Raw genomic sequence first — 44526 nt, 5'->3', positions numbered from 1 at the left:
ATTGCCGCGGATGCAAACGATATCTCGGTATCCCTCAAGGACGTGTATTTTGTCGGACCGTTTGGCTACGACGACATTCTCTTTCAGGAAGTCAATGCGGACATAAACATTACTCAGTGGGAAAATGTCCGCTCCGCAACGATCGTAAATGGTGAACTCGTTCCAGGTCCACTTATCCCACCGCCTTTCCCAGTGGAAGGCGGCGGCGGCGGGATGACAACGATCGACCACTTTTCGAACGACAGCGGCGCATCCGGTGATGGCATCACCAACGACAACACGCTGACTGTGAGCGGCAGCGCGGCCGCGAACAGCACCGTGAAGGTGTTCGACGGTGCGACCCAGATCGGGACCGCCACGGCCAACAGCAGTGGCGCCTGGACCTACACGACCGCTGCGCTGACGGACGGCAACCATAGCCTCAAGGCCACGGCCACCACAACGTCGGGCACCAGTTCGACGTCATCGGTGCTTGCCGTGAAAATTGACACCGCGGCGCCTACGGCCCCGACGATGGCGACGCCAACCAACAACGCCAACGGCGGCCTGAACCTGACCGGTACGGCGGAAGCGAACAGCGTCGTGAAGGTGTTCGACGGCACGACCCAGATCGGGACCGCGACGGCCAACAGCAGTGGCGCGTGGAACTATACCACCGGTGCCCTTGCGGCCGGTTCGCACAGCCTCACCGCAAAGGCGACGGATGCGGCAGGCAACACCGGCGCGGCGTCTGCCGTGGTCACGGCCAGCACCGGCACCTCGGCACCCCCGGCTACACCGGCGACGCCGACCATCGCGTCGTTCTCGAACGACACCGGGAAGGCCGGCGATGGCATCACCAGCGACAATACCCTCCAGCTCAAGGGTACCGCGGCCGCCAACAGCACCATCAAGATTTACGATGGCTCGACCCAGATCGGCACGACAACCGCCAGTTCGACCGGGAGTTGGGACTACATCACCTCGGTCCTGACCAACGCCAAGCATGTGCTGACCGCGACCGCGACCAATTCGAGCGGCCAGACCAGCGCCGCGTCCGGCGCGGTGACCGTGACGGTGGATACGGTGGCGCCGACTGCCCCGGTCCTGAGCAGCAACGCCATCGTCAATACCAATCAGGTCAAGCTGTCCGGGACCGCGGAGGCCAACAGCACGGTCACGGTCTACGACGGGACCACGGCGGTCGGAACGGGGACAACAAACTCGACCGGGGCCTGGAGCGTTACGACAAATGCCTTGTCGACTGGCACGCACACGCTGACGGCCAAGGCTGCCGACGTGGCAGGCAATGTGAGCGATACGTCGCAGTCGATCAGCAGCGTGATCAGTGGGACGTCGCCAACGCCGACACCAAGTACGTCGATCGAGTCGGCTGGTGCGACGAGCCTCGTTGAGAGCGGCAATAAATACTACCTCAACAGCAGCAGCGGTGGGACCGGTCCTGCACTGAAATTCGGCGGCGCGCCGGTGACCGAGGGCATGTGGGCGGGCTGGGCGCCGATCGGCGCCGAGCAGACCGCAACGGGCTACAATGTAGTATGGAAAAACGGCACCGGTCAGTACAATGCTTGGAGCACTGACAGTAGCGGCAATTATATCACCAATACTCTCAGCTTCGTGTCAGGGACCAACACAGCGCTAAGATTGCTCGAGACCTCGTTCCAGCAGGACCTCAACGGCGACGGCACAATCGGCGCGCCCACCGTGGTGATCGAGTCGGCCGGCTCNACCAGCCTGACCCAGATCGGCAGCAATTATTTCCTCAACCATGCCGGTCCTGGTCCGGTCTTGAAATTTGGTGGCGCGCCGGTGACCGAGGGCATGTGGGCGGGCTGGGCGCCGATCGGCGCCGAGCAGACCGCAACGGGCTACAATGTGGTATGGAAAAACGCCGGTACCGGTCAGTACAATACTTGGAGCACTGACAGCAGCGGCAACTATATCACCAATACTCTCAGCTTCGTGTCGGGGACCAACACCGCGCTAAGATCGCTCGAAACCTCTTTCCATCAGGACCTCAATGGGGATGGTTCGATTACTGGTTCAAGTGGGAATGCGCCGATTTCGTCAGTCGCCTTGACCACCATGTACAAGAACTGGAGTGACATCGTCACCATCAAGGGCGTCGCCGATCCCAATAGTCAGATCAAGCTGTACGACGGCAACACGTCGATTGGAAAAGTTACTGCGGCGGCCGATGGTACTTGGTCCTTCCAGACATCGTCGGCCGTGTCCGACACGTTACACACCTATACTGCCAAGCAGATCGATAGCAGTGGCCAGATCGTTGGGACTTCGGGCAGCGCTATTCTCGGCTCGACAGGCAGCAATACGCTGAAGAGCACCTCAGGTAATGACATCCTGGTTGGCGGCGGTCAGGCCGACACTTTCGTGTTTGCCGTAAATTTCGGCCGCGACGTCATTAAGGATTTCGCGGCCAGTGGAAGCCCGCAGGACACGATCCAGTTCAGCAAGACGGTGTTCGACAGTTTTGCGAGCGTGCTCTCGCACGCGAGCCAAGTTGGTCAGGATATCGTCATTTCCAGTGGAAGCGATACGCTCACACTGAAGAATACCAAGCTGAGTGCGCTGAGTAGTCAGGACTTCCACTTCGCCTGAGCAAGGTTTGTAAAAGGGAGTTAGTATAAATCTGCCTTGGGGATATCACCTCAATAAGGGCATGGTTCAAGGGGCAAGTACCATGACTGATTTCGCACGGCGGGCGGAAATCTCCCCGCCCCAGAAGTTAGACGAGATAGACGTATCGAATTGGGCGGTATTTGTCGCCGCCTTGGGGATTCTGGTGGAACGTGCGCGCTCGCGCTTGCGCATTTCAGAGTTGATTGGATCGGCAGAGCGTCTGGTCGAAGCAATTCGACAGCGCATATTCCCGCGGTGGCGCTCGACGCGTGACTACGATGAACCGCGATCTGAGATGAAGACCTTCTTGGGGTCTTGCCGGCGGATTTTTTGGGGCCTGGCAATGTTCAGTGGCCTGAGCAATCTTTTGATGCTCACGGGCTCATTCTTCATGCTCCAGGTCTATGATCGGGTGCTACCCGGACGGAGCATACCGACATTGGTCGCGCTCTTGTTCCTTGCCACAGTGCTCTACGTCTTTCAGGGTGGGCTGGATCTGGTCCGAAATCGAATAAGCGCGCGCATTGGCCGCTACTTCGACGAAACGCTTGGGGCGCGAGTCTTCGATTCGATGGTTCGTCTTCCGCTGAAGACCCGGGGCGACGGCGACGGCATGCAACCCCTTCGAGATCTTGATCAGGTCCGAAGCTTTCTTTCGGGAGGCGGACCAACTGCGCTGTTTGACCTGCCCTGGATGCCCATTTATCTCGGCATCTGCTTCCTTTTTCATTTCTGGATCGGCGTGACCGCCCTGATGGGTGGGCTGTTGCTGGTCTCCATAACAGTATTGACTGAAACGCGAACGCGCGGCCCGGCAAAGGCATCTGCGCAGTTGGCAGTTTCACGCAGTGCGCTTGCTGCGGAGGGGCGACGAAACGCCGAAGTTCTGCAGGCCATGGGCATGAGGCGGCAGGCTGCGCAGCGTTGGCAGGCCACGAATACCAAATACCTTGCCGCACACGAGAGAACGAGCGATGTGGCGAGCGGGCTCGGTGGGCTGTCCAAGGTGTTTCGTTCATTTCTCCAGTCGCTTGTCCTTGCCGTTGGCGCGGTCCTTGTCATCAATCAGGAATCTACGGCCGGCATCATCATTGCTGGATCGATCCTGACGGCGAGGGCACTTGCCCCGGTAGAGACGGCGATCGCCAACTGGAAAGGATTCGTCGCCGCGCGTCAGTCCGGACAACGGCTGGATCAGCTGCTTGAACTTCTGCCAAAGGAGAAGGAGCCGCTCGCGCTGCCGGCGCCGACCGAAACGTTCGTGGTGGAGCAGCTTTATGTCGCGGCGCCGGATTCAGACAAGCTGATCCTTAATGATGTTTCTTTCCAGCTGCGAAAGGGCGAGGCCGTCGGAATCATCGGGCCGAGCGGTGCCGGCAAGTCGACGTTGGCCCGTGCGCTTGTTGGTGTCTGGCCACGGCTTCGTGGCAGGATCAAGCTCGACAACGCTGCGCTGGATCAGTGGTCCTCGGAAGCATTGGGTAAACATATCGGCTATCTGCCGCAGGATATCGAACTGTTCGAGGGCAGCATCGCCGTTAATATTGCGCGATTCGATCTAAAAGCCACCCCGGACGCCGTCCTGGAAGCGGCACGGATTGCAGGCGTGCATGATCTCATCCTTTCATTCCCGGAGGGCTATAGTACCCAGGTTGGTGAGGGCGGAATGTCCTTGTCCGCCGGCCAGCGACAACGGATCGGGCTTGCGCGTGCCTTCTACGGCAACCCCTTCCTGGTGGTGCTTGATGAGCCGACCTCAAATCTCGATGCAGAGGGGGAGGCAGCGCTGACCGAGGCAATCGTCAACGTGCGGAACCGCGGGGGCATTGTCGTAGTCGTTGCCCATCGTCCAAAAGCGCTTGAAGCCGTCGATCACGTATTGGTAGTGGGCGATGGAAGAGCGCAGTCGTTTGGTCCGAAAGAGGAGGTTCTCAGGACCGTGCTGCGGACACCCGTCCCGCTCAAGGTGGTGGCGGATAGCCAGGGAGGCGGCAGATGGACAGTGCGGTGACTCCGGCGCTGCACTCGATTCAGCGGTACATGGTCGTCGGGATCATCATGACGGCGTTCGTGACATTTGGAATCGGCGGCTGGGCGGCAACTTCGCAGTTATCCGGCGCCGTGATCGGACAAGGCGTCGTCGTCGTCGATTCGAGCGTGAAGAAAGTTCAGCACGGCACCGGCGGTATTGTCGGCGAGCTGCGGGTGCGGGACGGAGACAAGGTTAGTGCGGGTGACATACTAATTCGTCTCGATGAAACACAGACACTGGCTAACGCGACGATCGTCACCAAGAGCCTCGACGAACTGCTCGCTCGCCAGGCTCGCCTCGAAGCGGAACGGGACAGCGTCGACCAGATTGCATTCCCAAAGGCGCTGCTGGAAAGGATGAAAGACAGCCGTTCCGAAGCCGGGCGGGCCATCGCTGCCGAACGGGCGTTGTTTGACCTTCGCAGCCAGGCCCGGAACGGGCAGAAGTCGCAGCTCAAGGAGCGGCGGGCGCAGCTACAGGACGAAATCAAGGGCTATACAGGACAAGCCGAGGCCAAGCAGAAGGAAGTCAATTTCATCCTTGGGGAACTGGAGGGAGTTCGCGGCCTCTGGCAGAAGAATCTCGTGCCGATCGCTCGGCTCAACGCGCTGGAGCGCGACAGCGCTCGTCTGGAGGGCGAGCGTAGTCAACTGGCCGGGATGATCGCGCAGGCAAAGGGCAAAATCGCCGAGGTCGAACTTCAGATCATTCAAATCGATCAGGATTTGCGAACCGAGGTTGGCAAGGATTTGATCGAAACCCGCTCAAAGCTGTCCGAACTTGCTGAACGCAAGATCGCTGCCGTGGACCAGCTCAATCGCATTGACATTCGAGCACCCCAGTCCGGCCGAGTTCACCAGCTTGCGGTCCATACTGTCGGAGGCGTGATCGCCCCGGGCGAGCAGATCATGCTCATCGTGCCGGATGCCGACGCCCTCGCAGTTGAGGTTAAGATTGCTCCCCGAGAAATTGATCAGGTCTATGTTGGTCAATCGGCAACGCTTCGGTTTGCGGCCTTCAATCAGAAGACAACCCCCGAGATAGATGGGGAAGTCGCCGTGGTCTCAGCAGACCTCACACAGGAACAGCGGACCGGCGCGAGCTATTACACGGCTCGGGTTCTGCTCAAGCCCGAGGAACTGGCAAAGCTCGGATCGGCCAAGGTGGTGCCGGGCATGCCCGTCGAGGTTTTTATCAAGACGCCGTCGAGAACCGCGCTGTCCTATCTGCTCAAGCCCTTGCAGGATCAGGCGCAGCACGCGTTGAAGGAACGCTGAACGTTCCGTCCAACTGAATCTCGTCACTCGCCAACTGGGTAACGGCAGCGTTCTCGATGACGACGCAGGTAAGCCGTCCTGTTGCGTAGGCTCCCGTGTCAATATTGATCCGGTTCGGCCGCAGATCGGGCTCGCTCACCGGTGTATGGCCGTGCACCACAAATCGTTCGAACGGCCCTTCCCAGGTGAGAAAATCATCGCGGATCCAGAGCAGATCATCCTCCGTCTGCTCGTGGATCGGAACGCAAGGACGCACGCCGGCATGGACAAAAAGAAAATCGCCGCAGCTAAACAATAATTCGAGTGAGTTCAGAAAATCGAGGTGCTCTTTCGGAAGAATATCCGCGAACTCGATCGCCAGCCTGATCTGCTCGTGGCGATCAGGATTGATGCTCGGTTTAAGACCATAAGACAGCAGGGTTTCGAGGCCGCCGTACTGTCGCCATTCATCCAAGCTTCGTGGATCGCCAAGGAAACGCGGCAGGAAAATCTCGTGGTTCCCGCGCAGAAAGATTGCTTCGCGAGTCCGCTGCCATTGCAGTAGCAAATCGAGCACATTTCGGGAGTCTGGTCCTCTGTCGATGTAGTCACCGAGAAAGAGGGTAATTGGGCGGGGGACCGGACGTTGCTTGCAATCGGCATCGATGGCGGCCAGCAGGCTCTCCAGAAGATCGGAGCGGCCGTGTATGTCGCCCACTGCATATATTCGGATACCCTCGGGGAGTGCCGCACGCGTTCGGCTACCCTGGCCAACCGCGTTGGTCGAGACGTCAGCCTTCGATACGGATTGCGCGCGTCGTGAACCCCAAGCTCGACTCGCCGGCGCCGAGACGTGGGCGGCAGCAAGGCGGTCAATGTAAGAGCGCCACAACGCCCATCTGCGAATACGCGTCGATTCGGAGCTACGGGGCAGAGGCGGTCTTGACCTTCCGTCTAGGAGACCGGCCACCACGTCCTTTTGTTGTCGTGCCGTTTGCTCGCACTCGAGTTCGCTGCCCGAATCAGGCGTCATGTGATCGCTTTGGTCGTTTGCAAAATAGCGCCCACTAAGCACATCCATTCGCCTATGATGAAACGTCATCGCTGCGATTGAAACGAGTAGAACCACTTCCAAGCCAATAATGACAAGGAGCTCTTCGAACATAAATAGGCAAGCTTTTAATTTAAATCATGGTATAATATATTTAACTGTAACTTGCCTAGAAGTCGCTTGCAATATAATATCTTGATTAACTTGGAAGGTGTTTAACGTGGTTCGCTGGTTGTTCGACCAGGTCACTTGGGATGGGCAAGCCCTCCGGGTGCCCGCAAAAACAGAGTCCGGCCAGGTAGTGTGCAAGGTGCCGCGTAACACGATCCATATGCTGCGTCTGTATTCCGACGCGATTGGTCGCGAGATACATGTTGACCGGCAAAGGATCGCCGAGAAGCTCGCCCCGTTTTTGGCTGCGAAGCTGTTGCAATCCACGAACGTCGAAGCCGTAGAGCTATTTCCTTGGGAAGTCCGAGATTGAAGAGTATCCCCGAGAAGGCTGCCGCGCGTTCGGAAAAACTTTGACCGGTTTAAGAACACGCAAGAAGACGGATTCCTCTGATAGGTCACCAGGGCCATGACGCCGAGCGCAACCACCGCCAACTTCGCCATTCCCATGACATGTCAGAACGCGTAATTTCAGGTCGAGATCCCATTCATGCGTAGGCGGAGAGCGCAGAAGCCCAATGGACTCAAAGTTTGATCATCGAATCACCGAAGAACAGGCTGACGAATGGTTGGCACTCTGTCGGCGCTTTTTTCAACTTCTTGCAGCTCGCAAGAAGCGACAGTTCAATAGAAGAGTGTCGATCGGGGATTTGCTTTCCGACCGCCATGACAACGCTGCTTCTTATGGGTTCGGAGAGGGCACGACAATGTATGATAATGTGCTCGTTCGGAGCGACGTCATCGTCGGTCGAAATACTTGGATCGGCCCGGGCTGCATTCTGGACGGAACGGGTGGGGGCCTTGAGATCGGCGATTGGTGCTCCATTTCCGCTGGTGTTCAGATCTACACACACAACACCGTGAATCGCTCGACCTCGCTTGGAGCGAAGCCGATCGACTACGCGCCGACAAAAATCGGTCACGGGGTCTACATCGGCCCAAATGCCGTCATTCAGATGGGGGTCACGGTAGGAGACAGGGCGGTGATCGGCGCAAACTCGCTGGTCAATCGGGATATCCCACCAGGAGCCAAGGCGTTCGGCTCTCCCGCACGACTTTACAGCAGTGAAACATCTCAGCCGAAACCCGAGCGGCCCGACGAGTGAACAAACTCCTCAATGTTTGGCAACAATCCGTCGATCTGACTGCTGTTGCGCAGCGAGACGTCCATCGGAGCAGGGCGATCGAGGACTAAAGTCCAAGTCGCCGAGGCTCCGGTGAAGCAAGCAAATTCTCCTTGTCAGGCCACAAGTTGCGGACGGAACAGAACGTCGACGCCATAACTCGTGGAGTTGTAGCTATTCGTCGGGAAAAGGGCGCCTGATCCATAAGCGTACACGCCGTTCCCTCCACTTGTGGCAGACGATGGTGCGGTCAGCGGTCCGTTGCTAACTGCCGAGTTAAACAGGCCGGGATCGGCGGCGTAGTTTCCTGACGTGTGATAGGACGCAACATACGTCGTTCCTGCAGTGATTGTCACCGGTGTGGCGAAGTTCACCTGCTGCCAGCCGCTCGCGGTCTCGTTCGTGAAGGTGGCGCTGGCGAGCAGGGTACCGGTGCTGGTCCAGAGATGCGCGACATGGGTGCCGGTGTTCGACGCGCCCTTGTAGAAGCGCAGCCCTGTGATGTCGCCGGCGCTGGACGACTGGAATTTGAGCCCGAGCTCGACTGAGTTCGGGTCATTAACTGATACCAAGCTCGGTGTCGGATTGGAGCTGAACAAGCTTACGATGCTCGCAGATGCCGCGTTGACGGTCAAAGAGGCCGTTGCGTTGGCCGTCCCGCCGCGGCCGTCAGAGGTGGCATATGTGAACGACGCCGGGCCTGTATAGCCGGCGTTGGGTGTGAAGGTGACGGTGTTGGTCTGGGCATTGAAGCTCGCGGTGCCGTTGGAGTTGGCTCCTGTGCTTACGCCCGTGATTGTCAGGTTATCGCCGTCCGGATCGGTGTCGTTGGCGAGCAGCGCCGACGCCGCGATCGTGATCGTGGAGTCTTGAGTGACGCTGAAGCCGGAGTCGTTCGCCGCGATCGGTGCCTGGTTGGCACCGCTGCTCGCGGGGCTGAACAGCACGTCCACCCAGTAGTTGGTGGCACCGAAGGTGCTCGTCGGGAACAGGTTTCCCGTGCCATAGGTGTAGACGCCATTGTTGGCAGCGGGTGCCGTGAGCGGGCCATTGACGCGCGCGGTGGTGAAGTAGTTGCCGGTCGACGTGTAGTGGCCGTTGCTGTGGAAGCTTGCCACATAGGTCGTGCCGGCGGTGATCGAAACGGGATTGCTGAAGGTGACCGTCTGCCAACCACTGCTGGTTTCGTTTGTGAACGTGGCGGTCGCCAGCAGCGTGCCGGTGCTGCTCCACAATGAACCTGCATGGGTGCCAGTGTCGCCGGCGCCCTTGTAGTATTTGATGCCGTTGATGGTGCCGGCTGCAGAGGACGTGAACCGCACCCCGAGATTGACCTGGGCCGCGTCGGGATCCGAGAGAGCCGCCGGCGTGTCCGAACTTGAGAACAAGCTCACCGATGGCGTGGTCACTGTCAAATTGGCTGTTGCAGTCGCGGTGCCGCCGCGCCCATCGGAGATGCCATAGCTGAAGGATGCGGCGCCGGTGTAGCCGGTGGTCGGCGTGAAGGTGACCACATTGGTCTGGGCGTTGAAGCTGACGGTGCCGTTGACGGCGCCGCTCACACCCGTGATGGTCAGCGGATCGCCATTCGGATCTGTATCGTTGGCAAGCAGAGCTGATGCGGCAATGGTCAGAGCTGTATTCTGCGTGGTGCTGTAGCCGCTGTCATTGTTGGCAACCGGCGGCTGGTTAGTTGCGGTATTCACTGTCAGACTGACCGTTGCAGTGGCCGTGCCGCCCTGTCCGTCGGCGATGGCGTAGCTGAAGGACGCGGGTCCGGTATAGCCAGTGGTCGGGGTGAAGGTAACTGTATTGGTCTGGCTGTTGAAGCTGACCGTGCCGTTGACGGCGCCCGTTGCGCCTGTGATCGTCAGTGTACCGCCGTCCGGATCGGTGTCGTTGGCGAGCAGCGCAGCCGCCGCGATCGCCAGCGCGGTGTTCTGCGTGGTGGTGTAGCCGCTGTCGTTGTTGGCAACCGGCGGCTGGTTGCTGCCGCCGCCGCTCGGCGAAAACACGACATCCACCCAATAATTTGCGGCGCCATAGGTATTGGTCGGGAAGATGCCGGTCGTGCTGGTGCCGCCATATGAATACACCCCGTTGCCGCCGGCGATCGTCGTGGTGGAGGGTGCAGTCAAGGGGCCGTTCGTGACAGCCGTTGTGAAGTAATTGTTGGTCGCCACATAGGCGCCGGTCGTGTGGTAGGAAGCAATGTAGGTGGTGTTGGCGGCGATAGAAACCGCGGACGGCAGGTTCACCGTCTGCCAGCCGCTGGCTGCCGTATTGGTAAACGTCGCGCTGCCTAGAAGAGTGCCTGTTGCAGTCCAGAGATTAACGAGGTCGCTGCCGGTGTCGCTAGCGCTGCGGTAGAATTTGAGAGCCGTAATCTGACCGGCCACGGAGGAGGTGAACTTCACCCCGACCTCAAGCTGTTGCCCGTCATTAAGGCTGGTCTGTGCGGGTGTATTTGACGCACTGAACAGGCTAACCGGAGCCGCACCGGGCGGCGCCACGGCGAAGCTGACAGTGGCCGAAGCTGTGCCGCCGCGCCCGTCGGAGATCGTGTAGGTGAAGCTTGCCGGACCGGTGTAGCCGGCATTGGGCGTGAACGTGATAGTGTTGTTCTGCGGATTGGGTTGGGTGTTGAGGGCGACCGTACCGTTCGTCGCTCCGCTCACCGCGGTGACGACCAGTGAATCACCATCGGGATCGCTGTCGTTCCCTATCAGGGTCGATGCCGCGATCGTCATGGCCAAATCGCGTGTCGCGGTCGGCCCGGCGTCATTCGCGGCTACCGGTGCGCTATTGGCGGTGGACGGATTGAACATGACGTCAACCCAGTAATTCTCCCCCGAAAACGTGTTTGTCGGGAACGCGCGGTTACTGCTGTAGGTGTAGACGCCATTGCCATTGGCGAAAGCGGTCAGTGGACCGCTTGTCACATTGCTCGTGAAATAGTCAGGGCTGACGGAGTAATGGCCCACATTCGTGTGGTAGGAAGCGACGTAAGTGGTGTTCGGCGTCAGTGTGACCGGATTGGAGAAGGTCACGCTCTGCCAGCCGGATGCGGTTTCGTTTGTGAAGGTAGCGGTTGCCAGCAAGGTACCTGTACTGGTCCAAAGTTCGCCTGTGTGGGTGCCCGTATCCTGGCTGCTCTTATAGAAGCGGATCCCGCTTACAGTACCGGCCACCGAGGTTTGAAACTTCACGCCTAGCTCGACCGCGCTTGCATCCGTGACGTTGACGATAGCAGGCGTTGCCGAGCCCGAGAAAAGCGTAATGTAAGATGGAGCAGAGACGACTACGGTGCGACCTGCTGAAGGCGTTTCCAGATTGATGGAATCGTCGACCGCGCGGCTCTTAATCGTGTAGGTCCCGGCAACCTGCGGCGACCAGGTATAGGTCCAGTTCTCGTCACCGATTGCATTGTACCAAGTCAATCCGCCATCTGTTGACACTTCCACGGCCCCAATCACGCCGCCGCCGAGGTCCGATGCCGTGCCGGAAATCGTGACCGTACTTTGCGCGGTGAAGCTTGCGATCGGATTGATAGTGGAGGTTGGAGCGGTGGCATCGGTTGAGGCGGTCGTGGGGACCAGCCCCGACTGAAGCGTTCCCGGCTGGATGCCCATGTCGGCCAGAAGGTTGACCATCGCCTGTTGGACGCGAGGATCGCTGGGAGTTGGTTGCAGGTCGTGATTGTCGCTCAGGCCCCACGACCAGTAGACCGTTCCGGCGCCGAAGACCAATGCGCCGCTCGGCGCGCGATAGAGGGTTAAATTATGTGTCGAGACGCCAGGTCCGACTGTATTGCCGTAGTCGAGTAGATAGGTACTGACTGGAAGCGTTGTCGAGGAGAGCCGGACTAGGCCGGCCGGATCGAACCCGTTGTCGGGTGCTTCATCCCACTCATAGCCGAGATAGTTCTTCGTCAGCGTCGCTGTCTGCCCTGGCTGAAGATTGGCAACGCTGGTATTGCGCCAGAAGCGCAGGTTGGCGTCGTCGTAGGGAATCGTGATTGCCTGCAGAGCATCGGGTTGGTTGACGCCGACGTCATCGACCTGGAACATCTGGCCGATCAAGGCATTCTCCGGAATACCACCGCCGACAGCCGGCGGGCTGAGGCGCGGATCACGGAAGGTTCCGGTCCACTCATTGCTTGGATCGATTGACGCTGACGGTGACCACGTCTCCTTGTAGGAGATCAAAGTGCGGTAGGCGGTGGCGTCGTTGCTTATGCTGTTGCCCCAGCGCGTGCGCCAATACATCTCGTTGCCGCTCCAGAATGCCAGATTCACGCCGGCATCGCGGGCCGCCTGGACATTGGCGCGTTGTTGTCCCGACCAGTATTCGTCGTGACCAACGTCGAGATACATTTTGTGGTTAAGAAGCAAGCTGCCGTAACGGTCAGCATCGACGCCCGCCATGTAAGAGACATCGTAACCGTTCTGCTCCAGCCAGTAGATCGCCGAGTACTCGGCCCCGAACAGATAGTCTTGCGGCCCGGCGGCCTGACCAATTCCGCCACGGGTGGCAATCGGACGGTTGTAACTCACCGCGTACGCGCGTCCTGCGCCTTGACCCGTTGCCGGACCGTTGCCGCCATAGAAATTTGCTCCGCCCCAGCCGTTATAGGCCTGCCACGTCGTGTCCGAGGTTTGGAAGATGATGTCGCTGGTGCTGCTGTCATCCCTCACGATAAATGGGATATGATTTGCGCCTTCGACTCCGTCCTGGCGCACGAGCTTCGCAATGTAGACGCCGGACACTGCATCCGCCGGGACATCCCAGGATGCGGAAACAGACCAATTGCCGGCATCGACTAGGCCGGTGGTCGCGTCACGCAGCGGCGCAGGCTGATTTTGTACGCCCGTGTGCTGGATCGTGGTGACCAATCGAGCCCCCATGCCGCCATAGTAGCCGAGGCGATAGATCTCGATCCGGTAGTTTGATGAGTTCGTATTGATCTTGAAGTCAATTCTGTTGCCATTATCGACGCTGATGTCGGTAGCAAAACCTTCGATATTCGAACTCCCAGCGCCGTCGATATCCCACACACTTTGCGGGGTTCCCTGCTTCTGATTCTCAAGAACGATCGGGTTTGTGGATGTTGCGGCGGCGGCCGCGAGATTGGGCGATGCCGTCGGAGTCGGACTGGAAACCTTTGCAGTTGTAACCGAACCCGACAGAACACCGAGTTCGCCGTTCCCAGTTTCGGGATTAGTCTGGCTGCCTCCTACCAATGTCCAATCTTTGATTGGAGCAACATTCTGTAAAGACATCTCCGCGCTGACTGAGGCTCCCATGATCCCGGCTTTGCCGGTCAACAGGAAATCCGCTCCGCCTGACACTCGGCTATCATTCACTTGGCCGCTCAGATGCACATGTGCCGCATTGGCCGCCAGCTGGTCGAGCACCCGCGTTGGAGCAAGGAAGTAGCCGCAGCCACAAATGGCGGCAACCGCCGGAGGGGGCGAAGATGACCCAATGATTGTTGGCGCCAAGGCCACGGAAGGGGCGCTGCCTAGGAGCACAACGGGATCTGGCATCGCTGGCTCGGCTGTCGCAGCGGCTGTTGCCCGCACTTGCGCTGTCAACCCTGCGAAGCGTGCCTCGGCAAGTTGAGTGAAAGTCGAGGCGGCGGTACCTAAGCCGGTCCTGCCCAGACCTTCCCACCCTTTCCGCGCCGCGAGTAGCAACTCGCTCTCAGTGTCCAAATCGGATGCGCGAGCGTTTCCTCGCAGGAGAGTGCGTGGCCAGGTCTGCAAACCGAGAGCAATACGGCCCGAACCGAAATATTCGTAGAAGGACCTCATGATATCCTCGCCCGAGAGAGGGGAATACGTATGACAGGTTGCAGCCTTGACGACTGAATAGATGCCGAAGCAACAGCTTTAATGGATGGGCCACTCTTGGATCGCTGGACAGCGAGGGTGCGCTCTACAGTGATCCTGAACGAGCACGCATGCTGGGTCGGCGAGCAACAGTGCTTGATCTGCCGCTCGGCCGCGATCGCGCTGCTATCCGCAATGGTTGCTAAGACCATGGCTCTGCCGGCAATGTTTAATTTCCATCCTCAATTAAACCGCAAGTATTAATGCGATTAATATATTTAATATCAAATCTCCCCCGTGTCGAGTAACAAGTTTCGGCTATTAACCGGATCTCGATCCAGGTCGCCCCAAGCGGTAAATGGTTTTGATTTTCAAGTAGTTAATTCCAGAACAACTCTCGTTCTTAATGGTCATTCTGATAGTTTTGAGATGGAATAGATCAACCAGAGGTTTGCAATGGCTTCCAATCAGACCGCTGCCGCGGCGCGTACGTTCCGACAACGCTCCCGGAGAGGACGCGATACAATGGCCTGTTAAGGATGCGCACCCTGCTCTCGGCCCCCACCAAGAGCGGCTCGCCAAGCTGGAACTAGCGTTGTCACATCGGTTCGCTGTTGGGCGATGACAATCGCATGCAGTGCATCGCTTGCGAGGGCCGAGAGGCTCGTAAAGGTGGCGCTTGTTGTTGGACGGGCGAGAATCGTGAATCGCTTGGTGATCCAAGCGCCTTCTCAAGACCTAGGCGATTAGACGGTGACGATAAAGATTGCAGCCGTCGCCATTGTGGTGGAGATGCCAGTTGGGCAGGCCATCCTCGCCGCTGGGCGTCTCGGACGCCGGCAAGCATTGAGCTCCAGCTAACGAAGGGACACGCCGATATTATTGGTGTGATTAGGATAATGCCACGGTGGAAATGGGTCGCTCAGATTACGCCAGCTCTGCGGATCGAACCCGTTTTCCGAATGGAGAAGGCAGGCATCCAGCAAGGCTCGGATTTGCGCTTCGTCCATGTCTGAACCGATGAACACGAGTTCCTGACGGCGGTCACCCCAAGCGCCATCCCATCGGCTGTTGAGTTGTTCTTGAAATTGAGGGTTGCTTGGCCAGCTCGGCTTCGGGATTGTCGCCCACCAATAGCCCATGGGCTCGCACCGACGCTGCATACCGGCAACGGAGAGAAGACCCACCCAATCCGGACGTGTGGCAAGCCAGAAATGTCCCTTGGCGCGTATCACACCCGGCCAGGGCTTGTTGAGAAACGACAACAGCTTAACGGGATCGAAGGGACGTCTTTCCCTGTAAACGAAGCTGGATATGCCATACTCCTCGGTCTCCGGCACATGAGAATCGGGGCTGTATAGCTCTTTATACCAGAGCGGGTGAGTCGCAGCCTTCGCTTCGTTGAAAAGGCCGGTGTCAAGAATCGCCTTGAGAGGAATTTCTCCGAAGTCAGTCTCGAATTGGCACGCCTGGGGATTTAGTGCGGCGATTACCTTGCGAATTTCCGCACGCGTTGCCTCAGTCGCTTCTGACACTTTGTTGATTACCACCACATCAGCAAACTCGATCTGCTCAACCAAAAGATCGACGAGCGTCCGCTGGTCGTACGTATCGCGCAACTCGCCGCGGTCGCGCAGCAGATCGCGACTGCTGTAGTTGGCGAGCAGGCTCAAGGCATCCACGACGGTGACCATCGTGTCGAGTCTCGCAACATCGGAAAGGGAGACGCCGGCCTCGTTGCGAAACGAGAACGTTGCCGCAATGGGAAGAGGTTCAGCAATCCCGGTTCCTTCGATCAGAAGATAATCGAATCGCCGTTGTTCAGCCAATCGCCTGACTTCCAATAGGAGATCGTCGCGTAACGTGCAGCATATGCAACCATTACTGAGCTCAACGAGCGACTCGGTCGTGTGTGAAAGGTTGGCACCACCGTTGCGGACCAGATTCGCGTCGATGTTCAACTGACTCATGTCATTGACGATAACCGCAACGCGTAGGCCTTCGCGATTCATCAGTACGCGATTAAGCAACGTTGTCTTCCCTGCGCCCAAAAATCCGCTGAGCACCGTCACTGGCAGCCTATCTATCTCGCTCGATCTCCCCTTCATAAGTATTCCTAGCCTATGACCTTCGGACGGAACAGAACCTCGCGCGGGATGCAGTTCAAATACGTTCGCAGCTCGCTCCGCGATTAAATGTCGGCATTCATTTAATATGCCCCCTGGATCGTGTAAAGTTTAATCGCTTCCAACAAATTAAATTACAAGCCGACGTCCGGTACCCTGCTGTGAGGCCATTTTGGTCAGCGGAGTGTTTCGCCCAAAGCAGCCAATGGCTTTATTTAACAAATCGCGAGCAGGCCAGAGGCGGAACGCTTATGGCTGATCTGCCTAGGCTGCGACGCGCGTTGCCGCTATGCATGTTTCGATGCATATGAGCGCAGCGAGCAGAGCGCAACGGCAGAAAGGCGAGGGTTGCCTCCGTCCTCTCCAACTCTTGCCAACATTACGAGTCAGCAGAGCGGATCAGTAGAGCAAAGGAGCATCGAGGACTGGCCGTGACTATCAAGAATATCGTCATCCCCTTGGAAGTTGAGTATCTCCAGGAGGCTGCAAAACAGCGCGGCGTCTCGCGCACGCGACTTGTGCGGGCTGTGATGGAGAAGGTGGTTAAGGATGAACTGGTCGCGGATATTTTGGGGGATAACGGAGTACCGGCCGAGGCGGCCCCGACCAGGTATCGACGCTTTCGAGCTACTCAGTAAATCCTATCCTTTTCATTGATATGAAGCCGTACGCTACCATCATGCTGGCTGCTTAGGGTTCAGAATCCGCCACTGCGATCACAACCTTCGACCACCGTTAAGACGGAATGGACAATCCGGAGGCCACGTCATGCGCATTTAATATGTCGCTCGCAGCGGAAGTTTCGCGGCGGGCAGGAAGGGTTGAATGGCCGTATATCGGATAGGGGGAGAGACACCGGTCAAACCCTGTTAATCGCTTGATAGGCGTGAAACCGTTTGGCACTCTTTGGCGTGTCTGCTCTAGATCGGGGTCTTATGAAAAAATTGTTCGTTGCCGTGGTTACCACGGCGCAACGGCTCGCCGGCATTTAACGGGCCGACGCCAGTTGCTGGAAAGAAACTGGAGCTCCTTCTTTAGGCCGGGGTTGGAGCTGTTCCCCCGCGTTTGGGCTACCGTCGCAGCCGCCGTTGCCGTAGCCCTTGTTACACTTCGGCCTCGCCATGGCCGTTTGCCCCGCCAGCAAAAGGCAATCGCTCACAACTTTTTTCGGTAGCATCAGCTTGGAGAGCGCGACACCGTGATCCATCGGAGCTGGAGTCTTCATGAGCGCTGAAATCAAGCCTTATCGTATTTCGATCGGCGATGCCGTGCTTGACGATCTCAAATCGCGGCTGCGCAACACGCGGTGGCCGGAAGCCGAACTCGTCGACGACTGGAGCCAGGGCGCGCCGCTGAAATGGGTCAGGGATATCTGCCGCTACTGGGCCGAGGAGTACGATTGGCGTGAGCGCGAGGCGCGGCTCAATCGCTTTGCGCAGTTCACCACCGAGATCGACGGGCTCGACATTCATCTCCTGCACGTCCGATCGCCGCATCCGGACGCGATGCCGCTGATCATCACGCATGGCTGGCCGGGCTCGGTGGTCGAGTTTCACAAGGTGATCGAGCCGTTGACCGATCCGACTGCACATGGCGGCAATGCTGCCGACGCGTTTCACGTCGTCTGCCCGTCGCTGCCCGGCTTTGGGTTCTCAGCCAAGCCGAAGACGACCGGCTGGGGCATCGATCGCATTGCGTCAAGCTGGGCGGTGCTGATGGACGGCCTCGGCTACGGTCGCTACGGCGCTCAGGGCGGCGATTGGGGATCGGCGATCACCACCGCGCTTGGCGCGCAGGATCCGGAACACTGCGCGGGCATTCACATCACGCTTGCGATGTCAGTTCGGCCCAATGTGGAGGGACAACCAACGCCTGAGGAAGCGCGGGCGTTGAAGGGCATCCAGTATTACGCCGATTGGGATTCAGGCTATTCCAAGCAGCAATCGACCCGGCCGCAGACGCTGGGATATGGTTTGACGGACTCGCCGAGTGGGCAGGCCGCGTGGATCCTGGAAAAGTTCTGGGCCTGGACCGATTGCGACGGCCATCCCGACAATATCTTGGGGCGCGATGAACTGCTCGACAACATCATGCTCTATTGGGTGACGGCTACGGCAGCTTCATCGGCGCGCTTATACTGGGAAAGCTTTGGCGCGAAGCGCCGCGCGGCTCATAGGGTAACCGTGCCGACCGGTATTGCCGTCTTTCCCAAGGAGATCGTCACGCCGGTGCGAAAGTGGATGGAAGCGAGCTACACGAATATCCAGCACTGGAGCGAAATGCCGAAGGGCGGTCACTTCGCGGCTTTCGAGCAGCCGGAGCTGTTCGTACGGGAGCTGCGCGATTTCTTCCGAACGTTGCGCGAGCCGTCGGCTTCCTGATCGGTTGGGCTCCCATTCGATTGAAACGGCCTCGCAACCCAGTTCCGATAAGACGGGTCGGTGCCATCGGCGGATTCAGGATGACGGATAAGCACCGTTCGCTGTGTCGGCGATCTCACGCCTGATGGCGACTGCCTAGCGCCGTCACGATCGATTCCGGGTTATTGATGCGCTCGATCAGCATGTCGATGCGATCGCCGCCCCAGAACAATTCGCCGTTGAAGATCATGGTCGGCACGCCGAACACGCCGAGCGCTTCCGCCTCGTCGATGATGCGGTCGTGTTCGGCCCGCGCGGGGCCGTGGACGTAAGCTTCGAATTCTTCTGACGACCCGCCGAGCGAGGCGATCACGCCGGAAATATCGGAGAGTTCGTCGATCTCGAGATCATGACTCCAGAACCGGCGGAATACCGTGTCATGATAAGGGCGGAACAGGCCGTGGCGCTGGGCGAACAGCATGCCGGCGCTGGCATGGAAGGCATCGTAGATGCGCCGCGGACCCTTCATGACGAGGCCCTGTGCGTTGGCGTAGCGGCGCGCGTCCATATAGGCGTAGCGCACCTTGCGCCAGAAATGCGGTGTGCGCTCTTCCACCGTGCCCATGAATTCCGGAATGCGCAGCGTGTAGGGCAGCCATTCGAGTTCGACGCCGTAGATCTCCTCGAGCTCGAACAGCCGCTTGTTGGCGACGAACGCGTAGGGGCTTTTGTAGTCGGTGTAGATGCGGACGCGCAGTCTATTCATGGCGTTTCCCTGTTCCATCGGATCAGTATCTCCGATCCGAATAGAGCATGGAACCATGCGACGCGGTTTTGACATTTCAAAATGAATGAGCCCGCCAAAACGAATGGGCCCCGGTGCATGAGAGCATCGCGGGGCCCTACATCTTCGTTATAGGCGAAGGATCTCTGGTAGACACCAGCATATTCTCAGGATCCGGCTTGCGCGTGGCCTTTGCGCTCCAGTCCCGCGGATAGGTTTGGATTGTTGAAGGTGCAATGAGGCTGGCAGCTGCTTACGACCTCAACCGCACCTGGACCTTGCGCTGAGCAAGGTCACCGGTCTGATCCGGTGGCGTCATGCTCCTCTCCAAGAGTTGGCCAACGGACGATACGTCCGCTTCCGCTGCGTGTCGTCTCGGTCATCTAACCGAATCGCCAATGCCTGCGGAGCGGGGAGCCGAACGCTCCGCGACTCCTGCAGGTGCAGCGTGCTAAATGCTGCGGCAGTTAGAGTCAGGTGTCAAGTTACACATCCGCCGGGTTCCCGCGGGCATTGGATGTCAGCCCTTCGTGTGGCGGTAATCCTGTAAATCAGGATCGTGGGTCATCGCCCAGTAGTCCACGAAACGCCATGGCATTGCCGAGAAAACCCGACCTTGCTTGTTGCGGTAATAGGTCGTCATCCCGGGATGCGTCCAGATCAGTTGCTCGTGCTCGGCATCAACTTTCTTGATGTACCGATCGTGCGCTTCCGGATGAACGTCAATCGCAGTGATGCCTTGCTCGATCATCTCGATGAGGCACGCCGAGATGTAGCGGCTCTGGCACTCCGACTGGAAGATCACGCTGCCGCCATGCGCCGGACCCGAATTGGGGCCGAGCATCACGAAGAGATTTGGAAAGTCCGGCACCGTGAGCCCGAGATAGGCGGTCGGGTTGTCGTTGGCCCAGGCTGCCTTCAGATTTTTTCCATCGCGCCCCGTGATGTTGAGGCGAGCCGCCATTTCCGTGACCTTGAAGCCGGTGGAAACGACGATGATGTCCGCGGGCCGCAACTTGCCGTCGGAGGCGACGATGCCGTCGCGCGCGAAATGGTCGATCCTGTCGGTGACCAGTTCCACATTCGGCTTCGTCAGGGTCTTGAACCAGTTATTGTCGAGCAGTATGCGCTTGCCATAAGGCGGATAGGTCGGCACGCATTTCTCGATCAGATCGGGGCGGTCCTTCAACTCCGAGTGGATGAAATTGGTGAGCTCTTCGCGATGCCGGTCATTGCCTTTGTTGACGGCGCGCTCGGGATGCGGCCAGTCGGGGTCCTTGCGCAGGAAGGGCAGCAGGCCGTCGCCGTATCGCCAGAACATGTTGAAGCGGTACCACTGCACATAAAACGGCAGATGCGCGAGCAGCCATCGCGCGCCCTCGGTGATGGGATCGGAATAGCCCGCCACCGGGCGCGCCCATTGCGCGGTACGCTGATAAACGGCGACCGACGCCACACGGTCGGCAATCGACGGCACCAGTTGCATGGCGGTAGCGCCGGTGCCGATGACGGCGACGCGCTTGCCATCGAGCTTGATGTCGTCGGACCACAGGGCGGAGTGCAGCATCACGCCCTTGAAATCTTCCTCGCCCTTGAAGGGCGCAGGGTGAGGGTCGTTGAGCTGACCGATCGCACTGACCAGCGTGGTCGATTCGAAGATCTCTTCGCCATTGGCGGTCCTCAACGTCGATATCCAGCGTCGCTTGCGCTCGTCCCAGCGCGACGATGTCAGCTCCGTGTTGAGGCGGAGATGCTTTCGGATGTCGTATTCCAGCGCCACCTTCCTGAGGTAGTCGAGCAATTCCTGGCGCTGGGCGAAATAGCGCGTCCACGGATTACGCCGGCCGAATGAGAACGAGTACGAGTGGTTGGGCGTATCGACGCCGCAGCCGGGATAGCGATTGACATACCAGGTGCCGCCGAGTTCGTCGTTCTTCTCGACGATGGTGTAGTGGATGCCGAGCCGGCCAAGGGCGACGCCGAGCGCAATGGCGCAGACGCCGGCGCCGACGATCAGCACGTGCTGCTGCGCCAGCTTTTCGTTCGATGGCGGTTTGGTCCAGCGCGCTTCCCGGGGAATGAAGCCCATTTCCTCGCGCATCAGCGGCGCATATTCAGGTGCCACATCTTCGCCGAGCGTCGCCCGCATCATCTTCACCATCAGCTCATTGCCGGGATCGGTGATGACGGGTTTCGGTTCACCGTTTGCGAACAGCTTCAAGACGGCCGCGCGGATCTCGGCCTGGATTTCCGGGGGCATGCCGGCCTGCGGATCCGGAATCAGGCGGACGTCGCGCTTGGGCCGGTAAGGCGGTTCCAGCCAGCGCTCATCGCCGGTCATGTGGACCAGCACCATCAGCAGGACGCGGATATCGCCCTCGGCGATGGCTGATGACAGATCGAGTTTCTTGCGCGGCAGCTCGATATTCATGCTGGTGTCCTTGTTTACGCGCCTGGTGCTTCCGGCAAGCCGCCATAGGCGGCCCAGGTGGTGCCGGCGATATAGCCGGCATCGACAGGAAGGTTGATTCCGGTGATGCCGCTGCTCATTGGTGAAAGCAGCCACGCAATTGCCTGCGCGACCTCGACTGGCTCGACCAGTCGGTTCATCGCGGTCGGGTTTTCGAGCCATTTCTTGTTCAGCGCACCCGAAGCGATGCCGGCTTCCAGCGCCGCCGTGCGGGTGAAGCCGGGCGAGACCGCGTTGACGCGGACGCCACTGCGTCCCCATTCGGCCGCCAGCGTCTGCGTGATCTGGATGACACCGGCCTTTGCCGCGGTATAGGCGTGGATCGGGCCTGAGGTCATGCCGGCAACGGAGGCGACGTTGACGATTGCGCCGCGCCGGCGCTCGGCCATCTTCACGCCAACGCTGCGGGCGACGAGAAAGGTGCCGCGCAGGTCGATATTGACCTCGCGGTCCCATTGTTCCATCCGCACGCGTTCGATTTTGTGCATCTTGCCGAACACGCCGGCGGCGTTGACGAGACCTGTGATCGGGCCGTGCGCGGTCTCGATATCGGCGATTCCGCTGACAACAGCGCTTTCGCTCGCGACATCGAAGGGCGCGGGCCACAGGATGGTTTGCGTTTCCGCGAGTGGTTCGGGCGCAATATCGACAATAACGACCTTCTGGCCTTGAGCCGCGAGAAGCGTTGCGGTCGCGGCGCCAATGCCGCGGCAGCCGCCGGTGACGAGAACGATGCCTTCAGCGGTCATGGCTGTTGCCTTTGTCCGGTGTGAACAGCCCGCGCGTGACCAGCTTTCGGTAGGCGGAGATGACGTGGTCGGGCGCGGCCGTTACCGCGCCGCCGGTGTATGAGTATCGCCGGCTCAGGTAGCCGCGCGCGCCCATGAACATGTGAACGATGGCTTCGAACTCCTCGTCGCTGAAATCAACGATGGCGCCGGCCGTGCGCGCGCGCTTGAGAATGCGCACATAGGCGGTCGCGATATTATCGAGATGCTTCTGGTAGCCGACCGGTGCGAAATATTCGGCCTCATTGAGGATGCGCAGGAACTCAGGCACCTCGCGGATGAAATCGAAGAAGGCGCTGAAGCGCTCGATCTCCTGCCTTGCGGCATCTGCGGTCCCCGTGCGCTCGCGGATGAAGTGAACCATGTCGATGCCGATCTTCGGCAGCAATTGATCGAGCAGTTCCTGGCGGTTCTCGAAATGATTGTAGAACGTGCCTTGGGCCACGCCGGCTGCCTCGGTGATGCGGGCGACGGAAGCTTCGGCGTAACCGTACTTGCCCACGATCTTGGTGGCGGCGTCGAATAATCTGCGCTTGGTCCAGGCGTTGCGTTCGACGCGGTTCAACTTCGTGACCTTACCGGATGCGGCTTGCGATGATTGCGTCATGCGTGGGTTTCCAGTTCGGCGCGCAGTACGCGCTTGAGCACCTTGCCCGAAGGATTGCGCGGTAGATGATCGCGGATGATGAGTTGCTTCGGTACCTTGAAGCTGGCGAGGCGCGTGCGGCAATGTTCGATGAGATCAGGCAATTCCAACATGGTGTCATCCGTGAGCACCACGACCGCGACCGGCTTCTCGCCCCAGCGCTCGTCCGGCATGCCGATCACGGCGACCTCGCGCACCTGCGGCAGCTCGTAGATGACGCGCTCCACCTCGGAGGAGGCGATGTTCTCGCCGCCGGAGATGATCATGTCCTTCTTGCGGTCGGTCAGATAGAGAAAGCCCTCTTCGTCGAGATAGCCGATGTCGCCGGTGCGAAACCAGTCGCCGAAGAACGCGGCCGCGGTTTTCTCGGGATCGTTCCAATAGCCCCGCGTGACCTTGGGGCCGCGGAGGCAGATCTCGCCGTTCTGGCCTGATGGCAGCCGGTTGCCGGCGTCATCGCGAATTTCGATTTCGACATGGGCAATGGCGCGCCCCGTCGAGCCGATCTTTTCGATCTCGCGGCCGGCTTCCATGAAAGTGTCGCCGCCACAGGTCTCCGTCAGCCCATAGGCGTCGATGTAGCGGGCATTTTTGAAGTACGCTGAGAAGGCGCGGATGCGCGCTTCCGGGGTTTTCTCGCCGCCGCCGATCGCCCATCCCAGGCTGGAGACATCGTAGCGGTCGCTGGTCGGGCAGGTGAGGATCGCGGTCGTCATCACCGGTGCAAACCAGGCGGCGTTCAGCTTCTCGGCTTCGATCGCGGCGAGCGCCTGCTCGGGCTCGAAGTTGCGGTGGATGGAAAGCAGGCCGCCATGCCAGAGCACCGCAATACCCGGCAGGTCGAGCGCGCCGACATGGTAGAGCGGACCGACCACCAGCAATCGCGTTTCGGCATTCAGCCCCAGAACCAGCGTCTGATCGGCCGATTTCCAATATAGATTCTCGTAAGTGAGCATCACGCCTTTGGGGCGGTCGGTTGTGCCTGATGTGTACATCAGCCGCATCAGGTCGCGCGGCTGCCGCACCTGCATCGGGGCAGGCGCGATATCGGGCGCAAGGCGTGTGACCGTGGATTGTGCTGACGCATCGAGCAGAACCACCGGTGCGCCGCCTGCGGCAATGCTTGCGAGTTCTTCGTCCGCAATCAGGATGCGCGCACCGGAATTAGCGACGATGTAACCGACCTCGTCGGCAGACAGGCGGTAGTTGATCGGCAGAAACACCGCGCCGATGTGGCTGGTCGCAAATGCCAGCTCGAGAAACGCCGTGCTGTTCTGCATCAACACCGCGACGACGTCGCCGGGGCCGATGCCGCGCGCGGCGAGCCAGCCGCCAACCCGCCGGATGCGGTCATCGAACGCGGCGTAGGAGACGTCCTCGCCGCGGTATTTCAGCGCACAGCGGTCCGGCGTCCGCCTGGCGTGAAAAGCGATGAAGGTCGAAAGGTTGATCATTATCAGCTCGAACGGTCGGTTTCCGGAATCGCCTCTCCAAAGATGAATTCTGACTCGTAATTCATATTTGGCTTGACGTCACCCCCCTCGCTCTGAAATCCTCAGATCATACGGAGACGCCACGATCTCCGGGAGGGATTGGGAACGCCAACCCCACAGGGAGGAAGCAATGACGAGAACCCGCAAACCGGGCGTAAGCCGACGTGCGACGTTGGCGATAATGGGCGCCGGTGCCGTATCAATCGCGACGCCATTTGGGACTCCTTGGGTGGCGCGCGCGCAAGCCAAGACCATCAAAATCGGCATGCCGACCATTCTCTCCGGGCGCGTCGCGCAGCTCGGAACCTCGTCGCGCAATGCGGTGATGCTGGAGATCGAAAAGGTCAACGCTGCTGGCGGTCTGGCTGGCCGGACCATCGAGATGGTGATCCGCGATTCCAAGGGGCAGCCGCAGGAAGCAGCCCGCGTCGCACGCGAACTCGTCAACACGGACGGCTGCGAAATTCTGATCGACGCGGAAGCGTCGTCGGGCGCGTTCGCCGTGCACGAAGTGGCGCGCGATCTTGGCGTGCTCTGCCTTCACACCAATTCGGAAACTTCCGCGCTGACCGCCGATCCCAAGCAGCACATTCCGAACGCCTTCCGCACCGCGCGCCAGGGCGTGCATGACTCGATCGTCGGCGGCAGCTACGCTGCGACGATCGCCAAGGCCAAGGGGCTGAAGAAATGGGCGACCTGCTCGCCCGATTACGCCTATGGCCGCGATACCACGGCCGAGTACGTCACTTATCTGAAGCGTTTTGCGCCTGACATCGAGATCATTAGCGAGTCCTGGCCAAAGCTGTTCCAGCCTGATTACACCGAGGTCGTGACAAAGATCCTGCAGGCCAGGCCGCAGGCGCTGTATTCCTGCCTGTGGGGCGGCGACCTCACGTCCTACATCGACCAGGCCAACATCTACGCGCTGTTCAGTCAGATGGAAGTGTTCGCAGTCAACATGGCCGACTACACCGCGCTGACTGTCGTGAAGAACCTGCCGAAGGGCATTCACTCGGGTAACCGTTACATCAAGACATATCCTGCAACCCCGGAGAACGCCGCGTGGGGCGACGCCTATAAAGCAAAATACAACGAATATCCGACCAACTGGTCGTGGGAGAATGCGACGGCGATCATGCTGCTCGCGGAAGCGTCCAAGAAGGCGAATTCGGCCGATGGCAAGAAGATTGCGGAGGCGCTCCGCGGCCTGAAGATCAAGTCGCCGTTCGGCGCCGACGGCACTGTCACCATGCGCGCCGAGGACCAGACGCTGGTAGGCTATGCGATCGGCTGGGGAACCACGATCCCGCAGGAGCCCTACGTGCCGCAAGTTCAAGCGGGCGACTGGAAGACGATCTTCGAACTCGAAGCCGAGTGGAAGAAGAGCAAGGGCTACACCTGATTGACCGCGACGGCGGAGGTGGCGCAAGCTGCCGCCCGTCCGCCGCCGAATGATCTTCGCGTGCTGTTCCGGCGCGCTGGAATGGATGTGTTCCCTTGGACCTCGACGCGCTTACCGGCTGTCTCGCCAGCTCCGCCTGTCTGGTGACGCAAACCACCAGCGGCTTCATCATCGGCATGTTGCTGTTTCTCGTCGCCGTCGGGCTGACGCTGATCTTCGGCGTACTCAAGGTCGTCAACTTCAGCCACGGCGCCTTCTATATGTTCGGCGCCTATTTCGCCATGACGGCCTATCAGTTCTCCGGCAGTTTTGCGCTGGCGATGCTGTGTGGTGCGGCGGGTACGGCCATCCTCGGTCTGATCTTCGAACGCGTCTTCATGAGCCGGGTCTACGGCGCAGACGTGTTGATGCAGCTTCTCGTCTGCTACGCCTTCGTGCTGATCTTTGATGACGTGGTGCGGATGATCTGGGGGCCCGAGTTCAAATCGATGGGCATGCCGGCGGCGTTCCAGGTGGTGCCGCTGTTCATCGCCGGCGGGGTGGTGCCACCATATTATCTGCTCCTAATCGGTGTTGCGCTCGCGGCCGCCATGATCCTCGGGCTCGGCCTTGCCCGCACCAGGATCGGCAAGGTAATCCGGGCTGCCGCCCATAACCCTGGCATGGTATCCGCGCTCGGCATCAACACCGGCCTGATCTACGGCGGGGTGTTCGCACTCGGCGGCATGCTGGCGGGACTTGCCGGCGCACTTGCGGCGCCGGTGCGTTCGCTGACGCCGGGCATGGGATTTTCGGTGCTGATCGAATCCTTCATCGTCACGGTGATCGGCGGCATGGGCTCGATCCTCGGTGCGTTGATCGGTGCGCTCCTGATCGGCATGATCCGCTCGTTCGGCTCGCTCGGCTTTCCGCTGTTTACCGAAGGGCTGATGTACCTGTTCATGGTGATCGTGCTGGTGTCGCGGCCGACCGGCCTGTTCGGCAAGGAGGTCGCATGACCGAATTGCAGGCCGAGCAGGGCGCGCAGGCACTCGAGGTCTCCCATGAAGCAAAGACGCGGCGCAATCGGGATGCCCTGATCGCGCTTGCGGTCTTTGTCTTGCTGGCGCTGTTGCCGGCGGTCTTCAGCAGCAAATTGCTGCTCGACTTCGTGATCCGCTGCGCCGCCTACGGGCTGTTCGCGACGTCGCTGAACCTTCTGGTCGGTTACACCGGCCTGATTTCGTTTGGCCACGGCATGTTCTTCGGCCTTGGCGCCTACGGCTTCGGGTTGATGATGCAGAAGACTGGTGTTCCCGTCCCGGTGGCTTTCGTTGCCACGCTGGCTATCACGTTTGTCGTCGCCCTCGTCATCGGTGCCATCTGCGTGCGGCTGAAGGAAATCTATTTCGCCTTCGTAACACTGGCGTTCCAGATGCTGATCCACTCGACGATCCTGTCCTGGGTATCGCTGACCGGCGGCGATCAGGGATTACGTGGCGGCATTCCGCGGCCGCCATTTTTGGGCATTGATCTGTCGAACCAATTGCATCTCTATGTCGCGAGTTGCGCGTTGCTGGTGATCGGGCTGTTCTTGATGCATCGGATCGCGCAGTCGCCATTCGGCTACACGCTGCGGATGATCCGCGACAACGCAACGCGTGCGAGCTTCATCGGCATCGACGTCTGGCGTGCCAAACTGACGATCTTTGTGCTCGCGGCGCTGTTCGCCTCGACCGGCGGGATCATCATGGCGCTATTCGTCTCCGGGGCCTATCCGGAATTCGCCTATTGGACTATTTCGGGCGAGGGCATTTTCATCAACATGCTCGGCGGCGTGACCACATTCCTCGGGCCGATGGTCGGCACGGTGCTGCTCCTGATCCTCAACGACACCGTCACCCGCCTGACCGATTATCACGGCCTCGTGCTGGGGATCGTGATCCTCTTCTTTGCGATCGGCCTGCGGAAGGGCCTGATGGATTTCGTCGTCGAATGGTACGCGCAACGCCGTAACGGCGACGGGGAGCGGCGATGACACGTGGAGCTATTGCACAGTCATTCCGGGGCGCGCGCAGCGCGAACTACGATGTGCAAGTGCACATCGGAGAATCTCGAGATTCCGGGTCTGGTCCTTGCGGACCATCCCGGAATGACGGGGTGAGGGAGCGCACTTAGATCATGCTGGAGATACGCTCCCTTTCCAAGTCTTTCGGCGGCGTCAAGGCGACGGACAATGTCACACTCGACTTTGCAGATGGTTCGCTCACCGCCGTGATCGGCCCCAACGGCGCCGGCAAGAGCACGTTCTTCAACCTGATCACCGGCGCGCTGACGCCCGACGCTGGCCAGATATTGCTCAACGGCCTCGACTTGGCCGGGCGCACGCCGCCTGAGATCGTTCGCCACGGCATCGGCCGCGCGTTTCAGGTTGCGAGCATCTTCCCATCGCTGACGGTGCAGGAGACGATGCTGGCAGCGGTCTGTGCCGATCAGCGTAAAGCCAGCGTTCTGCACCGTCGCTTCCCGCTGGCCGAGACCCGCGACCGCGCCGAGCATGCGATGGAATTGCTGGGACTGGCCAACAAGCGAAACCGGACTGCGGCGACGCTGTCGCATGGCGACCAGAAGCTGCTCGATATCGCACTCGCGCTGGTGCTCGATCCCAAGGTGCTGCTGCTCGACGAGCCAACCGCCGGCATGGGCACCGAAGAACGCTGGCGGATGATCGAGAAGGTGAGGGAGCTCTGGGAGACGCAGAAGATCACGGTGGTGTTCATCGAGCACGACATGGATATCGTGTTCAAGATCGCGCCCGAGATCGTCGTGCTCTGCTACGGCCGCATTCTTGCAACCGGCAAACCGGATGCGATCCGCCGCAACGAGGCGGTGATCGAAGCCTATCTCGGCACCGAACACCATGCGGGGATCACTGTATGAGTGCGCAGCCGGTCGTGCAGGTCGAAGATCTCGACGTCTATTACGGCACCAGCCAGATATTGTTCGGCGTCGGCCTGTCGGTGCGGCAGGGCGAGACGATGGCGCTGCTCGGCCGCAACGGTGCCGGCAAATCGACCACCATCAAGGCCATCATGGGGCTCGCGCCGGCCCGCCGCGGCACGGTCACCTTGCAAGGCAGGGTTGTCTCCGGGCTGAAGCCGCATCACATCGCGCGCGCCGGCCTCGGCTTCGTACCGGAAGATCGCCAGATCTTCCCCGAACACACGGTCGAGGACAATCTGGTCATCGGTGCCAAGAAGGGTCCCAATGGCGAGGACGAATGGCCGATCCGGCGTATCTATGACGTGTTTCCGCTGCTGGAGCCGCTACGGCACCGGATCGCGGGAAGGCTGTCCGGCGGCGAACAGCAGATGCTGGCGATCGCGCGCACGCTGATGGGCAATCCCGCATTGCTGCTGCTGGACGAGCCGAGCGAGGGGCTGGCGCCGATCATCGTGCAGCGGATCGGCGAACTCTTGCGGCAGCTCCGTGGCACCGGAGCCACTGTGCTGATCGCCGAGCAGAACATGCATTTTTGCCTTGGCCTTGCGAGCCACGCGACGGTTATCGACAAGGGCCAGATCGTCTACACGTCCGGGATCGAAGAGCTGAAAGCCAACGACAATATTCGGCAGCGCTATCTCGCGCTGTAGCTTTCAGCCTAGCACTATCGACGATCTGGTCGAGGCCGGCGCGGTGCGCCGGGTCAGGGGAGGCACGGCATGAGTACCGATCTGGTTCGTTATTCCGTATCTAGCAATATTGCCGAGATCATGCTGGATCGCCCGCCGGTCAATGCACTCAGCATGGACCTGATCGATGCGTTGCTGGCGGCGCTTTCGAAGGCGAGGGACGACGAAGCGGTGCGCGCCGTCATCATTGGCAGTGCGCACAAGGTGTTTTGCGCCGGGCTCGATCTGGATATTGTTCGCGGCAAGCCCGGGATCGAGACCAAGAAATTCCTCGAACGGCTGTACTTCGCGCTCAACGATATCCAGTATCGCATGGGGAAGCCGACGATTGCTGCAGTCGACGGCGCGGTTCGCGCCGGCGGCATGACGATCGCGATCTCCTGCGACATGATCATCGCCGGGGAAGGCTGTACCTTCGGCTATCCCGAGATCGATGTCGGGCTGATCCCGGCCATTCACTTCGTGCAATTGCCGCGGCTGGTCGGCAAGCACCAGGCTTTTGGGCCGCTGTTTCTCGGCGAGCCTTTCGATGCCGCAACTGCCTTTCGCATGGGGTTGCTGAGTGAGGTCGTTCCGAAGGGAACCGCGCTGGATCGGGCGCGGGAGATCGCGCGCAAGCTTGCTGCCAAATCCCCCATCGTCATGAAGATCGGGCGCGATGCTTTCATGCGGGCGGTCGACGCCGATTTCCGCCGCTCGGTCGAAAATGCCGCCGAGAGCTTTGCACTCGTTGCAACGACGGAGGACTGTCAGGAAGGCTTGAATGCGTTCGTCGAGAAGCGAACGCCAAACTACAGGGGGCGCTGATGGCTGGATTGTATTTCGAGGAGTTCGAGGTCGGCCGCGAATTCCATCACGAGTTCAGCCGCACGGTGACCGAGATGGACAACACGCTGTTCAGTCTCCTGACCATGAATCCGCAGCCGCTACACATCGACGCGCATTTCGCCGAGAATACCGAATTCGGCCAGCGGCTGTTCAACAGCCTCTATACGCTCGGCATCATGATCGGCATGAGCGTCTACGATACCACGCTCGGCACCACGATCGGCAACCTCGGCATGACCGATGTGAAATTTCCGAAACCGGTATTCCACGGCGATACGCTCAGGGCGCATACCAAAATCATTTCCAAGCGTGAGAGCAAGTCGCGGCCGAACCAGGGCATTGTCGAGTTCGAGCACACCATGACCAATCAGCGCGGCGAGGTGGTGGCGAGCTGCCGCCGGACCGGCCTGATGCATTGCAAACCAAAGGCGTAAACTGATGCGATCGTTCCTGTTCGTTCCCGGCGACAGTCTGCGCAAGTTCGAGAGCGCCAAGAAGACCGCGGCCGACGCGCTGATCCTCGACCTTGAGGACTCGATTGCGCCGGATGAGAAAGTCGGCGCGCGGCGGATCGTGGGCGAGATGCTCGATGCCCGGAATCCGAACCAGAAGATGTATGTCCGCGTCAACGCGCTCGATACCGACTTGACGCTTGGCGACCTGGCCGCCGTCATGCCGGGCCGACCTGACGGCATCGTGCTGCCGAAATGCGCCGGCGCTGCCGACGTGAACCGTCTGTCGCTGTATCTCGATGCCTTCGAGGCCGCCGCCGGGATTGAGCAGGGATCGACGAGGATCGTCACCGTAGCGACGGAGACGGCGAGGGCGGTGCTCAAGTTGCTGGATTTCGAGAACATGAGCCCGCGGCTGTGGGGCATGATGTGGGGCGCTGAGGATCTCGCCGCGTCGCTCGGTGCGTCGCGCAACCGGACCGGCGGCCGCTTTCATGGTCCGTTCCTGCTGGCGCGCGATCTCTGCCTGATCAGCGCGGCCGCAGCGGGCGTCGTCGCTATCGATACCATCGCCACCGACATCAACGATCTCGACGCGCTCCGGGAAGAATCCATTGCCGCGCGACAGGATGGGTTCCTTGCCAAGGCGGTGATCCATCCCAAGCACGTCGATGTCGTCAATGCCGCCTTCATGCCGACCGATGAGGAAATCGCTTGGTCGGAGAAGGTCGTGAAAGCGTTCAACGACAATCCGACGTCAGGTGTCGTGAAGATCGACGGCAAGATGATCGACAAACCGCATCTGCGCGCCGCGGAGAAGATTTTGGCGCTGCGAGGACGGTAGCGCGCTCATCTGCGCAGTCCTTAACAAAGTATTGCCTTAACAAAGTGTTGCCATCGCGCCCTCAGCGCATATCGGCATCCTGTTTTCGGACCTAGTCGCATTGGGCGAATTGGTGTTTTTTACAACCTCGCCCGATTCGAAAATTGCTGCCTATCGAGATTGCCGTGACACCGCCCCCCGCCGCAGCCGCCAGGCTGGACAGCGTTCATCTGCCTTTGCCCGAAAAGAAGTCGACGATCCGCAAGGCGCCCGCGCGCGCCGATCGGCCGTTCAAGGGCATCGCGCTGGTGCTGGCCTCGACGGTATTTCTCGGCACCTCCGACGTCACGGCGAAATATCTGTCCGCGACCCTGCCTTCGATCGAGATCGCCTGGATCCGCTTCCTGGTGTTCGCGATGATCATGACGCCGGCGATGCTGCCGGGTTCCCCGCTCTATGCGCTGCAGACCAAACGCCGCGGCCTGCATCTGTTGCGCGGCGCGGCGCTGTTGGGCTCGTCGCTGTTCTTCATCTCCGGCCTGCGGTTTCTTCCCATTGCAGAGGCCTCCGCCACCGGCTTCGTCGCGCCGCTGTTCGTCACCGCGCTGTCGATCATCTTTCTCGGCGAGAAGGTCGGCCTGCGCCGCTGGATCGCGACCGGCGTCGGCCTGGTCGGCGTGCTGATCATTCTGCGTCCCGGCACCGGCGCGTTTCACCCCGCGGCGTTCTTTCCGCTGGTCTCGGCGCTGGCCTGGGCCTGCACGCTGATCATGACGCGGATGATGAGTGGCACCGAGCGCGCCATCACCACCATGACCTATTCGTCGATCGCGGGCCTGCTCATTCTTTCCGCGCTGGTGCCGTTCGTCTGGGTGACGCCGACCTGGCACGATATCGCCTTCGGCATCCTGATCGGCGTCGCATCGACCGCGGGGCAGTGGATCGTGGTGCTGGCGTTCCGCTATGCCGACGCCTCCGTGCTGGCGCCGTTTTCCTACACGCAATTGCTGTGGGTCAGCGTGCTCGGCTTTCTGATCTTCGGCGAAGTCCCGGATGCCTACACGATCACCGGCGCCGCCTTCATCGTCGCTAGCGGCCTCTACACCGCCCATCGCGAGCGGGTCCGCCGGTCGCAGCTCCTGACGGTCTCGGGCGAGGCGTCGCCCAACGCCTGATCCTGCCTTTCGTAGGACGCCCAAAACGTGGCGCGGGTGCCACAGCGACGCCGCAAAACGCTCGGTTGTGGCGCAGATCTGGCCGATTCAACCCCGCATCCGTAATTCTACGGCGGAACCCGTGTTAGTGGGTTCCGATGGCGCCAGCAGAGCGCCTGATAAAATGGGGTTCGGGCGTTGCTTTTTCAGTTGCCATCGTCGGCGCACGGCCGACGCCGCCGGGATGCGGCTGCGTGGGCAGTCGCGATGTCGGCGTTTCTCTTCGGTGCGTGCCTGTCGGCGGCACCCGCCAACGCGGCGTGTGCGCCCGATCCGGCGACGAGCGGCCAGACCGTCACCTGCAGCGGCAACACGCCCGGTGGCTTTCAGGCCGGCGGCGGCGTCAACAATCTCACCGTCAGCGTGCTGGAGGGGGCGAGCGTCAGCCACGGCGGCGGTGGCTCGGCCATCGGCGTCAATGACTTCAATACCGTTACCAACAGCGGAACGATCACCGGCGGGACATTGAGCACCGGCATCTTCGCCGGCGTGAACAACACGATTGTCAACGCCGCCTCCGGCGTCATTACCATGGCCGACCTAAGTCAGGGAATCTTCGTCGCCGGCAACAGCATGGTGACGAACGCAGGCCAAATCACGATCACCGCGCCCGGGCCGGCGGACGGCATCCTGGCGATCAACGACGACAACACCGTCAGCAACCTCGCCGGCGCAATCATTACCATATTCGGCCAAGCCTCCGGCATCTCGATGCAGGGCAATCGCGCCATCGTCAACAATGCCGGCACGATCAACGCGGGTCCCCTCAGCGTCGGAATCGATGTGTTCGGCAACGATGCCCTGATCACGAGCAGCGGCGTGATCAACGTCGCCAACAGCACCGCCGGGATCGTGGCGCAGGGCGATCGCGCCCTGATCACCCATTTCGGCACCATCAATGGCAGCACCGAGAGCGCCGGCATCGCCTATAACGGCTCGTCCGCCACGATCAGCAACAGCGGCCGTATCCTTCTCGGCGACGATACACTCGGCATTGTCGCCGATACGGTCGGCATCGTCGTGCTCGGCGATTCCAATACCATCACCAACAGCGGCACCATCACCGTCGGAATTGGCTTCGCCGCCGTAGGAATCGACGTCAGCAGTTTCAGCGGCAGCAACTCCATCATCAACACCGGAACGATCAACGTCGGCGCGGACGCGACGGGTATTTTACTCCAGGGCACCGGCACGGTTTTCAACTCTGGCACGATCAATGCAGCGGCTGGATTCGCGGCGATCGAACTCTGCGGCTGCGGCAACAGCACCCTGACGCTCGGGCCCGGCAGCGTCATCAACGGCCTCGTGATCGGCAACGGAACAGATACGTTGCAGCTCGGCGGTACCGGCAAGGATACCTTCAACCTCAGCCTGATCGGGGCGGGCCAGCAATATGACGGCTTCTCGATCTTCAACAAGGTCGACAGCTCGAACTGGACCGTCATCGGCACCGGCGCGCAGAACTGGAACGTGCTTGGCGGCACGTTCTCGGTCAACGGCGTCATCAATGGCCTCGTGACCGTGAACGCCGGCGGCACGCTCGGCGGCACCGGCACCATCGACAATGTCGTCGTCAATGGCGGCGCGCTGGCGCCGGGCAACTCGATCGGCACTCTCAATGTGGCGAGCAGCCTGACGTTCTCGGCGGCCTCGAGCTACATGGTCGAAATCTCGGGTACGAGCAGCGATCTGACCCGGGTCACCGGCGTGGCGACCCTCGGCGGCGCCACCGTCGTGGTCATTCCGAGCGGCACGGTGACGAAGCAATACACGATCCTGACCGCGACCGGCGGCGTAGCGGACACGTTCAACCCGGTTGTGTCAGGCGTTTCGCCGAACCTGAACCCGAGCCTCAGCTATAACGCCAACAACGTCTATCTCAATTTCGCGCTGAACTACGGTGGCGGCCTCAACGTCAACCAGCAGAACGTCGCCAACGCGCTGGCCAATTTCTTCAATACCACCGGCGGCATTCCGGCCGGTTTCGCCTCGCTCTCGCCGGCCGGCCTGACGCAGGTCTCCGGTGAGCTGGCGACCGGATCGCAGCAGGCGACTTTCGATGCCATGAACCTGTTCCTGTCGCTGATCTCGGATACGTTCGTGGCGGGCCGCAATGGCGGCCTCGGTGGCAACACCGGTGCAATCCCGTTCGCCGAGGAGAGCGCGCTCGGCTATGCCGCGAAGAAGCCCCGCGCCGCGCGCGATGCCTTTGCCAAATTCCCGACCAAGACGGACATCGCGCGCAACGATCTGTTCGACCAGCGCTGGAGCGTCTGGGGCTCCGCCTTCGGCGGCGGCAGCAACACGTCAGGCAATGCCGCGCTCGGCTCGAACGACGCGACCGCGCGCGTCTTCGGCTTTGCCGTGGGTGCCGATTATCGCCTCTCGCGCGACACGCTGGCAGGCTTTGCGCTTGCCGGCGGCGGCACCAATTTCAGCGTCTCGGGGTTCGGCTCGGGGCGCTCGGACCTGTTTCAGGTCGGCGCCTTCGTGCGGCACAATATGGGTCAGGCTTACGTCACCGCCGCTGCCGCCTATGGCTGGCAGGACGTAACCACGGAGCGCACCGTCACAGTGGCCGGCTTCGAGCGCCTGCGCGCCGAGTTCAACGCCAACGCTTATTCCGGCCGCATCGAGGGCGGTTACCGCTATACGACGCCGTGGATGGGCATCACGCCCTATGCCGCCGGCCAGTTCACCACCTACAGCCTGCCGGCCTATGCCGAGCAGGTGCTGGCGGGTGCCGGCACCTTTGCGTTGAGCTATGCGGCCAAGGACGTCACGGCCTCGCGCAGCGAACTCGGCGTTCGCACCGACAAGTCCTACGCCGTGCAAAATGGTGTCCTGATCTTGCGCGGCCGTGCTGCCTGGGCGCACGATTTCAATACCGATCGCAACGTCACGGCGCTTTTTCAGACACTGCCGGGCGCGGCCTTCGTCGTCAACGGCGCGGCGCAGGCGCATGATTCCGCGCTCGTCACAGGTGCGGCCGAGATGAAATGGCTGAACGGCTGGTCGGCTGCCGCGATCTTCGAGGGACAGTTGTCCGACGTCACCAGTTCCTACGCCGGCAAGGGCGTTGTCCGCTATTCGTGGTGATCCTCCCGCTAGCGTTTTCGAGCGAAAGCCTGCCCCGCACTTGCTGCGGGGTGGCCCCCGGTTCGCGTGAAGAAAACGCGTCAAAAAAATAGCGCATCGGTTCTGATTTCAATTAGAACCGATAGTGCTCTAAGGTGAGCAAAAATCACCGGGAGGATCTTTGTGCGCGCAGCCATTTTCCGCAACGGGGAAATTGTCGTCGACGAGATGCCGGAGCCGAAGCCCGGTGCCGGGCAGGTGCTGGTGAAGTCGCTGGCCTGCGGCATCTGCGGCTCCGACCTGCATGCGCGCAAGCACGCGCACCACATGGTGGAGCTCGCCAAGCATTTTCCGGGCCGCAAGCCGATGGACCTTTCGCGCGACGTCGTGTTCGGCCATGAATTCTGCTGCGAGGTGCTGGACTATGGTCCTGGCACCACGGGCAAGTTCAAGGCCGGCACCAGGGTTTGCTCGCTGCCGGCGCTGCTGACGCCGGAAGGCCCGAAGGGCATCGGCTATTCCAACGACAATGTCGGCGCCTATGCCGAGCGCCTGCTGCTCAGCGAAGCCCTGCTGCTCGAAGTTCCGAACGGCCTCGCCGCCGAGCACGCCGCGCTCACCGAACCGCTCGCGGTCGGCGTTCATGCCGTGGCAAAAGCCAACATCGCGGGAGGCGAGGTGCCCTTGGTGATCGGCTGCGGCCCGGTCGGGCTCGCCGTCATCGCAGCGCTGAAGATCAGGGGATTGCACCCGATCGTGGCCGCCGATTACTCGCCGGCACGCCGCGCGCTCGCCGAAAAGCTCGGCGCCGACGTTGTCGTCGATCCCGCACGCTCGCAGCCCTACGCGACCTGGGCCGAGCACGCCCAGATGTCGTCGGAGGAAAAGGCCGCGCGCCCACCGCTGCAGGCGCTGTTGCCGGCGCTGAAACCCGCGCTGATCTTCGAATGCGTCGGCGTGCCTGGCCTGATCCAGCAGGTGTTCGAGGGCGCGCCGCGCGATGCCCGCATCGTCGTGGTCGGCGTCTGCATGGAGACCGACCGCTCCGAGCCGATGCTCGGCATCCTGAAGGAGCTCAACGTTCAATACGTGCTCGGCTACACGCCCGAAGAATTCGCCTATTCGCTCCGCCTGATCGCGGAAGGGCAGGTGGACGCCGCCTCGATGGTGACCGCCACCGTCGGCATCGATGGTGTCGCCAAGGCCTTTGCCGATCTCGCCAACCCGGAAGTGCACACCAAGATCATCGTCGAGCCGTGGCGGTGAGGTGCTCGGGGCGGCGTGGCCGCGCTTAAACCCTCATGGTGAGGAGGCGCTTTGGCGCCGTCTCGAACCATGCGGCCCGCTGGTGGCATTCATCCTTCGAGACGGCGCTGACGCGCCTCCTCAGGATGAGGTCTGGGAGCGTGCCGTAGGGTGGGCAAAGGCGCGCAGCGCCGTGCCTACCATTCATCCACGATCTCGTTCGATGGTGGGCACGCCCCGGGCGCGCATTCGCGCGACCCGTCGCTTTGCCCAGCCTACGGCGCTGGACGCTTCGGATATTCCAACTGCATCGCGACGAAGTCGGCGGTATCTGTTCCGTAGCGCGCGGCAATGCCCGCAAGCGCGTGGTCCAGCGCTTCCGCTGGCTTGCGATCTGCGACAGACGGCAGTAATCGCGCCGCGGGCCAGTTCGCCGCGACCTGGTCGGGAAGTATCCGCAAGCCGCCGCGACTCTGCTGCGCGCCGGCCGCACTGGCGAACGTCACCGCCTGTGAGCGATAGGTTCGTGACCAGGCATCTGTGACGAGCGCCAGCGACACTTCGTCGACGCCACTCTTGAGCTCGATGCCGAGCCGCTCATGCGCCCAGAACGCGGCCGTGTTGCGGATAGCCGTCAGCGCAAATGGGCGCGTGAACTTGAATGCGTCGCTGTTGTGGCGCACATCCCACTCGGCGAGGCCGATCTCGCGGCCGACGGCGCGCGCCTTGTCGGGGCCGGCAATCGCCTCGATCAAGGTGAGCGACATCGGCATCGACGCCGTGATCCCGGTGGTCGTCGCCACGCCCTTGTCGACCACCAGCCGCCGGTCTTTGACGTAGCGCATAGTGGGATGCTTGCTGCGCAATTCCTTGACGGAATACCAGTGCGTCGTGGCCTGCCTGTCGTGCAGCAGCCCGGCATCGCCGACCACTTTGGCGCCGACGCAGACGCCAATCACGATTGCACCCTTGGCCGACTGGCTTCGGATCCATTGCAGCGCTTCGGGATCGTCGTCGCGGCTCATGGCGGGGACGATGACATAGTCGGCGCCGTCAGAATGCTGCGCATCGAACTCCGCCACGGTCGCCTGCGGTTCGACCTTGAGCGTGGGATAGAGCGTCACCGGCCCCGGTCTCGTCGCCAGCGTGACGACATCGGCGACGTCGGCGCGCTTGAGAATGCCATAGGGCATGAGATAGTCGGTGGTCTCGGTGGCGTCGTTGATCCCGATAATGGCGATCAGCGGGCGCTGCCGCTTCGGCGGCTTCAGTGCCGCGATCGTCGCATCGCGCTCGTCGGGCGCGATCGCCGGCGGGGCCGCGGCCGAGGGCGCCGGTGGCAACGAGAAAATCCAGGCTCCGCCGATCACGGCGACAAGCGCGACTGCGCCGAGCGCACTCCACAATACACGTCGCGAATTCATCGGTTTGCCGGCACGCGCCTCACTCATATCGACCAACCGCACTCTACAGCCGCAGTCATCCGCCTGAAATGACGTAAATCCGGCGAAAACGGCCATGCGCGGAGAGATGCGAGACGACAATCTCGTGTCCCGGACGCGGCGCAGCGTCCGGGGAACGCAAGGTGAGAGATCGCGGCCGGGATTCTCCCGGTTTTCGGGAATGTCCATCCGGCGTGGCAGTCATTGTCTCATGCCGGGTGAGGCCGCAGCTTTGGGGGTGAGCATCACGGCCTCTGGACAAGGAGGGCTTCATGCCGTCGGACAGACGTATGTTCTTGGGCGCGGGCCTCGGCGTCACCGCTGCGCTCGCTTCGCACGCCAGCGCCTTGGCAGCATCGGCACAGGCGGCGTCGGCAGACGGTCCGCATCTGCCTGCCAATGTCCGCCTTGAGCCGGAGGTGCGCGCCGCCGCAGCCCATGATTTTGGCCGCCTCATTCACAAGCAACCGCGCGGCGTGCTCAGGCCCACATCGAGCGCCGACATTGCGGGCCTGATGCGCTGGGCCAGAGGCGCTGATGTCAAGGTGGCGGCGCGCGGGCAGGGCCACTCGATCTTTGGCCGCTCGCTGTCCGAGGACGGCGTCGTAGTCGATATGAGCGCGATGAACGCGATCCGCGAGATCCAGCACGATCGCGTCGTGGTCGATGCCGGAGCGACGTGGAAAGATCTGCTCGACGCGACCCTGGCGCAGGGACTCACGCCGCCAGTGCTGACCAACTATCTCGGCCTATCGGTCGGAGGAACGATCGCGGTGGGCGGCATCGGCGCGACGTCATCCCGGCATGGCATGCAAACCGACAACGTCATCGCGCTGGACGTGGTGACGGGTAATGGCAATGAACTGAGTTGCTCGGCGGCCGCTAACGCCGATCTCTTCGACGGCGTCCGCGCCGGCCTAGGCCAATGCGGCATCGTTGCGCGGGCAACGCTGCGTCTGGTGCGCGCTCCCGAGCGTATCAGGCGCTTTCAGCTCTTCTACCGCGATTTGTCATCGCTGACGGCGGACCAGCGGCGCGTGCTGACGGAAGGGCGCTTCGACCAGTTGCAGGGGGCCATTCTTCCCGATGGCAGCGGCGGTTGGCGGTACCAGCTCGACGGCGCGATACCTTACGGCAGCGGCTCGGCTCCCGATGACAAGGTGGTGCTTTCCGGATTGTCGGATGAGCGCGGCGCCGCCGTCATCGCCGACCTGACCTATCGCGAGGATGCCCTGGCGTTTGGAAAATTCGAAAATCTGCTGCGCTCCAAAGGCCAATGGTCCAATCCGCAGCCCTGGTTTTTGACGTTCCTGCGCGGCAGCAACGTCGAACGGGTCGCCGGCGATATTCTGGCTGGCCTGAAGGGCGATGCTGTTGGTCCGTTCGGGCGGATAACTCTCTACCCTTTGCTCACGCGGGCGTTTCATACGCCGCTGGTTCGCCTGCCGAAGGAAGACATGGTCTTCGTCTTCAATCTCATTCGCATCCCCGCAACGAACGATGTGGCGGTGGCGGAGCGGATGGTTGCGGAAAATCGTACGCTCTACGATCGCATTCGCGAAGCCGGCGGCGTTCAGTATCCGGTCGGTGCCTTCGCCATGTTGCCTGGCGATTGGGAGGTTCACTTTGGATCAAGCTGGCCGCAGTTTCGCGAAGCCAAGCGGCGCTACGATCCACAACATCTGCTGGCGCCCGGATATAATGTATTCTGACGTGCGGATTAGTCCCTCATGGTGAGGAGCGCCAACGGGTCCGCGCATAGCGCGGCCCGATGAGAGGCTCCGCGCGTCTCGAACCATGAGGCCCGGCTGGTGGCCTACATCCTTCGAGACGCCGCTTCGCGGCTCCTCAGGATGAGGGATTGAGAGCTAAAGCAGATCGGTCTTCAGGCTGCTCGCCAGAAAATCCGAGAAACGCCGGACGCGCTCCAGCGGCGCCCGTGTCGGCGGCCAGACCAACTGGATCTGCATTCCTTCGGTTTCGAATTCCGGCAGAACGATCGTGAGCGCGCCCTGCGCGACGAGATCGCTGATCTGCCACAGCGGCAGCCGGGCAAGGCCGGTGCCTTCGCGCGCGGCAGCCCGGATCGAAGCGGCGCTGTTCGAACGAAAGCGGCCGTGCACCCTGATCGACTGCAGCCGGCCGTCGATCCGAAACGGCCATTTGTCGATGACCTCGGCGCCGGCCCGCAAGATGCAGGCGTGCTGCTCGAGCTCGCCTGGATGCTGCGGCCGGCCATGCTCGGCGAAATAAGACGGGGCGCCGACGACGACCACGCGCAGTGTATGCAATCGGCGGGCGATCAGGGATTCATCGGCGGAGTCGCCGATCCGCACGGCAATATCGAGGCCGTCAGCAACGAGATCGACCTGCTCGTCGGAGGCGCGAAGCTCGACATCCACGTTGGGATAGAGTTTTAGAAAACGGCTGACGATCGGCGCCACATAGGACGACGCAAACAGAATGGGCGCACCGATTTTCAACGGCCCCAGAATTTCGCCGCGCAGATTGGCTGCCTCGGCCCGCGCCTCGATGATTTCGGCAACCGCCGGCTTGATGCGTTCGTAAAATACCCGCCCAGCCTCGGTTGGCTCCGACCGCCGCGTGGTGCGTTTCACGAGCTCGACGCCGAGCGCGCGTTCCAGCGCCATCAGCGATCGATTGAGCGATTGCAACGGGCGCCGAAGATGACGTGAGGCCGCCGCCTGGCTGCCCTTCTCGATGACTGCGAGGAAGGCTTCGAGATCGTCCAACCGTTCCAATTCGATATACCGTGTCTGATATACCGCCCCTTCGGATGCTGCATCGAACATCCAGCGATTGCAAGGTTGGCAGGGACGGCCAGGCAAATCACTTCTGATTTTCCGAAATCGTGTCAAGCCCGTGAATCAAAAATATTTCGCTTCACGCGAGAGGCAAATCAGCCGCATATTCCGCCCGTCTCACCCGATGGAGGGGCGGCTCGCGATCGTCACGACCGTGCGGTGAGATGCGATGGACGCTGATGGCGCGCTGGACGTACGCGCCGGAAGCGTACGGCGAAGTCGTGTGGTTCGGGCGCCGCGGTGCTGGCGTTAAGTCCTTAAGAAGCGAAGCTTCTCAGGGGCGACGGAGGCAAAAGAGCCGTTCTCCGGGAAGAGCACGAAGTAAGCCGTAAAGCCATTGCGCAGGGAAGGCCGGGATGCTCCCGCTGTACCTGTATGCTCGTGTGCGCTTTTGCTATGCGCAATTGCACACGAGACCGCGGGTGCAGCCAGCACCCGGTCTTCCCTGCGCCCTCTATCTTCAGAAGGGCAAAAGAAGATGCAAACCTCGGGCACATCGTGCCGCGAGAACGCGGAGTCATATTTTGTATCGCAACCATCCCCATCTCCGTCGTCCCTGCGGACGCAGGGACCCATACGCCGCGGCGGATGTTGTCTTGCGGGGATGGTCGACGACTTTCCCTCAACGATCAGCAGCGGTGGTTATGGGTCCCTGCGTTCGCAGGGACGACGGCTACACCGGCAGCGCGATCGAATACTTCACCTGGCTCAGCGCAAAACTCGACTCGATGGATGCGATGCCGTCGAGCCGTGTCAGCTTGGTCTTCAAGAACGCTTCATAGGAGGAAAGGTCGGCCGCCACGACGCGCAGGAGGTAGTCGCGATTGCCGGTCATCAGATAGCACTCCAGCACCTCGTCCCACTTCGAAATCGCCTTGGCAAAGCGGTTGAGGTCTTCCTCCTTCTGCCGCGCCAGCTTGATCGAGATGAAGACGCTGACATGCAAACCCAACGATTTCTGGTCGACGGTCGCGATGTAGCGGGTGATGACGCCGCGCTCTTCCAGAAGCTTGACGCGGCGATGGCAGGGCGACATGGACAGGCCGACCTTGTCGGCGAGCTCCTGCATGGTCATGCGGCTGTCGGACTGCAGCAGGGCAAGAATCTTGCGGTCGATGGCGTCGAGGGAGGGCATTGGGATGAACTCAGGGTTTGGAGGCGGATTGTGGGAAACTATCCCAATATCGGGCTGTATGTCGCAGGAAATTGAGAATTTTGGTAGCCCACCGCCCGCTAAAATCGGCGCATACTGAACACCTCCGGAGCATGGCCATGCCGATCGAGCCCGCACGCCTGGAAATGCTGACCGCGCTGGCGCGCAAGGTTTTGTGGTTGTCGTCATGGACAATCCATCACGCCAATCACGTCAGACCTAACGTCGATGGCTTGAAGGTCGGTGGCCATCAGGCGTCATCCGCCTCGCTCGCCAACATCATGTCGGCGCTGTATTTCTCCGTGCTGCGGCCGCAGGACCGCGTCGCGGTGAAGCCGCATGCGAGCCCGGTGTTTCACGCCATCCAGTATCTGTTCGGCCACCAGACCCGCGGCAAGCTGGAAAATTTCCGCGGCTTCAAGGGCGCGCAATCCTATCCGTCGCGCACCAAGGACGCCGACGACGTCGATTTCTCCACCGGCTCGGTCGGCCTCGGCGTCGCGCAAACCCTGTTCTCCTCGCTGGTGCAGGATTACGTCACTGCTCACGGCTGGATGAAGGAGCGCCCCGAGGGGCGGATGATTGCGCTCGTCGGTGACGCCGAGATGGACGAGGGCAATATTTTCGAGGCGCTGCTCGAGGGCTGGAAGCATGCGCTGCGCAACACCTGGTGGGTGGTTGATTACAACCGCCAGAGCCTCGATGCGGTCGTGCGCGAAGGGCTGTGGGCGAAGTTCGAGACGATGTTTCGCAATTTCGGCTGGGAGGTCGTGATTGTAAAATACGGCCGCCTGATGCAGGCGGCATTCGCCGAACCCGGCGGCGAGGCCTTGCGGCGCTGGATCGATAATTGCCCGAACCAGATGTACGCCGCGCTATGCTTCCAGGGCGGCGCGGCGTTCCGCAAGCACTTGCAGGACGACATCGGCGATCAGGGGCAGGTCTCGCAACTGATCGACCGCCGCAGCGACGACGAATTGCTGGCGCTGATGTCCAATCTCGGCGGCCACGACATGGCCAGCATGATCGAGGCGTTTGAATCGATCGATCACGATCGGCCGGTCTGCTTCATCGCCTACACTATCAAGGGCGTCGGCTTGCCGATGCAGGGCCACAAGGACAACCACGCCGGCCTGATGACGGTGGCGCAGATGGAGAAGTGGCGCCCCGCGCAGAACATCCGCCCTGGCCATGAGTGGGACAAGTTCGAAGGCCTGTCGCAGTCGCCGGCCGAACTCGAAGCATTTTTGGCGGCAGCGCCCTTCAACGAGGAAGGCCGCCGCCGGCTGACCGCGCCGGTGATCGAGGTGCCCGAGCGGCTTACCTTCAAGCCGGCGGCGCAGATGTCGACACAGCAGGGTTTTGGGCTGGTGCTCAATGAACTGGCGCGCGGCGATACCGAACTGGCCGCGAGGATCGTTACCGCATCGCCCGATGTCACGGTGTCGACCAATCTCGGCGCCTGGGTCAACCGCCGCGGACTGTTCGCCAAAGCCGAAAACCACGACCTGTTCCGGCAGGAGAAGATCCCGTCCGCCTATACCTGGGAGTTCTCGCCGAAGGGGCAGCACCTCGAGCTCGGCATCGCCGAGATGAATCTGTTCATCGTGCTCTCGGC

The 44526-nt window shown here is 61.0% G+C and carries 31 protein-coding genes (1 of these 31 running past the window's edge); 20 read left to right on the top strand and 11 right to left on the bottom strand.

Annotation, left to right across the window (positions count from 1 at the left end; all coding sequences use genetic code 11):
* Nucleotides 1-213: 213 nt before the first annotated feature.
* The 3 genes from YUO_RS41890 (at nucleotide 214) to YUO_RS0127405 (ending at nucleotide 5949) form a co-directional block, all read left to right on the top strand.
* The gene (locus tag YUO_RS41890) at nucleotides 214-2619 is read left to right on the top strand and encodes an Ig-like domain-containing protein (RefSeq protein ID WP_430649563.1); all 2406 of its coding nucleotides are present in this window, start codon (nucleotides 214-216) and stop codon (nucleotides 2617-2619) included.
* A gap of 316 nt (nucleotides 2620-2935) precedes the next feature.
* A complete protein-coding gene (locus tag YUO_RS41885) occupies nucleotides 2936-4651 on the top strand; it encodes a type I secretion system permease/ATPase (RefSeq protein ID WP_035727770.1) in 1716 nt (571 codons plus the stop codon).
* The gene (locus tag YUO_RS0127405; protein ID WP_028350143.1) at nucleotides 4636-5949 is read left to right on the top strand and encodes an HlyD family type I secretion periplasmic adaptor subunit; all 1314 of its coding nucleotides are present in this window, start codon (nucleotides 4636-4638) and stop codon (nucleotides 5947-5949) included. Before YUO_RS41885 ends, YUO_RS0127405 begins: the two co-directional genes overlap by 16 nt.
* Here YUO_RS0127405 and YUO_RS41880 read toward each other — a convergent pair.
* On the bottom strand, nucleotides 5903-6661 hold the full coding sequence (locus tag YUO_RS41880; protein WP_283806429.1) for a metallophosphoesterase family protein: 759 nt from the start codon (nucleotides 6659-6661) through the stop codon (nucleotides 5903-5905). The genes YUO_RS0127405 and YUO_RS41880 overlap by 47 nt on opposite strands.
* 538 nt (nucleotides 6662-7199) lie before the next feature.
* Here YUO_RS41880 and YUO_RS0127395 point away from each other — a divergent pair.
* On the top strand, nucleotides 7200-7463 hold the full coding sequence (locus YUO_RS0127395; protein WP_156908791.1) for a hypothetical protein: 264 nt from the start codon (nucleotides 7200-7202) through the stop codon (nucleotides 7461-7463).
* Nucleotides 7464-7668: 205 nt separating this feature from the next.
* Nucleotides 7669-8256 carry an acyltransferase gene (locus tag YUO_RS0127390; RefSeq protein WP_035727752.1) on the top strand — a complete coding sequence of 196 codons (588 nt, stop codon included), beginning with the start codon at nucleotides 7669-7671 and terminating at the stop codon, nucleotides 8254-8256.
* A gap of 134 nt (nucleotides 8257-8390) precedes the next feature.
* On the opposite strand, the gene YUO_RS41875 is transcribed toward YUO_RS0127390, so the two are convergent.
* Complete coding sequence (locus YUO_RS41875; protein ID WP_083754735.1) at nucleotides 8391-14090, bottom strand: DUF4082 domain-containing protein; 5700 nt, start codon at nucleotides 14088-14090, stop codon at nucleotides 8391-8393.
* Nucleotides 14091-14965: 875 nt separating this feature from the next.
* The gene (locus YUO_RS41870) at nucleotides 14966-16216 is read right to left on the bottom strand and encodes a GTP-binding protein (RefSeq protein ID WP_051379673.1); all 1251 of its coding nucleotides are present in this window, start codon (nucleotides 16214-16216) and stop codon (nucleotides 14966-14968) included.
* Between the two features lie 449 nt (nucleotides 16217-16665).
* Between YUO_RS41870 and YUO_RS0127370 the strand changes: the two genes are divergently transcribed.
* Both YUO_RS0127370 and YUO_RS0127360 read left to right on the top strand, forming a co-directional pair.
* Complete coding sequence (locus YUO_RS0127370; RefSeq protein WP_028350139.1) at nucleotides 16666-16872, top strand: hypothetical protein; 207 nt, start codon at nucleotides 16666-16668, stop codon at nucleotides 16870-16872.
* 585 nt (nucleotides 16873-17457) lie between these two features.
* Nucleotides 17458-18615, top strand: coding sequence for an epoxide hydrolase family protein (locus tag YUO_RS0127360; RefSeq protein ID WP_028350137.1), 1158 nt, complete (start codon nucleotides 17458-17460; stop codon nucleotides 18613-18615).
* Between the two features lie 115 nt (nucleotides 18616-18730).
* Here YUO_RS0127360 and YUO_RS0127355 read toward each other — a convergent pair whose 3' ends face one another.
* From YUO_RS0127355 to YUO_RS0127335, 5 genes are all read right to left on the bottom strand, one after another.
* A complete protein-coding gene (locus YUO_RS0127355; protein ID WP_028350136.1) occupies nucleotides 18731-19360 on the bottom strand; it encodes a 2-hydroxychromene-2-carboxylate isomerase in 630 nt (209 codons plus the stop codon).
* Between the two features lie 538 nt (nucleotides 19361-19898).
* Nucleotides 19899-21809 (bottom strand): flavin-containing monooxygenase, encoded by a 1911-nt coding sequence (locus tag YUO_RS0127350; RefSeq protein WP_028350135.1) that lies wholly within the window; start codon nucleotides 21807-21809, stop codon nucleotides 19899-19901.
* A gap of 14 nt (nucleotides 21810-21823) precedes the next feature.
* Complete coding sequence (locus YUO_RS0127345) at nucleotides 21824-22597, bottom strand: SDR family NAD(P)-dependent oxidoreductase (protein ID WP_028350134.1); 774 nt, start codon at nucleotides 22595-22597, stop codon at nucleotides 21824-21826.
* Nucleotides 22587-23243, bottom strand: coding sequence for a TetR/AcrR family transcriptional regulator (locus YUO_RS0127340; protein WP_028350133.1), 657 nt, complete (start codon nucleotides 23241-23243; stop codon nucleotides 22587-22589). Before YUO_RS0127340 ends, YUO_RS0127345 begins: the two co-directional genes overlap by 11 nt.
* Nucleotides 23240-24736, bottom strand: a complete 1497-nt coding sequence (locus YUO_RS0127335; protein WP_028350132.1) for an AMP-binding protein — start codon at nucleotides 24734-24736, stop codon at nucleotides 23240-23242. The genes YUO_RS0127340 and YUO_RS0127335 overlap by 4 nt, the downstream gene beginning before the upstream one ends.
* A 169-nt stretch (nucleotides 24737-24905) precedes the next feature.
* Between YUO_RS0127335 and YUO_RS0127330 the strand changes: the two genes are divergently transcribed.
* From YUO_RS0127330 to YUO_RS0127280, 11 genes are all read left to right on the top strand, one after another.
* Nucleotides 24906-26177: an ABC transporter substrate-binding protein gene (locus tag YUO_RS0127330; protein WP_028350131.1), complete on the top strand. Its 1272-nt coding sequence runs from the start codon at nucleotides 24906-24908 to the stop codon at nucleotides 26175-26177.
* Between the two features lie 95 nt (nucleotides 26178-26272).
* Nucleotides 26273-27175 carry a branched-chain amino acid ABC transporter permease gene (locus tag YUO_RS0127325; protein WP_028350130.1) on the top strand — a complete coding sequence of 301 codons (903 nt, stop codon included), beginning with the start codon at nucleotides 26273-26275 and terminating at the stop codon, nucleotides 27173-27175.
* On the top strand, nucleotides 27172-28194 hold the full coding sequence (locus YUO_RS0127320; protein ID WP_028350129.1) for a branched-chain amino acid ABC transporter permease: 1023 nt from the start codon (nucleotides 27172-27174) through the stop codon (nucleotides 28192-28194). The genes YUO_RS0127325 and YUO_RS0127320 overlap by 4 nt, the downstream gene beginning before the upstream one ends.
* Before the next feature lie 143 nt (nucleotides 28195-28337).
* Nucleotides 28338-29096: an ABC transporter ATP-binding protein gene (locus YUO_RS0127315; protein ID WP_028350128.1), complete on the top strand. Its 759-nt coding sequence runs from the start codon at nucleotides 28338-28340 to the stop codon at nucleotides 29094-29096.
* Entirely contained in the window at nucleotides 29093-29809 is a 717-nt protein-coding gene (locus YUO_RS0127310) for an ABC transporter ATP-binding protein (protein ID WP_028350127.1), read from the top strand. Before YUO_RS0127315 ends, YUO_RS0127310 begins: the two co-directional genes overlap by 4 nt.
* Before the next feature lie 69 nt (nucleotides 29810-29878).
* Nucleotides 29879-30655 carry an enoyl-CoA hydratase/isomerase family protein gene (locus tag YUO_RS0127305; protein ID WP_028350126.1) on the top strand — a complete coding sequence of 259 codons (777 nt, stop codon included), beginning with the start codon at nucleotides 29879-29881 and terminating at the stop codon, nucleotides 30653-30655.
* Nucleotides 30655-31110, top strand: a complete 456-nt coding sequence (locus YUO_RS0127300; protein ID WP_028350125.1) for a MaoC family dehydratase — start codon at nucleotides 30655-30657, stop codon at nucleotides 31108-31110. The genes YUO_RS0127305 and YUO_RS0127300 overlap by 1 nt, the downstream gene beginning before the upstream one ends.
* A gap of 4 nt (nucleotides 31111-31114) precedes the next feature.
* Nucleotides 31115-31972, top strand: a complete 858-nt coding sequence (locus YUO_RS0127295) for an HpcH/HpaI aldolase/citrate lyase family protein (protein ID WP_028350124.1) — start codon at nucleotides 31115-31117, stop codon at nucleotides 31970-31972.
* Nucleotides 31973-32181: 209 nt separating this feature from the next.
* Nucleotides 32182-33126: a DMT family transporter gene (locus tag YUO_RS0127290; protein WP_028350123.1), complete on the top strand. Its 945-nt coding sequence runs from the start codon at nucleotides 32182-32184 to the stop codon at nucleotides 33124-33126.
* 246 nt (nucleotides 33127-33372) lie between these two features.
* A complete protein-coding gene (locus tag YUO_RS0127285) occupies nucleotides 33373-36264 on the top strand; it encodes an autotransporter outer membrane beta-barrel domain-containing protein (RefSeq protein ID WP_083754734.1) in 2892 nt (963 codons plus the stop codon).
* Nucleotides 36265-36426: 162 nt separating this feature from the next.
* Nucleotides 36427-37509, top strand: a complete 1083-nt coding sequence (locus YUO_RS0127280; protein WP_028350121.1) for a zinc-binding dehydrogenase — start codon at nucleotides 36427-36429, stop codon at nucleotides 37507-37509.
* A 254-nt stretch (nucleotides 37510-37763) separates the two neighbouring features.
* On the opposite strand, the gene YUO_RS0127275 is transcribed toward YUO_RS0127280, so the two are convergent.
* Nucleotides 37764-38912 (bottom strand): DJ-1/PfpI family protein, encoded by a 1149-nt coding sequence (locus YUO_RS0127275; protein ID WP_028350120.1) that lies wholly within the window; start codon nucleotides 38910-38912, stop codon nucleotides 37764-37766.
* A gap of 290 nt (nucleotides 38913-39202) precedes the next feature.
* Here YUO_RS0127275 and YUO_RS0127270 point away from each other — a divergent pair, with 290 nt between their 5' ends.
* Nucleotides 39203-40642 carry an FAD-binding protein gene (locus YUO_RS0127270; protein ID WP_028350119.1) on the top strand — a complete coding sequence of 480 codons (1440 nt, stop codon included), beginning with the start codon at nucleotides 39203-39205 and terminating at the stop codon, nucleotides 40640-40642.
* 156 nt (nucleotides 40643-40798) lie between these two features.
* Here YUO_RS0127270 and YUO_RS0127265 read toward each other — a convergent pair whose 3' ends face one another.
* Nucleotides 40799-41692, bottom strand: coding sequence for a LysR family transcriptional regulator (locus YUO_RS0127265; RefSeq protein ID WP_028350118.1), 894 nt, complete (start codon nucleotides 41690-41692; stop codon nucleotides 40799-40801).
* Nucleotides 41693-42428: 736 nt separating this feature from the next.
* Nucleotides 42429-42890, bottom strand: a complete 462-nt coding sequence (locus YUO_RS0127260) for an Lrp/AsnC family transcriptional regulator (protein WP_028350117.1) — start codon at nucleotides 42888-42890, stop codon at nucleotides 42429-42431.
* Between the two features lie 137 nt (nucleotides 42891-43027).
* On the opposite strand from YUO_RS0127260, the gene YUO_RS0127255 reads away from it, so the two are divergent.
* Nucleotides 43028-44526, top strand: partial view of a transketolase gene (locus YUO_RS0127255; protein WP_028350116.1) — the 5' portion only. 868 nt of this gene lie beyond the right edge of the window; 1499 of the gene's 2367 nt are visible here — the first part of the coding sequence; it begins with the start codon at nucleotides 43028-43030; its stop codon lies off the right edge, out of view.

Source organism: Bradyrhizobium murdochi (assembly GCF_000472965.1).
Lineage (GTDB): Bacteria > Pseudomonadota > Alphaproteobacteria > Rhizobiales > Xanthobacteraceae > Bradyrhizobium > Bradyrhizobium murdochi.
Note: the sequence above shows the minus strand (reverse complement) of the source record. Positions and strands in the feature narration are given on the sequence as shown.

What these genes read in the sequence shown, in the direction of transcription:
- YUO_RS0127345 (WP_028350134.1), bottom strand. Translation starts at nt 22,597, where the DNA reads ATGACCGCTGAAGGCATCGTTCTCGTCACCGGCGGCTGCCGCGGCATT.
- YUO_RS0127390 (WP_035727752.1), top strand. Translation starts at nt 7,669, where the DNA reads ATGGACTCAAAGTTTGATCATCGAATCACCGAAGAACAGGCTGACGAA.
- YUO_RS0127260 (WP_028350117.1), bottom strand. Translation starts at nt 42,890, where the DNA reads ATGCCCTCCCTCGACGCCATCGACCGCAAGATTCTTGCCCTGCTGCAG.
- YUO_RS0127315 (WP_028350128.1), top strand. Translation starts at nt 28,338, where the DNA reads ATGCTGGAGATACGCTCCCTTTCCAAGTCTTTCGGCGGCGTCAAGGCG.
- YUO_RS0127285 (WP_083754734.1), top strand. Translation starts at nt 33,373, where the DNA reads ATGTCGGCGTTTCTCTTCGGTGCGTGCCTGTCGGCGGCACCCGCCAAC.
- YUO_RS0127355 (WP_028350136.1), bottom strand. Translation starts at nt 19,360, where the DNA reads ATGAATAGACTGCGCGTCCGCATCTACACCGACTACAAAAGCCCCTAC.
- YUO_RS41885 (WP_035727770.1), top strand. Translation starts at nt 2,936, where the DNA reads ATGAAGACCTTCTTGGGGTCTTGCCGGCGGATTTTTTGGGGCCTGGCA.
- YUO_RS0127330 (WP_028350131.1), top strand. Translation starts at nt 24,906, where the DNA reads ATGACGAGAACCCGCAAACCGGGCGTAAGCCGACGTGCGACGTTGGCG.
- YUO_RS0127300 (WP_028350125.1), top strand. Translation starts at nt 30,655, where the DNA reads ATGGCTGGATTGTATTTCGAGGAGTTCGAGGTCGGCCGCGAATTCCAT.
- YUO_RS41875 (WP_083754735.1), bottom strand. Translation starts at nt 14,090, where the DNA reads ATGAGGTCCTTCTACGAATATTTCGGTTCGGGCCGTATTGCTCTCGGT.
- YUO_RS0127305 (WP_028350126.1), top strand. Translation starts at nt 29,879, where the DNA reads ATGAGTACCGATCTGGTTCGTTATTCCGTATCTAGCAATATTGCCGAG.
- YUO_RS41870 (WP_051379673.1), bottom strand. Translation starts at nt 16,216, where the DNA reads ATGAAGGGGAGATCGAGCGAGATAGATAGGCTGCCAGTGACGGTGCTC.
- YUO_RS0127340 (WP_028350133.1), bottom strand. Translation starts at nt 23,243, where the DNA reads ATGACGCAATCATCGCAAGCCGCATCCGGTAAGGTCACGAAGTTGAAC.
- YUO_RS0127295 (WP_028350124.1), top strand. Translation starts at nt 31,115, where the DNA reads ATGCGATCGTTCCTGTTCGTTCCCGGCGACAGTCTGCGCAAGTTCGAG.
- YUO_RS0127310 (WP_028350127.1), top strand. Translation starts at nt 29,093, where the DNA reads ATGAGTGCGCAGCCGGTCGTGCAGGTCGAAGATCTCGACGTCTATTAC.
- YUO_RS0127335 (WP_028350132.1), bottom strand. Translation starts at nt 24,736, where the DNA reads ATGATCAACCTTTCGACCTTCATCGCTTTTCACGCCAGGCGGACGCCG.
- YUO_RS0127360 (WP_028350137.1), top strand. Translation starts at nt 17,458, where the DNA reads ATGAGCGCTGAAATCAAGCCTTATCGTATTTCGATCGGCGATGCCGTG.
- YUO_RS0127320 (WP_028350129.1), top strand. Translation starts at nt 27,172, where the DNA reads ATGACCGAATTGCAGGCCGAGCAGGGCGCGCAGGCACTCGAGGTCTCC.
- YUO_RS0127350 (WP_028350135.1), bottom strand. Translation starts at nt 21,809, where the DNA reads ATGAATATCGAGCTGCCGCGCAAGAAACTCGATCTGTCATCAGCCATC.
- YUO_RS0127270 (WP_028350119.1), top strand. Translation starts at nt 39,203, where the DNA reads ATGCCGTCGGACAGACGTATGTTCTTGGGCGCGGGCCTCGGCGTCACC.
- YUO_RS0127275 (WP_028350120.1), bottom strand. Translation starts at nt 38,912, where the DNA reads ATGAATTCGCGACGTGTATTGTGGAGTGCGCTCGGCGCAGTCGCGCTT.
- YUO_RS0127405 (WP_028350143.1), top strand. Translation starts at nt 4,636, where the DNA reads ATGGACAGTGCGGTGACTCCGGCGCTGCACTCGATTCAGCGGTACATG.